General features: G+C 49.5%; 46 protein-coding genes and 2 pseudogenes (1 of these 48 running past the window's edge). 33 read left to right on the plus strand and 15 right to left on the minus strand.

Translation table 11 applies throughout. From position 1 onward, the window contains the following. Positions 1-40 precede the first annotated feature (40 nt). The 17 genes and pseudogenes from IQE94_RS04545 (at position 41) to IQE94_RS04625 (ending at position 25,608) form a co-directional block, all read left to right on the plus strand. Positions 41-1,132: a metal ABC transporter solute-binding protein, Zn/Mn family gene (locus IQE94_RS04545; RefSeq protein WP_223342793.1), complete on the plus strand. Its 1,092-nt coding sequence runs from the start codon at positions 41-43 to the stop codon at positions 1,130-1,132. Positions 1,133-1,135: 3 nt separating this feature from the next. Further along, on the plus strand, positions 1,136-1,906 hold the full coding sequence (locus IQE94_RS04550) for a metal ABC transporter ATP-binding protein (protein ID WP_370630508.1): 771 nt from the start codon (positions 1,136-1,138) through the stop codon (positions 1,904-1,906). Between the two features lie 21 nt (positions 1,907-1,927). Then, positions 1,928-2,803: a metal ABC transporter permease gene (locus IQE94_RS04555; RefSeq protein WP_370630509.1), complete on the plus strand. Its 876-nt coding sequence runs from the start codon at positions 1,928-1,930 to the stop codon at positions 2,801-2,803. Positions 2,804-2,867: 64 nt separating this feature from the next. Further along, positions 2,868-3,947, plus strand: coding sequence for a GTP-binding protein (locus IQE94_RS04560; protein ID WP_223342795.1), 1,080 nt, complete (start codon positions 2,868-2,870; stop codon positions 3,945-3,947). A 120-nt stretch (positions 3,948-4,067) separates the two neighbouring features. Further along, positions 4,068-4,640, plus strand: a pseudogene (gene folE / locus IQE94_RS04565) (GTP cyclohydrolase I FolE); the annotation flags it as partial. Between the two features lie 42 nt (positions 4,641-4,682). Then, positions 4,683-4,943, plus strand: a complete 261-nt coding sequence (locus IQE94_RS04570) for a hypothetical protein (protein WP_223342796.1) — start codon at positions 4,683-4,685, stop codon at positions 4,941-4,943. A 20-nt stretch (positions 4,944-4,963) separates the two neighbouring features. After that, positions 4,964-5,455 carry a hypothetical protein gene (locus tag IQE94_RS04575; protein ID WP_223342797.1) on the plus strand — a complete coding sequence of 164 codons (492 nt, stop codon included), beginning with the start codon at positions 4,964-4,966 and terminating at the stop codon, positions 5,453-5,455. Beyond that, positions 5,455-6,267: a metallophosphoesterase gene (locus IQE94_RS04580; RefSeq protein ID WP_223342798.1), complete on the plus strand. Its 813-nt coding sequence runs from the start codon at positions 5,455-5,457 to the stop codon at positions 6,265-6,267. Before IQE94_RS04575 ends, IQE94_RS04580 begins: the two co-directional genes overlap by 1 nt. A 52-nt stretch (positions 6,268-6,319) precedes the next feature. Continuing rightward, positions 6,320-6,865 (plus strand): metallophosphatase, encoded by a 546-nt coding sequence (locus tag IQE94_RS04585; protein ID WP_255611355.1) that lies wholly within the window; start codon positions 6,320-6,322, stop codon positions 6,863-6,865. A 188-nt stretch (positions 6,866-7,053) separates the two neighbouring features. Then, a complete protein-coding gene (locus IQE94_RS04590; protein ID WP_223342799.1) occupies positions 7,054-9,324 on the plus strand; it encodes an ATP-dependent helicase in 2,271 nt (756 codons plus the stop codon). Positions 9,325-9,417: 93 nt separating this feature from the next. Beyond that, positions 9,418-10,215: a DUF6816 family protein gene (locus tag IQE94_RS04595; protein ID WP_223342800.1), complete on the plus strand. Its 798-nt coding sequence runs from the start codon at positions 9,418-9,420 to the stop codon at positions 10,213-10,215. Beyond that, positions 10,212-14,330, plus strand: coding sequence for a PAS domain S-box protein (locus tag IQE94_RS04600; RefSeq protein WP_223342801.1), 4,119 nt, complete (start codon positions 10,212-10,214; stop codon positions 14,328-14,330). The genes IQE94_RS04595 and IQE94_RS04600 overlap by 4 nt, the downstream gene beginning before the upstream one ends. Positions 14,331-14,425: 95 nt before the next feature. Continuing rightward, positions 14,426-14,719: a 30S ribosomal protein S20 gene (rpsT, locus tag IQE94_RS04605; protein ID WP_194013583.1), complete on the plus strand. Its 294-nt coding sequence runs from the start codon at positions 14,426-14,428 to the stop codon at positions 14,717-14,719. Positions 14,720-14,855: 136 nt separating this feature from the next. Beyond that, the gene (locus tag IQE94_RS04610; RefSeq protein ID WP_212716459.1) at positions 14,856-15,641 is read left to right on the plus strand and encodes a TatD family hydrolase; all 786 of its coding nucleotides are present in this window, start codon (positions 14,856-14,858) and stop codon (positions 15,639-15,641) included. Between the two features lie 84 nt (positions 15,642-15,725). Next, positions 15,726-19,034, plus strand: a complete 3,309-nt coding sequence (rpoB, locus tag IQE94_RS04615; RefSeq protein WP_212716461.1) for a DNA-directed RNA polymerase subunit beta — start codon at positions 15,726-15,728, stop codon at positions 19,032-19,034. A 114-nt stretch (positions 19,035-19,148) separates the two neighbouring features. Further along, on the plus strand, positions 19,149-23,102 hold the full coding sequence (locus IQE94_RS04620) for a DNA-directed RNA polymerase subunit beta'' (protein WP_212716462.1): 3,954 nt from the start codon (positions 19,149-19,151) through the stop codon (positions 23,100-23,102). 376 nt (positions 23,103-23,478) lie between these two features. Further along, complete coding sequence (locus IQE94_RS04625) at positions 23,479-25,608, plus strand: ComEC/Rec2 family competence protein (protein ID WP_223342802.1); 2,130 nt, start codon at positions 23,479-23,481, stop codon at positions 25,606-25,608. Here IQE94_RS04625 and IQE94_RS04630 read toward each other — a convergent pair. Next, entirely contained in the window at positions 25,586-25,792 is a 207-nt protein-coding gene (locus IQE94_RS04630; RefSeq protein WP_212716466.1) for a hypothetical protein, read from the minus strand. The genes IQE94_RS04625 and IQE94_RS04630 overlap by 23 nt on opposite strands. A 555-nt stretch (positions 25,793-26,347) precedes the next feature. On the opposite strand from IQE94_RS04630, the gene IQE94_RS04635 reads away from it, so the two are divergent. Then, positions 26,348-28,408 carry a DNA phosphorothioation-associated putative methyltransferase gene (locus tag IQE94_RS04635; RefSeq protein WP_212716468.1) on the plus strand — a complete coding sequence of 687 codons (2,061 nt, stop codon included), beginning with the start codon at positions 26,348-26,350 and terminating at the stop codon, positions 28,406-28,408. Between the two features lie 8 nt (positions 28,409-28,416). Here IQE94_RS04635 and IQE94_RS18815 read toward each other — a convergent pair whose 3' ends face one another. After that, positions 28,417-28,710: a DUF4926 domain-containing protein gene (locus tag IQE94_RS18815; RefSeq protein ID WP_370630536.1), complete on the minus strand. Its 294-nt coding sequence runs from the start codon at positions 28,708-28,710 to the stop codon at positions 28,417-28,419. Between IQE94_RS18815 and IQE94_RS04645 the strand changes: the two genes are divergently transcribed. From IQE94_RS04645 to IQE94_RS04655, 4 genes are all read left to right on the plus strand, one after another. After that, on the plus strand, positions 28,687-29,556 hold the full coding sequence (locus IQE94_RS04645; protein WP_223342803.1) for an IS630 family transposase: 870 nt from the start codon (positions 28,687-28,689) through the stop codon (positions 29,554-29,556). The genes IQE94_RS18815 and IQE94_RS04645 overlap by 24 nt on opposite strands. Positions 29,557-29,607: 51 nt before the next feature. Continuing rightward, the gene (locus IQE94_RS18820) at positions 29,608-29,760 is read left to right on the plus strand and encodes a DUF433 domain-containing protein (RefSeq protein ID WP_370630510.1); all 153 of its coding nucleotides are present in this window, start codon (positions 29,608-29,610) and stop codon (positions 29,758-29,760) included. Continuing rightward, positions 29,738-29,857 (plus strand): DUF433 domain-containing protein, encoded by a 120-nt coding sequence (locus tag IQE94_RS18825; RefSeq protein WP_370630511.1) that lies wholly within the window; start codon positions 29,738-29,740, stop codon positions 29,855-29,857. The genes IQE94_RS18820 and IQE94_RS18825 overlap by 23 nt, the downstream gene beginning before the upstream one ends. A gap of 89 nt (positions 29,858-29,946) precedes the next feature. Then, a complete protein-coding gene (locus tag IQE94_RS04655; protein WP_223342804.1) occupies positions 29,947-30,207 on the plus strand; it encodes a DUF5615 family PIN-like protein in 261 nt (86 codons plus the stop codon). Positions 30,208-30,348: 141 nt separating this feature from the next. On the opposite strand, the gene IQE94_RS04660 is transcribed toward IQE94_RS04655, so the two are convergent. Next, positions 30,349-31,350 (minus strand): adenosine kinase, encoded by a 1,002-nt coding sequence (locus IQE94_RS04660; RefSeq protein WP_212716471.1) that lies wholly within the window; start codon positions 31,348-31,350, stop codon positions 30,349-30,351. A 236-nt stretch (positions 31,351-31,586) separates the two neighbouring features. Between IQE94_RS04660 and IQE94_RS04665 the strand changes: the two genes are divergently transcribed. Then, entirely contained in the window at positions 31,587-32,099 is a 513-nt protein-coding gene (locus IQE94_RS04665) for a hypothetical protein (protein WP_212716473.1), read from the plus strand. A 157-nt stretch (positions 32,100-32,256) separates the two neighbouring features. Next, the gene (locus IQE94_RS04670) at positions 32,257-33,111 is read left to right on the plus strand and encodes a DUF4922 domain-containing protein (RefSeq protein WP_212716474.1); all 855 of its coding nucleotides are present in this window, start codon (positions 32,257-32,259) and stop codon (positions 33,109-33,111) included. A gap of 284 nt (positions 33,112-33,395) precedes the next feature. Here IQE94_RS04670 and hemE read toward each other — a convergent pair whose 3' ends face one another. The 4 genes from hemE to IQE94_RS04690 all read right to left on the minus strand — a co-directional run bounded on the left by hemE (position 33,396) and on the right by IQE94_RS04690 (position 40,385). After that, the gene (hemE, locus tag IQE94_RS04675; RefSeq protein ID WP_212716476.1) at positions 33,396-34,448 is read right to left on the minus strand and encodes a uroporphyrinogen decarboxylase; all 1,053 of its coding nucleotides are present in this window, start codon (positions 34,446-34,448) and stop codon (positions 33,396-33,398) included. Positions 34,449-34,556: 108 nt separating this feature from the next. Continuing rightward, positions 34,557-36,398 (minus strand): DUF5942 domain-containing protein, encoded by a 1,842-nt coding sequence (locus tag IQE94_RS04680; protein WP_212716478.1) that lies wholly within the window; start codon positions 36,396-36,398, stop codon positions 34,557-34,559. 241 nt (positions 36,399-36,639) lie between these two features. Next, positions 36,640-39,150 (minus strand): transglycosylase SLT domain-containing protein, encoded by a 2,511-nt coding sequence (locus IQE94_RS04685; RefSeq protein WP_223342805.1) that lies wholly within the window; start codon positions 39,148-39,150, stop codon positions 36,640-36,642. Between the two features lie 98 nt (positions 39,151-39,248). Continuing rightward, positions 39,249-40,385 carry a sensor histidine kinase gene (locus IQE94_RS04690; RefSeq protein ID WP_370630512.1) on the minus strand — a complete coding sequence of 379 codons (1,137 nt, stop codon included), beginning with the start codon at positions 40,383-40,385 and terminating at the stop codon, positions 39,249-39,251. A gap of 256 nt (positions 40,386-40,641) precedes the next feature. Here IQE94_RS04690 and IQE94_RS04695 point away from each other — a divergent pair, with 256 nt between their 5' ends. Continuing rightward, on the plus strand, positions 40,642-41,475 hold the full coding sequence (locus tag IQE94_RS04695) for a squalene/phytoene synthase family protein (protein WP_212716479.1): 834 nt from the start codon (positions 40,642-40,644) through the stop codon (positions 41,473-41,475). Here IQE94_RS04695 and IQE94_RS04700 read toward each other — a convergent pair. From IQE94_RS04700 to IQE94_RS04710, 3 genes are read right to left on the minus strand one after another with little or no spacing between them, the layout of a single operon-like run. Next, positions 41,472-42,359: a carbohydrate ABC transporter permease gene (locus IQE94_RS04700; protein ID WP_212716481.1), complete on the minus strand. Its 888-nt coding sequence runs from the start codon at positions 42,357-42,359 to the stop codon at positions 41,472-41,474. The genes IQE94_RS04695 and IQE94_RS04700 overlap by 4 nt on opposite strands. After that, positions 42,359-43,330, minus strand: coding sequence for a carbohydrate ABC transporter permease (locus IQE94_RS04705; RefSeq protein WP_255611357.1), 972 nt, complete (start codon positions 43,328-43,330; stop codon positions 42,359-42,361). Before IQE94_RS04705 ends, IQE94_RS04700 begins: the two co-directional genes overlap by 1 nt. Before the next feature lie 51 nt (positions 43,331-43,381). Beyond that, a complete protein-coding gene (locus IQE94_RS04710; RefSeq protein ID WP_212716483.1) occupies positions 43,382-44,647 on the minus strand; it encodes an ABC transporter substrate-binding protein in 1,266 nt (421 codons plus the stop codon). A gap of 255 nt (positions 44,648-44,902) precedes the next feature. On the opposite strand from IQE94_RS04710, the gene IQE94_RS18580 reads away from it, so the two are divergent. Together IQE94_RS18580 and IQE94_RS04715 are read left to right on the plus strand one after the other, a co-directional pair. Further along, positions 44,903-45,025, plus strand: a complete 123-nt coding sequence (locus tag IQE94_RS18580; protein WP_255512817.1) for a hypothetical protein — start codon at positions 44,903-44,905, stop codon at positions 45,023-45,025. Positions 45,026-45,095: 70 nt separating this feature from the next. Continuing rightward, positions 45,096-46,760: an MBL fold metallo-hydrolase gene (locus IQE94_RS04715; RefSeq protein ID WP_212716484.1), complete on the plus strand. Its 1,665-nt coding sequence runs from the start codon at positions 45,096-45,098 to the stop codon at positions 46,758-46,760. Between the two features lie 144 nt (positions 46,761-46,904). On the opposite strand, the gene IQE94_RS04720 is transcribed toward IQE94_RS04715, so the two are convergent. Continuing rightward, complete coding sequence (locus tag IQE94_RS04720) at positions 46,905-48,422, minus strand: UDP-N-acetylmuramoyl-L-alanyl-D-glutamate--2,6-diaminopimelate ligase (protein WP_212716486.1); 1,518 nt, start codon at positions 48,420-48,422, stop codon at positions 46,905-46,907. On the opposite strand from IQE94_RS04720, the gene IQE94_RS18585 reads away from it, so the two are divergent. Next, positions 48,421-48,552 carry a hypothetical protein gene (locus IQE94_RS18585; protein WP_255611358.1) on the plus strand — a complete coding sequence of 44 codons (132 nt, stop codon included), beginning with the start codon at positions 48,421-48,423 and terminating at the stop codon, positions 48,550-48,552. The genes IQE94_RS04720 and IQE94_RS18585 overlap by 2 nt on opposite strands. Positions 48,553-48,558: 6 nt before the next feature. Here the strand turns inward: IQE94_RS18585 and queC are convergent. The 3 genes and pseudogenes from queC to bchM all read right to left on the minus strand — a co-directional run bounded on the left by queC (position 48,559) and on the right by bchM (position 50,795). Continuing rightward, positions 48,559-49,238 (minus strand): annotated as a pseudogene (queC, locus tag IQE94_RS04725) (7-cyano-7-deazaguanine synthase QueC). 76 nt (positions 49,239-49,314) lie between these two features. Further along, positions 49,315-50,097: a 3-methyl-2-oxobutanoate hydroxymethyltransferase gene (panB, locus tag IQE94_RS04730; protein WP_212716489.1), complete on the minus strand. Its 783-nt coding sequence runs from the start codon at positions 50,095-50,097 to the stop codon at positions 49,315-49,317. Positions 50,098-50,102: 5 nt separating this feature from the next. Next, the gene (gene bchM / locus IQE94_RS04735) at positions 50,103-50,795 is read right to left on the minus strand and encodes a magnesium protoporphyrin IX methyltransferase (RefSeq protein WP_212716491.1); all 693 of its coding nucleotides are present in this window, start codon (positions 50,793-50,795) and stop codon (positions 50,103-50,105) included. A 306-nt stretch (positions 50,796-51,101) separates the two neighbouring features. Here bchM and IQE94_RS04740 point away from each other — a divergent pair, with 306 nt between their 5' ends. The 5 genes from IQE94_RS04740 (at position 51,102) to IQE94_RS04760 (ending at position 57,129) form a co-directional block, all read left to right on the plus strand. Beyond that, positions 51,102-51,407: an RNA-binding protein gene (locus tag IQE94_RS04740; protein WP_010874035.1), complete on the plus strand. Its 306-nt coding sequence runs from the start codon at positions 51,102-51,104 to the stop codon at positions 51,405-51,407. 352 nt (positions 51,408-51,759) lie between these two features. Beyond that, positions 51,760-52,710, plus strand: a complete 951-nt coding sequence (locus IQE94_RS04745; protein WP_223342807.1) for a hypothetical protein — start codon at positions 51,760-51,762, stop codon at positions 52,708-52,710. 244 nt (positions 52,711-52,954) lie between these two features. Then, the gene (locus IQE94_RS04750) at positions 52,955-54,859 is read left to right on the plus strand and encodes an NAD(P)H-quinone oxidoreductase subunit F (RefSeq protein WP_212716493.1); all 1,905 of its coding nucleotides are present in this window, start codon (positions 52,955-52,957) and stop codon (positions 54,857-54,859) included. A 263-nt stretch (positions 54,860-55,122) separates the two neighbouring features. Next, the gene (locus IQE94_RS04755) at positions 55,123-56,646 is read left to right on the plus strand and encodes an NADH-quinone oxidoreductase subunit M (protein WP_212716495.1); all 1,524 of its coding nucleotides are present in this window, start codon (positions 55,123-55,125) and stop codon (positions 56,644-56,646) included. 39 nt (positions 56,647-56,685) lie between these two features. Continuing rightward, positions 56,686-57,129 (plus strand): RpiB/LacA/LacB family sugar-phosphate isomerase, encoded by a 444-nt coding sequence (locus tag IQE94_RS04760; protein WP_212722257.1) that lies wholly within the window; start codon positions 56,686-56,688, stop codon positions 57,127-57,129. A gap of 52 nt (positions 57,130-57,181) precedes the next feature. Here IQE94_RS04760 and IQE94_RS04765 read toward each other — a convergent pair whose 3' ends face one another. Next, positions 57,182-57,671, minus strand: partial view of a hypothetical protein gene (locus tag IQE94_RS04765; RefSeq protein WP_212716496.1) — the 3' portion only. 125 nt of this gene lie beyond the right edge of the window; 490 of the gene's 615 nt are visible here — the last part of the coding sequence; its start codon lies off the right edge, out of view; its stop codon occupies positions 57,182-57,184.

Consider the following 57,671-nt stretch of genomic DNA (forward strand, 5'->3'; position numbering starts at 1 on the left):
TGGGTTTTTTTTCCTTGAACAATTACCTTTGATATCCGTTATGACTCAACTTTTTCCCATTCGCAAAACTGCCCTATTGGTTACTGCTTCCCTGGCGATCGCCGTTAGTGGTTGCGAACCGGCCGTTAGGGAAACCGACAGTCCCACAGCGGAATCCCCGGCCACGGATTTAACCTTGATGACGACAATTTTGCCCATTACCCAATTTACTAATGCGGTGGTCGGCGATCGGGCCGAGGTAATTCCTTTGATGCCCACCAACGTGGATCCCCATGATTTTCAGGCCAGTCCCGCCGATGTCAAGAATTTGGCTAACTCTAGGGTTTTGGTAAAAAATGGCTTAGAAATGGAGTCCTTTTTAGAGGGCTTAATCGCCAATGCTGAGAATCCGAACCTGACCGTAATCGACTCTAGCGGCGGCATTGCCACCATTTCTAATGGGTCTGGGGAAGGCCATAGCCACGACAAAACCACTGACCATAATCACGACCATGACCACGGGGAAGCTGGACACCATGACCACGGAGAATTTAATCCCCACATTTGGCTTGATCCTAAGCGGGCCATTCAGCAGGTGAAAAACATTAGAGACGGCATGATTGCGGTAGACCCGGAGGGGACGGAAATTTACACCGCCAACGCTGCTAAATTTATCGCCGAACTGGAAGCCCTAGATGGGGAAATTACTAATAAGCTGGCTCCCTTTACCGGCAAAACCTTTGTGGCCTTCCATGATTTTGCCCCCTACTTTGCCCAGAGTTACAACCTCAAAGCAGAGTTTATGGTGGATGTGCCGGCGGATAAACCAGCCCCAGCGGACATCAAACGGGTGATGGATACGGTGGAAGCTTCTAACCTGAAAACAATTCTGACTGAGCCTAGTGCCGGGGAAGATGGCTTTGAGGTGATCGCCAAGGATATGGGGGTTCAAGTCAGTATCTTTAATCCGATCGAGGTTGGAGGCCCTGAAGCCGTTAGCCCGGAATATTACCTTGCCACCATGCGCAGTAACGTCAACAATCTGGCCACATCCTTTGGGGCATCCACCAGTACATCAACCCAGTCAGTACTTCCCCTGGGGGCAATACGGTCTGTAGCTATGGTTCCCCAGAGAGTCGGAGTGCGGTTTTAGGAGATGACTTTGGGTACTGAAGTTTTGGTGGTGGAAGGACTGACGGTGTACCGAGATACCTACCCGGCGGTGCAGGATGTTTCCTTTGCCCTCGAAGAAGGGACAGACACGGCCATTGTGGGGCCCAATGGGGCCGGAAAAAGCACCCTGATTCAAGCCATTTTAGGGATTTTGCCACGACAAGCAGGCTATGTGTCGGTATTGGGACACCCCCTTGGTCGCCGGGGAACTCTCCCCCCCCAAGTTCGCCAACAGATCGCCTATCTGCCCCAAAACTTTCTCTTCGATCGCCGGATTCCCATCACCGTCAACGAATTGGTGGCCCTGGGGTGGGACGAGCTGGGTCTAAAATTGCCCTGGACTAACCGTCAAAGAAGACGCTTAGAGGTTCACCGGGCCTTGGATCTAGTGGATGCCCTCCATCTAGGGCCCCAACCCATCTCTCGCCTTTCTGGGGGGGAAATGAAACGGGCATTATTGGCCTATTGTGTGGTGCGACCCCGCCGCCTATTGATCTTGGATGAGGCCCCCGCTGGGCTGGACATCCATAGTGAATCGGAATTTTATCGCCTAATTTATCAACTGAAACGGGAGCAAGGATGGGCGATTTTGCAAATTTCTCACAACTTGGACATGGTGCGGAAAAACTGTGACCGGGTGCTATGCCTCAACCGAGTGCTCCGTTGTCAGGGAGCCCCAGATTATGCCCTTTCCGCCGATAATTTGGTGGCTTTATATGGCTCAGAATTTGTGCGCTATCGGCATCACCATTGATTACTTTTAATAACTGCCGGTGTGAAATTTCACGAGAACCATTACCTAACTAATCTTATCCCCATGCCGCCTTTCACCGAGAACCTAAACCTATTCCATTTTCCCTTTATGCAACGGGCCCTATTGGGAGGAATTCTCACGGGCTTAATGGGGGGACTGATGGGCAGTTTTACCGTTTTGCGGCAGTTATCTTTTTTTAGTGATGCGTTGGGGCATTCAGCCTTGTTAGGAATCAGTTTTGGCCTATTGCTGGGCATGGCTCCATCCTCAATGCTTTTGCCTTTTTCGGTGGTGTTTGCCCTGGGGGTCAATTACCTCTTGGAACATACCCGCCTTTGGACCGATGCTTTGCTCAATATTGTTTATTCCTCTTCCCTGGCGATCGGGGTAATTTTATTAACCTTTGTTGGTCAATATAAGGGAGGCATCAACAGTATTTTGTTTGGCGATATTTTAGCCATGGGTCAGAAGGACTTGATGGTGGGAGCTACCTTACTGGTGGTGTGTATCTTGTTCGTGGGTCTGACCCTACAATCCCAAATTTTGCTCACCCTCCATGAACCCCTGGCCATTGCTCGAGGTATTTCTGCCCCGGCCCACCGACGGGCTTTCATCATTCTGTTGTCCTTGGTGGTGGGTACTTCCATTAAGGCGATCGGAGTGTTACTAATTAGCGCCTTTGTGGTCATTCCCGCCTGTGCCGCCCGTTTATTTAGTCGTACCTTTACCAGCTATGTGATTCTATCGGGCATATTAGGGGCCACAGGGGCGGTGTTAGGCATGATCTTTTCTGCCCTATTTAACCTACCTTCCGGGCCGGCGATCGTCGCCATGCACTTAGCATTTTTTCTATTTGCAGTAATCAGTACTAGAGGGAAACTTTCGGTAATCACTTGACTAGATTACAGTCTCCTTAACCAACCATCGCCATTGGCAAATTCCCATTTTTTTTTGTAATGCTATGACTCCTCTAATTACTCCATCTTTGTCTAATTTACCGAAAAGAGGCTTGCCCGTCACCATCATCACTGGCTTTTTAGGTAGCGGCAAAACCACCCTACTAAATCATATTTTGAATAATAATCAAAATCTCAAAATTGCAGTTTTAGTCAATGAATTTGGTGATATCGACATTGATAGTCAATTACTGACGTCCGTTGATCAAGACATGGTTCAACTTAGTAATGGCTGTATTTGTTGCACCATTAATGATGGTTTAGTGGAAGCGGTTTACAATGTGCTAGAAAAAAATCAATTGATTGATTATTTGGTCATTGAAACCACAGGAATTGCCGATCCTTTGCCGATTATGTTAACATTTTTAGGGACAGAACTAAGGGACTTTACCCACTTAGATTCTGTAATTACCCTAGTGGATGCCTCGGAATTTACCGTAGATCATTTTGAGAGTGAAGCCGCGCTCAAGCAAATTATTTATGGGGATATTATTCTTCTCAACAAATCTGATTTAGTTAACCCAGATAGTCTTTATCAGTTGGAATTTCAAATTAATGAAATCAAAGAAAATGCTCGCATTGTCCGTTGTCAAAATGCGAAAGTGCCCCTGGGGTTACTCTTGGATGTTGGTTGCAACTACAAAGATATTTATCAAGGGTTAATTGAAGAAGAAATTGAGCAAAACCAACGGGATCAGGAAGATCCTGAGCATCATGACCATGGCCATGACCACCACAACCATGAACACCACCATCACCACTCATCCCACTTAGATAATGATGGCTTTATTTCCATTTCTTACTATAGTCACCGTCCTTTTTTGTTGGCAGAATTTCAAAATTTTCTGGAAAATCTTTCCGGTAATATTTTCCGAGCCAAGGGATTACTTTGGTTTCTTGATAGTCCCAGCAAATACATTTTTCAACTGAGCGGCAAACGCTGCACGTTAGAAGTTGAAGAGTGGGATGGTTCTCCCCCAGGCAATCAAATTGTCTTTATCGGCCGAGACTTGGATAAAGAGGATATTTATCAACAATTAGAACTTTGTTATCCTAGCCTCACAACCTTGGCAAGTTTGACTTAAATTGCCGAATTTTACCTTTACCCAATTATTTTTTTATCATCCATGACTGCTTTAATTCCTTCCCAAAAATTTACCGCTAACCAAACAATTTCCGCCCTTCCCACCCAAGCTAACCCCCCCGTATCTGAAGCTGAAATGCAGGCTGCGGTTAGAACATTGCTGTTGGGCATGGGGGAAGACCCTGACCGGGAAGGCCTCCGGGACACCCCTAAGCGGGTGGTCAAGGCTCTGAAGTTTTTGACCTCCGGTTATCAGCAGTCTTTGGACGAACTTTTGAATGGGGCCGTTTTCAGTGAAAATGCAAATGAAATGGTATTGGTCCGGGATATTGATCTTTTTAGTTCCTGTGAACATCATATTTTGCCCATTATTGGCCGGGCCCATGTGGCCTATATTCCCAATGGCAAAGTGATTGGCCTCTCAAAAATTGCCCGTATTTGTGAAATGTATGGCAGAAGACTACAGGTTCAGGAACGCCTAACGGCCCAGATTGCCGATGCTCTACAGGGATTACTACAACCCCAAGGGGTGGCGGTGGTGGTGGAAGCAACCCACATGTGCATGGTAATGAGAGGGGTACAAAAACCTGGTTCATGGACAGTGACTAGTTCGATGCAGGGAATTTTTGCTGATGATGCTAAAACCCGCCATGAGTTTATGAACTTAATTCGCCACAGTCCTTCTTTCCACTAGATTTTTCCTTTCTTCTATCCTTGATATTTTTGAACACTTTTTATGAGATCGCCTTCCTTAATTGCTGTTGCCGGGCCGCCGGGGGTCGGAAAAACAACTTGGATTACTGAACAATTGCAAAATATAGCTTGCCCAACTTTTTATTTTTCCCCAGGATTGGGGCCAATTTCCGTTGATCTGGCCCGCATTAACTATACATTTCCCGCTGTGCAAATCATTACTGGCGATCGGGGAGAGTCCTGGTTGGCCAATGTCCCCCGGAGGCGGTGGTTTACTGTGAATTGGGCTTTCATCTTGATTTAAATTCAGCCCAATTTGGCCCTTTGCCCTATCGTCGTGTGGCGGTATTGCCCCCTTCTTTAAAGGATTCGGAATGGCATGGTTGGGCCGACGAAATTATCCCCGGTAATGATCTTTCCCCAACTAATCCAGAGTCTTTGCCCAATTTATGGCGATCGCCGTTAACGGGAATTGTTTTTGATCCCCCCAGCCTAGAGATGATTCTCACGGAATTAACCGGGGGAGCCTACGGGGAACTACAACGGTTAAAGGGAATTTTTGAAATGCCGGACGGTCGGGCTTTTTACATTGATTTTGTCCAAGGACTGACGGGGATTGAATACGCCGAATTACCCCTGGAGCCTTGGTTGGAGGGTCGTCCCCAACGTTTCAGTGGCATTGAACTAGCGGGCTGGAACCTAAATCAGAAATTGATTGCCGATACCCTCCTGGAAGGCTGCCTAGCCGATGAAATTCTGACCCATTACCAGCAACAGTACAAAAACTTTAATCCCCTAGAGGAGGCGATCGCCTAATGAAACTTGCCGTTATTTCTTGCATCCACGGTAACTTTGAAGCTCTCAATGCCGTTTTATCGGACATTGATCAGCACAAAGCCGACCAAATTTATTGCCTGGGGGATTTAGTGGGCTATGGCCCCTACCCCAACGCGGTAGTAGAAATGATCCGCTCCTTCGATATTCCCACTTGCCAAGGCTGTTGGGACGAAGACATTGTGGAAGGTCTTAATGCCTGTGAATGTAGTTATCCTTCCGTACTGGCAGAAAACCGGGGTCGAGCGGCCCACGAATGGACGAATAATGTCATTCACCCTGAAGTGAGGGAATATCTAGCCACCTTGCCCCTAACTATGCGACATGAGAATCTTTGTTTTGTCCACGGTAGTCCCAACAGTCAGCACGAATATCTACTGCCCAGCATGGATGGTTTTGCCGCCTTGGAAAGGGTTTTAGCCACAGAAGCCGATGTTCTATTTTGTGGCCATACCCATGTCCCCTATGTGCGGGATTTGAAGGGAGGAACCATTTCTGTGCGGGTTGCCCAGAGCGCAGAAGATAAGGCAGATCAACAATTCACCACGCCCCTGAAACGGATTATTAACGCGGGATCGGTGGGGGAACCCCGCCATGGCCGTCCCAATGCCACCTATGTTTTGTACGATACGGATACGACCCAGGTAACTCTGCGGGAAGTCCCCTATGACTATCAACGTACCTGCGCCGCCATTATTGACCAGGGATTGCCCCCCATTTTTGCTTGGCGATTAGCCAGGGGATTAGAATTTGCCGAACGGGCCGATGATCCTAGCCATGTTTGCCAGCGTTAGCGATTATTTACGACTAAGAATAGAAGATTTATAGCAAATTTAAAAAAAAGTAATGATCAATAGTTACTGGGCAATTTGTAGTGGCATTGAGGGCAATCTGACAGCCTATGAAGCGGTATTAACCGACATTCAAAGTCTGGGCAATACCGTCACTGATTTGTACATTCTGGGAGATTTTTTAGGCTTACAGGGAGATAATCGGGCTGTTATTAGCCGCATCCAATTTCCCAGAGATGATGAACTGATTCCCCAAGTTTGTCTCGGTTGGTGGGAAGAACAGTGCTTCAATCTCCACGGCCTCCAGGGTTCCCTAGATGCCCTCGACCTGGTTGCCAAAGTGGGTACTGATGGAGCCAAGTTACTTTGGGAAAGCATAGACTGGGAGTTGGTGCAGTGGTTAAGGACTCTCCATTTTGGCTTCCATGAGTTAGATTGCTTACTAATTCACGGTAGTACTGTAAACCCGGCTGATGAACTAACCCCAGATACTCCTGCCATTGAACTATGCGATTGTCTCATTCGGGCCGATGCCAATAATCTTTTCTGTGGGCGATCGGGTTTAGCCTTTGAATGTTGGGTAGAGCCTAAACAATTATAGTCCCAAGTCACTACCCTAGATGGCCCCCAAGCTCCCCAGGATCAAGGAAAATCGCCCCGACGCATTGTGGGGGTAGGTAATGTGGGTCGGACAAAAGGCCAGGCCAATTATGTTTTGTACAATCCCGCTACGGATATTGTTAAGTTGAAGACCGTTGGCTATTGATCAATTGAAGAACGGCGATCGCCATGAATCAAACTTCCTTAAACCTAGAGCAACTCCGCCAAAGTTTACGTAGCAGTCAACGACCCTTGGCGGATTGGGGTGGGGGAGAAATGGCCGTTTCCGCCGTGCCTGGGGCCGGTAAATCCCATAGCCTTTCTGTGGCGGCGGCGATCACCATTGCCCACCATGGTCTACATAACCAAGAAAAATTGCTGATTGTCACCTACACTCGTTCAGCGGCGGCGGCCATCAAAGCCAAGATTAACCAGCGTTTACAAGCCTTGGGTTTGCCTAGTTTGGGATTTACGGTGCAGACCCTCCACGGTTTAGCCCTCAGCATTGCCCTACGGCATCCCGAAGTATCAGGGCTAGACCCAGAACAACAGACTCTAGTTTCGCCCCAAAAAGGGCATCGCTTAATCAAAGATGCGGTGGAACAATGGCGGCGGGAAAATCCAAAAACCTATCAAGCTCTGGTGGAAGCAGGTAATTTTGACGGGGAAACCACAGAAACTCTGCGGCGGCAGGCAGTACTGAGCACGGAAGTTTTGCCCGAATTGACCAAAATTGTGGTGGCAGAAGCAAAAAGTTCTGGCCTTTCTCCTCAGGATGTGGCGGATATGGGCCACATTGCCCTCGGTAGTGAACTCCTGCTGATGGGAGCCGGCTTGTTTAAGCATTACCAAGCCCTGATGGAAGCGAAGAATTGGATTGACTACAACGACATGATTTTGGCCGCCCTGCGGGTGCTAGAAGACCCCCACCTTTGCCGCCAGTGGCAGGAACAATTTTTTGGTGTTTTTGAAGATGAAGCCCAGGACTCCAGCCCTCTGCAGGAAAAGTTATTGACCAGACTGGCCCAAAACGCCGACGGCACCATTCGTTTAATTCGGGTGGGGGACCCCAACCAAGCCATTAACTCCAGCTTTACCCCCGCTGACCCCGTATATTTCAATCAATTTTGCCAACGGTGTCAGGCTTTGGGCAGTTTCGCCACCATGGACCAGGCGGGGCGTAGTAACTTACAAGTAATTGCGGCGGCCAACTTCTTGCTGGAATGGGTTAACCAAGATTGGCAAGCTCGATTTAATGGCCCCAAGGTGGATACGACTTTACCCTTCCGCCCCCAAGCCATTCGTCCAGTGGAACCGGGTGACCCCCAACCCAATCCTCCGGCCACCGATGGGGGAGTGGAAATTCGCTTTCCCCAAGATGTCAATGAAGAAGTGGAACAAATTCGCCGTCGCTTAGTGCCCCTGTTGTTGGCCAATCCCCACCACAATGCCGCCATTTTGGTAAGGGAAAATCGCCAGGGGAGGTTCGTGGCTGATCGCCTGAAAGATGTGGAAAAAGATGGTGGACTGAAAGTTTTGGATGTGGGGGACCAGGACCGTAACTCCCGCATACCGGGGGAGATCCTGAGTTTACTGCAATTTATTGATCGCCCCCATTCCCCCGATCTTCTCAAAGCCACCTTGACAGTGTTGCAGGAGCGCCAACTAATTCCCACTCAAGATTTAAATGCTTTGGCGGCGGTGCCGGAACAATTTCTCTACCCCACCCCCCTGATGCCTCTCCTGCCCTCCATGGCCGCCACTGCCCAGGGGCTCTGTCGTAGCTTGCTCAAAGCCCGCCTAGAACTGCCGGCCTATCAATTGATTGCTTTTTTGGGCCTGGCCCTCAATTATGACAGCTCAGATTTGGCCACCTTACAAAAGTTGTCGGAACGTTTACAGGTACAAACCCAACCCGAACGCTCATTAAAAAATTTACTCAGCGAACTCCACACCATTGCTAACGAGGAGCAATTTGAGGCGATCGCCAGCGACAATGACGAAAAGTACACCAGACCAGGACAAATCACCATCATCACCATGCATAAAGCGAAGGGATTGGATTGGGACTATGTATTTTTGCCCTTTTTGCACCAGGACACCCTGCCCGGCGATCTATGGGTACCCAAAGGGGGACAATTTTTGGGGGAATTTACCCTAGCGGAGGTGGCCCGGGCCCAAATTCGCACCGTGGTACACCATCGTCAACAGCAAAAGGCCGGGGTGATCGCCTTGCCGGTCACCGCCACCGCTTGGCAAGAAGCCCGCCACCTCAAGGAAGCAGAGGAATACCGATTGCTCTACGTGGCCATGACTAGGGCTAAGCGTTTACTGTCGCTATCCGCTGCCCAGGAAGGGCCCTTTGCCTGGAACCAAATGCAAGCCCGCAAATCCCCTCGGTTACGGCCCAAACAACCTTCCCAAGCCCTATTGGCTCTGCAAAAGCGCTTCGGTTCCTAGTTCCTAGGGGAAAGACTATAATCGGATCCAAAGGGTATTGGCGACCATGGCGATTGGTCTAAACCCTTACACAATATAGGTTTTGGTAAATTTTTGTCTAGATTTCTAGTTCGCTTAACAGTGCTATTTTTGTGCAATTTGCTCTGGCTAGTGGCCGGCATGGCCCCAGCTTTGGCCGAATCACTTCCTGATCGATGGGATGCCTATCCCCACTGGTCTAATTTACCTACCCTGGAACAGAGAAAAGGGGAAATTCATTATCCTGAATGGTTTGCCGGCACTTGGCAGGTCACCAGTACCCTCACCGAACAACTAGCCCCCCTGGCCCCGGACATCGTCAGTCCCGGCTTTGCCAAGAATGGGACATATCTAGAACAACCAGTAGAATTTCCTGTCAGATTCATTGACCAAACTCCCCTGCCGGAATTTAATTGGGCCCTGTCGGATTTGGTCAACAATACCCCGCTGATTGTGCCCGATCGCCGTTTTAATGCTGAAGCCATCACCCAGGCCTATTTGGGTAAAGATAGAGAAGATATAAATATTACTGTCCAGGTTAAAGAGCAACCCAGTCCCCGTTTAGTCACCGTTTTTCCCCAACATCAACGGCTGGTCTCCACTGTCCTAGGCTATAGCCAAAGCAGTCCCGACCCAGACCACTTCCTCGCCACGGAATTGACCAATCAACAATTTATCGCCGGTGGTACCCAGTACCTCAATCAAGTGGAAACTACCACCGCCTACTACCACCTTGGCCCGGGCAAAATTAGTGCTAGCCAAGTTACCGCCGTGTATTTATCCCCCACTGACCCGGATTATTTCGCCACCGGCCACCAGCCCATTGCCCTCTATCGCTATGAACTTACCCTAGAAGCTCTGCCAGAACCATGAATTTTGCCTTCACTCCCAGGGAGACCATTGCCAGGGCCATTCAATGGTCCTGTCTTTGTTTGCCGGGGGAGTTGAGTGCGGCAGAAGCCCTGAACTGTTGGCACCACCACCATGGCCAACACCCCTGGGAGCCAGAGGTAGAGGTCAAGGCTTTTCCCCCCTGGGCTTTGGTGCTAGATAGCCATGGTCAACTGTTGGGTTTATTGCCGGACTGGCAATTGGCCGCTGCCCTTTGGACTGAAAAATTTTCCCCGGCGATCGCCTTGGCGGAACTCTGTTTACCCTGCTCCCTGCGACTGGACTCGGAAAAGTTGCCTAGTCTGGGGGAAATTATGCAGATTTTTGCCACCTGGGGCTACGGCTGGGACGTCATCCCCGTGGCGGATCGACAATATCAAACCTGGGGATTGTTGAGTGTTGGCAATCTCATCCGCTCAGTAAATCTTTGTCAATTGTGGCAAAATCTTCCCCTCCAGGTGACGGCATCTCCTCCCCTTTGCCTCGGGTCAGAAACCACTTTGGGGCAATTGATCCGCCATTGTTTCGAGCAGCAAATTTCTAGTCTTCCGGTGGTCTATTCCTCCCCCCTACTACCCACCGCCACCACCCGCATTCCCCTGGGTAATGTCAGTCTCAGCCATTATTTTAGGAGTCCCAACTATGGCTCTCTCGGTCTGGATAATCCCATTGGCCCAGACCTCAGCCCCACTTTTCCCCTCTGCACCATTAACCAAACCTATTGCCATGCCAGGGAGCTACTCCGCCGGCAGAATGACGATTATGTGATCGTCACCAATATCAGTGGTGCTTTTGTGGGTTGGGTAGGGCCCCAGCAATGGCTTGCCACTGTCCAACCAGATGTTTTGCTAGAGGCTCTGCAACGGGAAATGGAAATGCCCCGCATTGTCCAGCATTTGGAAGCCCGCATCGTTTGGCAACAGCAACAACAACAACGTAACCAGCATTTAATTCAAAAATTACTCAGCCATAATCCCAATCTTATTTATCTCTACGATCTGGTCAAAAATGAAATCCTCTATCTCAATATCCCCTCCACTTTGGTAGACGGTGATTCCGGTGAGGCATCAATTCCCAACCCAATGGTCGAGGCTGGCCCCTGGCAGGCTCTCTTGCTTCCCCCCAATTATTTTGCCCGGGAAGAATTGGTGACTCTCCAAGCCCACGAGAAAAGGGAATTTAACTTTGAATTTACCGATGCCCGGCGATCGGTACAATACTTCACCGTCGAAATTTCCGCCTTTGAAATTGATGGGGGCGGTCAAACCAGCAAAATTCTCTGTTTGGCCCAGGACGTTAGCCAAGGCAAACGAGCGGAAGCGGCGCTCCATACCAAGGAACAACAATTGCAAATCCTGGTAAATACTATTGCCGATGGCATTGTCATTTTAGATAACCGTGACAAGGTAATTTACGCCAATCCCATGGCTTGCCAGATGTTTGGCCTCAGTGAGGAGGAGTTTTTACAATCTCAACTGGGGCTGTCCAACCAAGAGCAAACGGAAATTGGCATTAATGTCTCCCCGGAAGAGGAAGGGGTGGGGGAAATTAAGGCTGTGCCCATCCATTGGCAAGGGGAAGATTGCCGCTTGGTAACGGTGCGGGATGTGACCGATCGCCAACGGGTGTTGAGGAAACTACGGGAGAGCGAACAAGTCCACCGCACTTTGTTAGAGGCCTTACCTAATCTGGTTTGGCGACTGTCTTCCACTGGCGACGTGTGGGAGTGCAATCAACGGACGTTGGCCTATTTTGGTCGCCGGGGTCGAAAAATTCTGGGCAACACTTGGCAGCAGTTTATTGAACCAGGAGAACGGGAAAGGGTGCAAAGACAGTGGCATCAAGGCATCGCCGCCCAGGAATTTTTCCAGTTGGAGTGTCGATTTTGGAGGAGTGATGGTCAATACCGTTGGCATCTGTTGCAGATATTACCCCTGGAGGACCGCTTTGGCAGTATCAACGGTTGGCTGGCCAGCAGCACGGATATTGATGATCTGAAGCAAGCAGAAAGGGCCCTGCGCAACCAGGCCCAACAGGAAAAACTTTTATCTTCCATCAGCCAGAGAATTCGGGAGTCCCTCAAACTAGAAACGATTTTGCGCACCACTGTGACCGAAGTGCGCCGTACCATTCGCGCTGACCGGGTGTTGATTTACCATATCCAAGAGGACGGTGTGGGCACCACGATCGCCGAATCGGTGGTCAATGGCCAACCCTCAGTGATGCAAATGGATCTCAGTCCAGAAAACTTTCCGCCGGAGTGCTACCAACGCTACCTTAATGGTTATATCTATGCATCCCATGACCAATTACCGGATTGTGCCAGCAATTGTGCCGTGCAATGTTTCACCGTGGCGGAGTCCCAATCCAGAATAGTTGCCCCCATTGTCTTTGATCATGGCCTTTGGGGGTTACTAATTGTGCACCAGTGCTCCACTACCCGCACTTGGCAAACGGCAGAAATCCAATTAATGCAAAGCCTCGGTAACCAATTGGCGATCGCCATTCAACAATCATTACTGTACGAACGCTTACAGGAAGAACTATCCGAAAGGCAAAGGGCCGAACAAAAACTGTTGGCAGTCAACCAACTGCAAAAAGGCATTTTTGATGTGGCCAACTACATGATTATCTCCACCGACAGGGAGGGCTTTATCCGTACCTTTAATCGCACTGCGGAGGAAATTTTGGGCTACACAGCGGCGGAACTGATTGGCCAGCAAACCCCCCTCATTTTCCACGACCTAGAAGAAATGACCAGCCAAGCCGCCCAGATCTCCCAACAGCTAGGGCAAACCCTGGTGCCCAATTCCATCGACATGTTTGCCATTCCCGCTATCCAATGGGGGGTTTACGAAAGGGAATGGACTTACATCACTAAAACTGGCGATCGCCTACCGGTGTACATTTCCATCACCGCCCTGAGGGATGACCAGGGTAACGTGGACGGCTTAGTGGGGGTAATCACCGACCTAAGGCGACAAAAGCAAATTGAAATAGAGCGGCAAAACCTCGATTTTGTGGTCAAAAATAGCACCGAGTTAATTGTCATCACCGACCTAGAGCAAAAGGTCATCTTCCTCAACCAGGCAGGGCAATCACTAATGGGTCTAGAAAACTTGGAAGCCGCCCAAAGCACCTATTTGAGCGAATATGTGAGTCCCGAGTACCTCAATTTTTGGCAAACAGAAATTATTCCCCAGGTATTCCGTGCCGGCGCTTGGGAGGGGGAATTCAGTCTGCAACATTACCAAACTGCCGCCGAAATTCCCGTCACCGCCTCAGTGTTTCTCCTTCAAGATGGCAACGGACAACACCCAGTCAACCTAGTGGCGATCGTCCACGATATCACCCACATTAAAAATGCTGAAAAGCGTATTTTGGCGGCCCTGGAAACGGAAAAGGAATTGGGGGAATTGCGTTCCCGGTTTATTTCCACCACGTCCCATGAATTTCGTACTCCTTTAGCAATTATCAGTTCCTCCACTGGCATCTTGAAAAAATATTGGTCAAAACTGGATGGGCAAAGGCGCGGCCAACACCTGGAACGCATCCAGGAAAGTGTTCATCATATGGTGGAACTACTGGATGACGTGCTCACCATTAACCGGGCGGAAACTAAGTATCTGCCATTTGAGCCCCAACTCCTAGATTTAGTCGGCTTTTGTCAGGGCATCACTGATGAACTCCAGGGCAGTACAGAATACCATTGCCTGTTATTCAGCTATGATGGCCTTAGGGCCGGGGAAGCCGTCGCCTTTGACCCCAAATTGTTAAGGCAAATTTTGACTAACCTCCTTGGTAATGCGATCAAATACTCTCCTCCAGGCCACCAGGTGGAATTTCGCCTCCAACGCCGGGGGGATGATGGCATTTTTTCTGTCCAGGACTACGGTATCGGCATTGCCCCGGAGGAAATACCAAATCTATTCGATAGTTTTTACCGAGGCACCAATGTTGGTTCCGTTCCTGGAACCGGTTTGGGACTGCCCATTGTCAAAAAATGTGCCGAACTCCACGGCGGTGCCATTACTGTGACCAGCCAATTAGGCCAAGGTAGTCGCTTTGAGGTGGATTTACCCCTCTGGTACAGTTAGGCAACCATTGTCGTGGTGTCCCCAAACTGTTAGAATGACAATTCTGATCTTTGTGAACCCACCCTTTTTACAGTTACGTACCTTAGAGAGCAACCGTGGCTAATATTAAGTCCGCCCTGAAGCGCATCGAAATTGCTGAACGCAACCGACTCCAGAACAAAAGCTATAAGTCGGCCATCAAAACCCTGATGAAAAAAACCTTTCAATCGGTGGAGGCCTACGCCAATGACCCCAATCCTGACAATCTTGATACGATCAACACCAGTATGGCCGCCGCTTTCAGCAAAATTGATAAGGCGGTGAAGTGCAAGGTAATCCACAAAAACAATGCGGCCCGCAAAAAGGCTCGCCTAGCCAAAGCCCTCCAAAGCGCCCTGCCGGCCGCCTAGGCACCGTCCTTCCCCCAGGGGGAGTTAGTAGTTTTGGGTAAATTTTGGCTAACTACATTGACCCATCGGTGTTCTAGCTGGGGACAACCTCTGGTTTTTGGTTACTTGGACGATCGCCCACGGCATTAGGGGAACCATGCATCTAGTTGATACCCATGTCCACATTAACTTTGATGTTTTTGCGGCGGATTTAGACCAGTTACAGCACCGCTGGCAACAGGCGGGGGTGGTGCAGTTGGTTCATTCCTGTGTTAAGCCCCAGGAGTTTGACCAGATCCAGACCCTGGCTGATCGTTTTCCTGAACTGTTTTTTGCCGTGGGGCTCCATCCCTTGGACGCCCAGGATTGGCAAACTGATACTGCTGGACAAATTCTTGACTATGCCAGGGCAGATAACCGGGTGGTGGCCATTGGTGAAATGGGTTTGGATTTTTTCAAAGCCGATAACCGTGACCATCAAATTGAAGTTTTCCGAGCCCAGTTGGCGATCGCCAGGCAATTAAATCGGCCGGTTATCATCCATTGCCGGGATGCCGCTGATACCATGCGCCAAGTATTGACGGAGTTTCAACAAGAACAAGGCCCTGTAACCGGGGTAATGCACTGCTGGGGCGGTAGTCCTGAGGAAACCCAATGGTTTTTAGACCTGGGTTTTTACATCAGTTTTAGCGGTACGGTGACTTTCAAAAAAGCGGAAGCTATCCAAGCCAGTGCCCAGATGGTGCCCCCCGATCGCCTGTTGGTAGAAACCGATTGTCCTTTTTTGGCGCCGGTACCTCAACGGGGTAAACGCAACGAACCAGCCTTTGTCCGCCATGTGGCCGAGGCGATCTCCGCCCTGCGCCATGTCCCCCTAGAAACCCTTGCCCAACAAACCACCGCCAATGCCCGCAATCTTTTTAAACTACCAGTGCCGGCCTAATCTGAGGGCATCGTCCCACCGGTAACACCCCCCGGCCGTCCCTGACCCCAACCACCGCAATTTTCCGGAGACTTCTGAGCCACCATGACTAACCTTGCCACCACGATGTTGCCCGATTTAATTGAAATCCAACATGCTAGTTTCCACTGGTTTTTGGAGGAAGGTTTAATCGAGGAATTGAACAGTTTTTCACCGATTTCTGACTACACGGGCAAGCTAGAACTCCACTTTTTGGGCAAAGATTACAAGCTCAAACAGCCCAAATACGACGTTGATGAGTCCAAGCGGCGGGATGCCAGTTATTCGGTTCAAATGTATGTGCCGACCCGTCTGGTCAACAAAGAAACCGGGGAAATTAAGGAGCAAGAAGTCTTCATCGGCGATCTTCCCTTGATGACGGAACGGGGGACTTTCATCATCAACGGTGCCGAGCGGGTCATCGTTAACCAAATTGTTCGATCGCCGGGGGTTTACTACAAAAAGGAACTGGATAAAAACGGTCGCCGCACCTATTCCGCTTCCCTGATTCCTAACCGGGGGGCCTGGCTTAAATTTGAAACCGACAAAAACGGCTTAGTCTACGTCCGCATCGATAAAACCCGCAAGTTGTCCGCCCAAGTCCTACTCAAGGCGATCGGTCTCAGCGATAACGAAATCCTCGATTCCCTCAGCCATCCAGAGTTTTTCCAAAAAACCCTCGACAAAGAAGGGAATCCCACCGAAGAAGAAGCCCTGGTGGAACTCTACAAAAAACTCCGCCCCGGCGAACCCCCCACCGTCAGTGGTGGTCAGCAGTTATTGGAGTCCCGCTTCTTCGACCCCAAACGCTACGATCTTGGCCGAGTGGGGCGCTACAAACTCAACAAAAAACTCCGGCTCAACGAAGCCGACACTACCCGGGTGCTCACTCCCCAGGATATTCTTGCCGCCATCAACTATCTGATCAACCTAGAATTTGACGTTGGCACCACCGACGACATCGACCACTTGGGTAATCGTCGAGTGCGCTCCGTTGGAGAGTTGCTACAAAACCAAATCCGGGTGGGCTTGAATCGCCTAGAGCGTATTATTCGGGAGCGCATGACCGTCAGCGAATCCGATGCCCTCACCCCTGCCTCCCTGGTGAATCCCAAACCCCTAGTGGCGGCCATCAAAGAATTTTTTGGCTCCTCCCAACTCTCCCAGTTCATGGACCAAACCAACCCCCTGGCGGAGTTGACCCATAAACGAAGGATTTCCGCCTTGGGCCCCGGGGGCCTGACCAGGGAGCGGGCCGGGTTTGCCGTACGTGATATTCACCCTTCCCACCACGGCCGTATTTGTCCTGTGGAAACTCCGGAAGGCCCCAACGCCGGCTTGATTGGTTCCCTCGCCACCTGTGCCCGGGTCAATGATTACGGTTTCATCGAAACCCCTTATTTTCGGGTGGAAAGTGGTCGGGTCAGGAAAGATTTAGACCCCGTTTACCTCACCGCGGACGAAGAAGACGACATGCGGGTGGCCCCCGGGGACATTCCCACGGACGAAGAGGGCAACATCATCGGCGAATCCGTCCCCATTCGCTACCGCCAGGAATTTTCCACCACCAGCCCAGAACAAGTGGACTACGTGGCTGTCTCCCCGGTGCAAATTATTTCCGTTGCCACCTCCATGATTCCTTTCCTGGAGCACGACGATGCTAACCGGGCTCTGATGGGTTCCAACATGCAACGGCAAGCAGTGCCCCTGTTACGTCCTGAACGCCCCTTGGTGGGGACAGGTTTGGAAGCCCAGGCTGCGCGGGACTCCGGCATGGTGATTGTTTCCCGCACCCATGGCATTGTCACCTATGTGGATGCCACGGAAATCCGGGTACAGCCCCACTCCCCCGATAACCCAGCTGAGAAAGGGGACGAAATCGTCTACCCGATCCAAAAATACCAACGGTCTAACCAGGATACCTGCTTGAACCAGCGGCCTCTGGTCTATGCCGGGGAAGATGTGGTGCCAGGGCAAGTGTTAGCGGATGGTTCCGCCACGGAAGGGGGAGAATTGGCCCTGGGCCAAAACATTCTCGTTGCCTATATGCCCTGGGAGGGTTACAACTACGAGGACGCCATTCTGATCAGTGAACGACTGGTCTATGACGATGTCTACACCAGTATCCACATCGAAAAATTTGAAATTGAAGCCCGCCAAACCAAGCTAGGCCCAGAAGAGATTACCAGGGAAATCCCCAACGTTGGGGAAGATGCCCTCCGCAACCTTGATGAGCATGGCATTATCCGCATCGGTGCCTGGGTGGAATCCGGTGATATTCTCGTTGGTAAAGTCACTCCTAAAGGGGAAGCAGACCAGCCTCCAGAAGAAAAGCTACTGCGGGCCATTTTCGGTGAAAAAGCCCGGGACGTGCGGGATAACTCCCTGCGGGTACCCAACGGCGAAAAAGGACGGGTAGTGGATGTGCGGGTGTTCACCCGGGAGAAAGGGGACGAATTGCCCCCCGGCGCCAATATGGTAGTGCGGATTTACGTTGCCCAAAAACGAAAAATCCAAGTGGGGGACAAAATGGCTGGTCGCCACGGCAATAAGGGAATTATTTCCCGCATTTTGCCCATTGAAGACATGCCCTACCTCCCTGATGGTCGCCCCATTGACATTGCCCTCAATCCCCTGGGGGTTCCCTCCCGGATGAACGTGGGCCAGGTATTTGAGTGCATGCTGGGATGGGCCGGGGAAAACCTCGGTGTACGCTTCAAAATTACCCCCTTCGACGAAATGTATGGGGAGGAAGCGTCCCGGGATACAGTCCATGGCCTGTTGGAAGAAGCATCACAACGCCCCAACAAAGACTGGGTCTTTAACCAAGACCATCCCGGCAAAATTCAAGTGTTTGATGGTCGTACCGGAGAGCCCTTTGACCGTCCTATTACGGTGGGCCAAGCCTATATGCTCAAACTGGTGCATTTGGTGGACGACAAAATCCACGCCCGTTCTACTGGGCCCTACTCCTTGGTTACCCAACAGCCTTTGGGGGGTAAAGCTCAACAGGGGGGACAACGGTTCGGGGAAATGGAAGTGTGGGCCCTGGAAGCCTATGGCGCTGCCTACATTTTGCAGGAACTACTCACTGTTAAATCCGATGATATGCAGGGCCGTAATGAAGCCCTCAACGCCATCGTTAAAGGGAAGAGTATTCCCCGCCCCGGTACACCAGAATCCTTCAAGGTGTTAATGCGGGAACTGCAATCCCTCGGCTTGGACATTGCCGCCCACAAGGTACAACTGTCTGAAGATGGTGAAAGCGCTGACGCAGAGGTGGATTTAATGATCGACAGCCAGCGTCGGGCTCCCAATCGTCCCACCTATGAGTCCCTCCACACCGAGGAAGATTTGGAAGAAGAAGAAGTCTAAAACGGCGATCGGAGCACAGGAAACAGTGAACAGTGTCTTACCCCCTGCTAACTGCTTCCTGATACCTGCTCCCTGATATCTGCTAACTGCTCCCTGAAACCTGAAACCTGAAATATGACTTTTTATAATTACACCATCGACAAAGGCCGCTTGAAAAAACTCATTGCCCTTGCCTACCGTCGTTACGGTTCGGCCCGCTGTTCTCAGTTGGCCGATGAACTGAAGGAACTGGGGTTTCGTTTTGCCACCAAAGCGGGGGTTTCCATTAGTGTAGATGATCTGACAATTCCTCCAGAGAAAAAACAGATGTTGGAGGCGGCAGAAAAGGAAATTCGCACCACGGAGGAACGCTACGCCCGGGGAGAAATCACCGAAGTAGAGCGGTTCCAAAAAGTAATTGATACCTGGAACAGTACTTCCGAAGAGTTGAAAGACCAGGTGGTGGTCAACTTCCGCAAAACTGATCCTCTTAACTCCGTGTACATGATGGCCTTCTCCGGCGCCCGGGGGAATATGAGCCAGGTGCGGCAGTTGGTGGGGATGCGGGGTTTGATGGCAGATCCCCAGGGGGAAATTATTGACTTGCCGATTAAAACTAACTTTCGAGAAGGTTTAACGGTTACCGAGTATGTAATTTCTTCCTACGGTGCCCGAAAGGGTCTGGTGGACACGGCTCTCCGGACGGCGGACTCTGGTTATCTCACCCGGCGTTTGGTGGACGTATCCCAGGACGTAATTGTGCGGGAACAGGACTGTGGCACCGAGCGCAGTCTGCGAGTAACGGCCATGACCGATGGAGATCAGGTAAAAATCAGCTTGGCTGATCGCCTGTTTGGTCGCTTGCTCGCCAAGGATGTGGTGGATGGCGAAGGGAATGTCATTGCAGAGCGTAACCAGGAAATTGATGAAGCGTTAGCTAACCGCATCGCCGCCGTCACCGATGAAGTTTACGTCCGATCGCCGTTGACCTGTGAAGCAGCCCGGTCCGTTTGTCAAAACTGCTATGGCTGGAGCCTGGCCCATGGTCACAAAGTGGATCTGGGGGAAGCGGTGGGTATTATCGCCGCCCAATCCATTGGGGAGCCCGGCACCCAGTTGACCATGCGGACCTTCCACACTGGGGGGGTATTCACCGGGGAAGTGGCTCGCCAAGAAAAGGCTCCCGAAAACGGCACAGTCAAATGGGGTAAGGGGTTGAGCACCCGTAAAGTCCGTACCCGCCACGGGGAAGATGCGGAACAGGTGGAAGTAGCCGGAGATTTGCTCTGGAAAGGGGAAGGGAAAAAAGCGGCCAGCCAGACCTACTCCCTCACCCCCGGTTCCCTACTGTTTGTACAGGATGGGCAAACGGTTACGGCCGGCCAGTTGATGACGGAAATTTCCCTCTCCAAAACCCAACGTTCCACGGAGCGGGCCACCAAGGACGTGGCCGGGGATTTAGCTGGGGAAGTGCTGTTTGATCGCCTGGTGCCAGAGGAAAAAACTGACCGCCAGGGGAATACCACCCGCATTGCCCAACGGGGTGGTCTGGTGTGGATTCTCTCTGGGGAAGTGTATAACCTCCCGCCCGGAGCAGAACCGGTGGTGAAAAACGACGAACAGGTGGAAGTCGGCAGCATCATGGCCGAAACCAAGCTGGTCACCAATGACGGGGGTGTAGTGCGCTTGGTGAGTAACCGGGAAATTGAAATCATCACCGCCTCCGTGCTCCTGAACCAAGCCCAGGTCAAACTGGAAAGCAGCGGTGGCCGGGAACAGTACGTAATTTACACCGCCGATAAGCAACGGTTCCTTCTCAAGGCCGCTCCAGGTACCAAAGTGCAAAACCACAGCATTGTGGCGGAATTAATCGATGACCGCTACCGCACCACCACCGGGGGCATGATTCGCTATGCCGGGGTGGAAGTGGCCAAGGGCGGCCGCAAACAGGGCTACGAAGTCACCAAAGGCGGTACCCTGCTCTGGATTCCCGAAGAAACCCACGAAATCAACAAGGATATTTCCCTGTTAATTGTGGAAGATGGCCAGTATGTGGAAGCGGGCACGGAAGTGGTCAAAGACATCTTCTGTCAATCCAGCGGCATCGTTGAAGTGGTGCAGAAAAACGATATTCTGCGAGAAATTATCATCAAACCCGGCGACTTCTACCAAGACGTAGACCCAGGTTCAGTGAAAATTGAAACTGGTCAATTGCTCCAACCAGGGCAGGATGTATTCCCCGGCGTCACCGTTAGCTCCCTCAGCCAAGCTGAGTGGATTGAAAGCCCCGAAGGCAATGGTCTGCTGCTGCGCCCTGTAGAAGAGTACAAAGTATTTGATGAACCCGCCGCCCCCTCCCAGGGCTCCCAAAACGAAGAAGGGGGTCGCCACATTGAATTGCGCTCCGTTCAACGACTGTTCTACAAAGATGGCGATCGGGTGAAATCCGTGGAAGGGGCTCCCCTGCTCAGCACCCAGTTGGTGTTGGAAATTTATGGCAGTGGCAACGAAGGTATTTCTCACCTTTCCGCTGATATTGAACTGCAGGATGACGAGGAGGAAGATTGCCAGCGTTTACAGTTGGTGATTTTAGAATCCTTGGTACTGCGCCGAGACCAGGAATCCGATCCCCTCGGTGGAGCTTCCAAAACCCGTTTATTGGTACAGGACGGCGACCAAATTCCGCCGGGAGCAGTGGTGGCCCGTACGGAAATCCAATGTAAGGAAGCGGGCATTGTCCGGGGGATTAAGGAAGGACAGGAATCCATCCGTCGGGTGTTACTGGAACGGGAAGCCGATCGTCTAGTGATGGATCTACCCAGTGCCCCGGAAGTCAAACTAGGTCAACTACTGGTGGCGGGGCAGGAATTGGTGCCCGGCGTCAAACTAGAGGAGTCCGGTAAGGTACTGGAAATTAACCGTAAAGAAGACAAATATCAGTTAGTCCTACGGCGGGCCCGGCCCTATCGGGTTTCCCCTGGGGCAGTGCTCCACATTGAAGACGGAGACCTGGTGCAACGGGGGGATAACCTCGTACTGCTGGTGTTCGAGCGGGCCAAGACTGGGGACATTGTCCAGGGTTTACCCCGGATTGAGGAACTGTTGGAAGCGCGGAAACCCAAGGAGGCCTGCATCCTAGCCCGGGCCCCTGGGGTCTGCCAGGTGGAATACCTCGAAGATGAAAGTGTCGATATCAAGGTGTTGGAAGACGATGGCACCGTGAGCGAATATCCCCTCTTGCCGGGACAAAACGCCATGGTTACCGATGGCCAACGCATTGATGTGGGGCATCCCCTCACCGATGGTTACAATAATCCCCACGAAATTCTGGACGTGTTCTTCAGCTACTACGTGGACAAGGACGGTTGTTACCAAGCAGCCCTCAGAGGCCTGCAAGCGGCGCAAAAATTCCTCGTCAATGAAGTGCAAACGGTTTACCAATCCCAAGGGGTGGATATTTCCGACAAGCACATTGAGGTAATTGTCCGGCAGATGACGGCCAAGGTCCGCATTGACGACGGCGGAGACACCACTATGCTTCCAGGGGAGTTGGTGGAACTGCGTCAGGTGGAACAGGTTAACGAGGCCATGGGCATCACCGGTAGTGCTCCTGCCCGTTATACCCCCGTGCTACTGGGTATCACCAAAGCTTCTTTGAATACCGATAGCTTCATCAGTGCGGCTTCCTTCCAAGAGACTACCAGGGTGCTCACCGAAGCGGCGATCGAGGGTAAATCCGACTGGCTGCGGGGACTGAAGGAGAACGTGATCATTGGTCGCCTCATTCCTGCGGGTACAGGGTTCAGTAGCCATGAGGAAGTGCTGGGATTAATCGAAACCCAGGATGATATCCAAGGCTATATGATTGAGCCGATTGAACTACCCACGGCGAAGAAAAAAGCCAGTGCCACCAAGGTGAAAACCAAAAAAGTTGAAGCCGATGACGACCTGTTGGACGACACCAGGGCCCGGGCCTATGCGGGCAGTCAACTCAGTCAGGATGACGAAGAGTTGGAAGAAACCTACGACACTGATGAGGATGATTTCGACATGGATGACGACAGCGATTTTGAGGACGATGAGGACTAAGGGTAATCCCCTATGCCCTGGGCTTGTAAACGTTTAGCATTCTGTCCTTATTTTTCTAGTTAGTTCACTATCCCTTCCCTTTCTCTGGGAGGGGATTATTTTTTTGCGGACTGCTATGCTTTAGTACGGATGCCGATTTCCTAAGAACGTGTTTGAAAAGCCCTCCTGACCCCCCCATTTTTGGGAAACAGGCTCTAAGTTCCAACCATCAATACAGCAAATTCCGGATCAATTTGATATCAACAGAACCGTTGTAACACTTATTTGGCAAAGGCTTTGCTGTGCTACTTAGATACGGTAACCGCTGTAAGCAATTGTTTCCCTTTGCTTTCCCTCATCAGGAAGATTTTGGGAAAATCGACATGGAGTTAAACTGATGCGTTTCCATCCCCTGGCCTTGATTTGTCTTAGTTTTATGCTCGGATTATTGGGAGCAGGGTTAGAGCTGGATTTGTTTAATCTCCGGAAGGGGGCTGTTCTAGCGGTGCTGTGGTTGCTGGCTACGGCGATCGCCATTGTTTTTCTGCCCCTAGTTTGGCGGCGGGGGCCGACTAGATGGCAATGGTTACTGGCGGGCATGATTGCCTTACTGGCCAGTTATTACGCTCTTTGGCGCACCCCCCAACCAAGTCCCCAGGATATCAGTCGTCTGCTCGATCCTCCGGCGAAGAGTTTTCAGACCATCACGGCGATCGGAACTTTGACAGCAGGGGGTAGGGAAAATGCCCCAGGTCAACAACAATTTTGGCTCCAGGTAGAACAATGGCAACGGCCACCGGAAAAAGAATTCCGATCCCGCTCTGGCACCCTGTACCTCACCCTCCCCATGGGAGAAAAAGCCTGGCAACAGTGTCACCAAATTCGAGTCACCGGTCTGCTATACCGTCCTAGTTCTCCCCAGAATCCAGGGGCGTTTAATTTTGCCCAATATTTGGCCCGTCAGGGTATTTTTGCTGGGTTAAAAGGAGAAACGGCGACGTTGGTGGGGGAAAAATTTTGTGGTCTCAATCCCATACGGCAAAGGATTGTTAACGCCCAGACCGCCTGGTTACCAGCCCAAGGGCAAGGGAAATGGCCTGGCTTGCTGATTAGTTCCATTGTCCTGGGAGCGAAAGCGGTTAATTTGCCCACGGAATTACGCAATCTTTTCCAAGCGGTGGGGCTTTCCCATTTCCTGGCCGCCTCTGGCTATCAAGTTTCCCTGCTGGTGGGCACCGTATTGCTCCTGGGCAGAAAGGCTGGTGTCAGTTCCAAATTGGCGATAGCCGTTGGGTTAATCACTTTGGCATTTTACTTGGGCCTAACGGGGCTGGAACCTTCAGTAATCCGGGCTAGTGTTCTCTGGGTGGGGGTGATGGCGGCCCTGGCCAGTGGACAAAAATTAAATACCGTGGGGGCATTATTACTCATTGCCACAGGGATGCTATTGGTTAATCCCGTCTGGAGCCAAGCGTTGGGTTTTCAACTCAGTTTCTTGGCCACTTTAGGCATTGTGGTGATGGTGCCTCCTTTGCAGCAACGGTTGGATTTTTTGCCTGGTAAAATTGCCGGGGTGATAGCGGTACCCTTGGCGGCCAGTATTTGGACTACTCCCATCCTGTTGCAACAGTTTGGCTATGTTATCCCCGCTGCCTTGCCCCTAAATATTTTGATTACCCCCTTGTTAGCTCTGTTGAGTTTGGGGGGAATGACCAGTGCTCTGGGCGCCCTAGTTTTTCCGCCCCTGGGCAGTGCCACTGCTTGGTTATTAGCTTTCCCCGCCCGTTGGCTAATGGCGATCGCCGCCCAATTTCAACAATTACCCACGGTGGCAGTAGGGGAAGTGGGCATGGGACAGGTGGTCATAATGTACGGCGCTTTTTGTTTAATTTGGGCTTTTTCCTGGTGGCGCAGACGTTGGGGTGCCGTTGCAATATTTTTGCTAGCCATAATTATTTTTCCCCTCATTTTTACCTTGCAAACTAGGGTGGAATTGACTGTTTTTGCTAACAACGCATTCCCTGTCATCCTCGCCCAGGCCCCCGGTGAAGTGACCACCATTACTAGGGCAGAGGATCAATCCAAGACAAGATTATTAACTCCTTTCTTAGCTCAAAAGGGTATTAATCAAATTGACTGTGAACTAAACATCACCCCGGCCATGGTGGGAAAACCCCTACCGCCTTCCTGTGCCCATTTAAGTTGGGTAGAAGTCAAACCAGCAATTTTACAACTGAATTTTGGCCAGCAACGGTGGTGGATTTTCCTCCAAATTCCCCAAGAAAACCAAATTCCCCCACAATTACCAGTGGATCAGCGCCCCCACACTGCCATCTGGGTTGGCCGGTTTTTTCCCTACAGTTGGCTGGATAGTTTGCGCCCTCCCACGGCGATCGCCATTGCGTCCTATGTCAGCAAAGATTTGAGGCAAACAGTGGCAAAATATCGGGGTCAACTGTGGGTAACGGGGCAGGGAGCTATCCAATGGAATCCCCGTCAGGGCTTCAATTCTGCCGTCGATCCATGAACGAAGCCCTGGGATCGTCGCCATTTAAACCATAGTTTTGCACTGCGGAAGTTAGTTCAACTATGACCCTTTGCCGTACTCCCTCAGGACTAATTACCTGACAATCTTGGCCATAGGGCAATATTTCCCGCAAAAGCCAAAAAGTACTACTAATTTCCCGAATTATCTGACGGGTTTGGGGCAACTCCGGGTGCCAATCATTGTGGCGATCGCCCCGGCCCTGACTTTGGTTATCGTTGCAGTTAATTCAACTAGAAATATGGCAATATAAGCGAATAGGGTATTTTTTAATACAAGTCTGACAGAAATCTCTATTGTCTTAATTTGATTTTAAGTAGCCATAAATGCAAAATTATAATAATCTCTCGCATGTCTATCTCTATGAAACACCCAAATCCTTTTGATGCTGGTAATTTGGGCTCTATATCTTCTACTCTGCATTACTCATGTCACCGGCATATGGCTTGCGTCTAGGGTTGGCTACTTTTGGTAAACTACTCATCGACAATACTCAATATTTGCTCTTTCACCATAAAAAATAGATTTCTTTTATTATCCTTACTTTATATCTTCTTTATAAATGACTTCTCACACATATGCTATTTTGCCATTTCATCGGAGAGCTTGGTACAATGTTTTAATAATTTTAATAACAATGACGACCCTAATTCGTGTTATCTTTCATGTCAAAACCAATTGTTAGAAATAAAAATTATTATCGTTTCGGGATAGAGAATAAATGGCGGATATTCACAACTTTGTTGATATTCAACATGCACTTAATGGTTTAAATTTTGGTAAACGCTTACCTGATGCGCTCTATATTCATTACTCCACCATTCCCTATTTGCCATCTATTTTACAAAATTATGAGAGCTATACTCGACAAATTTTTTATGAAAACTATCAATTTGAATCACATCAAGATTTACAATTTACGCTGATTAAATTTAATCTCAGCGAACCCAAAATTTCTTATCTCAATTACCCTGATTTTGATTTAGATGCCCATCCGGCCTTAGCACAAAGTACACAGGTCAATTTAGAGTTGAATGATTGCCAGGTTCGCCATTACGGGGAGAATCCTCCCATCCTGCACCGTAAGGAAACCTTTGTCTGTGCCGATTATCCTTTGTATGAAACCTTTGTCGCGTTAACCCAGGCGGAGGAAAAACTTGGTTTATTAGCTAATTCTCGCCAGATCGGTCATCGTCAGCAGTGGAAAAAACGACTGCAACAGTTTCGGGTCAGGATTGAAGACCATAAGTTAATTGAGATTAAGGAATCTGTCCATCAATCTCCTAAAATTGACCGTCACAAAGCCGCTATTGTTCGACGACAAATGTCCCGTCCGGTGCGGTCGCTATTTGACGCTGACTTACTCAGCCAGGGGATGACCTTTTTTGACTACGGTTGCGGCCATGGAGAGGATCTAAAATTTGTTTCGGAAAAAGGGTTTACAGTTCAGGGGTGGGACCCTTTTTATAAACCTGATAGCGATCGCCATCCTGCGGATGTAGTCAATCTGGGTTATGTGATTAATGTCATTGAAAATCCAGCGGAAAGACGGGAAGCATTAGTCCAAGCATGGGAACTAACCCAAAAAATATTGGTGGTTTCAGCCCAGGTGTTGATTGCCGATGGTGGATTGGGGCACATAGCCTATGGCGATGGGGTGATTACAAGCCGCAATACGTTTCAGAAATATTATGACCAAGAAGAACTAAAGCTTTACATTGATCAAGTCTTAGGGGTTGATGCTATCCCGGTGGCGTTGGGTACTTATTTTGTGTTTCGAGATGAGTCCCAAGCAGAAACCTTCCGGGCCTCTCGGTTCCGATCACGGGCAAGTACGCCACGCCTTCGTTTATCGGTGAAAAGGTTTGAGGATTATCAGGAGCTACTGAAACCATTGATGAATTTCTTAATGGAACGAGGTCGTTTGCCAAAGAAAGGGGAATTAGAAGCTGAAGCAGAAATTTGTGCTGAGTTTAAGACCTTAACTCGTGCGTTTAAAGTGATTGAGCAGGCAACAGATGCGGAGGATTGGCAAAGGATTACAGAACAGCGTAAACAGGATATTCAAATTTATTTGGCTTTGTCTCACTTTGCTAAACGTCCTCGTTTTAGTCATTTGGCTGATAACTTACAGACTGATATTAAGGTGCTATTTGGCACTTATAAAGAGGCTTGTTTATTGTCGGATATGATGTTATTTAGTTTGGGAGACTTGCAGAATTTAGCGGATATTGCCCAACGCAGTCCGGTGGGAATTTGCTCCAAGAAGGCCTTGGTGGTTCATATTAGTGCCCTGGAAAACCTTGACCCATTATTACGTTTATATGAGGGCTGTGCGAGTCGGACGGTGGGACGATTGGATAATGTGACGTTGGTGCGGTTTTATCTCCATGAACCGAAAATTGCTTATATCTTCTGTCCAGATTTTGATACCAATCCCCATCCTCGCTGGCAGATGATGATGCAGATTGGTTTACAGGATTTGCGAGTTCGTTACAAGGAATATGACCCAGATTATGCTCCAGTGGTGCATCGCAAGGAGCGATTGGTCATGACAGAGTATCCCTTAGTTGAAAAGTTTGCCAAGTTGTCACAACAGGAAGAAGATTGGGGATTACTGGATAATTGGTCGGAAATTCAATTATGGCCAGGTTGGCAAAAAGTATTGCGAGAAATGGGAGTCGAGTTTAATGGAAACCGTCTTCAGTGGCGTAAGGATACAGATCTTTATCAAATGAGGCTAATGAAAGCTCAGATTCAGGCACGGCGAAGACAAAAGTAAAAGGGTCTTTATGCGGAAATAAAGCGCTCTTCTGGTATTGCTGGTATTGGTTCTTGATGAAGAACAAGTAATTGATTAGAGGCAAGTGTTTCCATTGCATAAGGAATACCCTCTCGGTCAGAAAATTCTATTTCAAACATATCCTTACCAAGTTCCATCACAACCGTTCCTACCTGACCTTGTTGTAATAAAATTGGCTCATTGGTTTCAAAATGCTTGGTATAGCAAAGATTGCTAAGGTTAGGACATAATGTAGGGAAAGAGTTAGGAAAAAAGCGATGCCAGCCCCCTACAGTGTAGATCTAAGAGAGAAAGCGGTAAGTGCAGTAGAAAAAGGAGAGAAGAAAAGCCATGTCTGCCGAACACTGAACATTAGTCGCAACACCTTAGACCTATGGATAAAAAAGAAGAAAGAAACAGGAAGTGTGGCCGCGAAGAGAGATTATGAGCGTGGTCCACGACCGAAAATAGATGATTTGGATAAATTCAGAGAATTTGCGGAGGAGAACGGTCATTTAACGCAAAAACAAATGGCAGAAAAATGGCCAGAGCCCGTAAGTAGAATAAGAATAAGTAAGGCTCTAAAGAAAATAGGGTTTACTAGAAAAAAAACTTATATTTACAGGGAAATAGAAGAGGAAGCGAGAAAGGCATTTGAAGATGAAATCAAGCAATATGCGGCAGAAAAACTGATTTATATGGATCAAGCCGGTCTAGATGACACTCTAGACTACCCCTATGGGTACTGTCATAAATCAGAGAGATTAAAGGCAAGCAAATTAGGACATAGAACCAAGAGAGTCAGCATAATAAGTTGTTGGTGGAATGGAACAACAATAGCTCCAATGATATTTGAAGGATACTGTAACGCTCAAGTAGTATGCACGTGGATAGAAGAAATGTTATTACCAGAGTTAATACCAGGTCAGATACTAATCATGGATAATGCAAGCTTTCATCCGAAACAAAGAATAAAGGCATTGGTAGCAAAAGCTGGGTGTGAGGTTATATTTTTACCACCATATTCACCAGACTTGAACAAAATTGAGAAGTTCTGGGCGAGACTAAAACGTTATGTTTCCCAACTTGTTAGTAATGGAGAATCGCTGATTTCTGCATTGGATATAGCGTTGAGAGAACTGTCCTAACTATCTCGTCCTTTGCTATATTTGGTAATTCAGTAATATTAATTACGGACAATGAACAATTCTAAGATTTTGCTGCAACGTATCACAATTGACTCAGCTATATGCCATGGTAAACCCTGTATTCGTGGTTTCCGTTATCCGGTAGAAAATATATTATATATTAGAACTTCTCAGTTCTGGTATGACTATAGAAGAAATTCTTGAAGATTATGATGACTTAGAGCGGGATGACATTTTGGCAGTATTAGCCTATGCAACTAAGTTAACCCAAGTAAAAAGCATCCATAACGTTATTGTATGAAGTTTTTTATTGATGCTCAATTAACGGTTCGTCTATCCTATCTTCTCAAATTGATAGGCTATGATTCAATTCATACGAAATAATTAACCTTGCAAAATGCTACACCAGATACGACAATTAATCTGATTTCAATTTCTGAACAAAGAATTTTGATTACCAAGGATTCTGATTTTTGGGATTCATTTTGTATTCAAGGACAATCTCATAAACTTTTACTGGTTACTACAGGGAACATCAGCAACAAAGAACTAGAGGTTATTTTCATTAAAAATCTAGAAAAAATAATCGAACCATTTGAAAACTATTCCTTAATTGAAATAAGCCGAGACGCAGTTGTAGTTCATCAATAAAACTAATGACTAACCTACTTTAAAATCTCCGTCATTAAAAATATGCGCTTCTTTAGCAATAGGGGGGAAAGACAGGCGTTGTAACCACCTTAAAGTTTGGTTAGTTCTTTTCCATAATTTCGGAAAAATAGTTCTTCCACATCAAACGGTTTGAACAGACTGTAAAATTCCTTGCAGTGTTGCCGTTTCTAAGCGGGGGCCGTAACAGGTAACTACTTTGGCTGCTGTTTCCGAAGCTAGTTGCCCAGTTTTTTCATAGTCCATGCCGTGGGTTAAGCCATATAAAAATCCCCCGGCGTACATATCGCCTGCTCCCACCGTATCAATGGGTTGGACTTTAGGGGCACCAATGGTCAATAAATTTTCGCCATCAAAAATTAATGAGCCTTCTCCCCCCCTGGTTAGGGCAAAGTTTTTGGCAATAGTTTTGCAGTAGGCGATCGCCTGATTAAGGTCTGTAGTCCCGGCCATTTCTAGGGCTTCCGCTTCATTGGCAAATAGTAGATCCACCCCTGACCCCAGCATTTCCCTTAAACCGTCTTGGAAAAATTTAGCCATGTTGGGATCGGATAGGGATAGACAGGTCTTCACCCCGGACTGTTCGGCGATCGCCTTAGCTTCGATGCAGGCCGCCTTGGCACTAGGAGAAGTGACTAGATATCCTTCTAGGTAAAGATATTGGGATTGCCGTAACGCTGGCCAATCCATTTCCGTCACCGACAAACTATCGCTAATGCCCAAAAAAGTATTCATGGTGCGATCTGCATCGGGAGTGACAAAAACCAAGCATTTACCGGTAATTCCTTCCCCGGCGGTCTCATGGTGAGGATTCGTATCAAGACCACAAGCGTTCAAATCCTGGAGGTAAAAGGCCCCCGCTTCATCTTTGCCCACTTTACAAGCGTAAAAACCGGTACCTCCCAGTTGGGCTAGGGCCACCAGGGTATTAGCCGCCGATCCGCCACTGCTTTGTTTGCCTCGCTGTTGGGCCAAATGGGCAATTAGTTCATTTTCTCTGGCTTCCTCCACCAAGGTCATCACCCCTTTATCGATGCCTAGGCTGACCAGTTGCTCTGGGGTAACCTCAAATTCCATATCCACCAAGGCATTACCCATACCATAGACATCGTATTTATGACCCATTGCAACCTCACGGATTCCGCTTCATGACGAATGTTATCCTAGGGCAGAATGGCTTGACTGACAATGGTTGGATTAATTGATGGGGGAGGAATGATGGTAATTGGAGTCAGTTCACTCAAAAATAGTAGCAATAATATTGCCTAATTAGCTACGGGATTAATCAGCGGTTATGGTGAGATAGTTGCTAAAATAAACAATAGTTAAATCAAGATTTGACTTAAATTTTTGGTAAAAGTATGCCCACATCTATGTCAGAATGGCATCAGTTTTTGACTTATTTTCCCCTGGATAAAGCCAATTGGAATTTCAAGGCTTCCCAAAATCTGACTGCTCCCTTGATTTTGTACTATTCTGGTGTTTTGTCTGTCACCCCGAGCCTACGACATTTACTTTTAGTTTCCCAACTGAAGGGGACATATACCGAAAGTTTGGGTAACCGATCCATGCCCAGACCACAAATGTTTGACCATCGAGCCAGCCATGATTTCACCATGCTCTATGCCCACGCTGCTGCTCCCCAACGACGGGATTTACTTTTCCATTTTCAGATTAGTGGTTCTGACATCACTGCTAAGCAATTAGCCTACTTTTTTATTGAAGCCTGTGGCAAAGCTGAAGATAATGACCAAATTTACCTTGGCGATCGCCGTCACCGTAATTTCTGGGCCGATTTGGGGCGGATCAAATTGAGCCAACTAAATGTAGATAGTAGTATTTGGGAAAATAATCAGTCTTTGCAGGTTGTTTGACGGATAGCGCTCTCCACAGCTGGGTGTAGGATCAAGGAACGGCTCCAGCAAAACTCCGTCCTTGGTATTGTTCCCCATGGGCATAATCAGGGGTTTTGCTAATGGTTAATTGTTGTTGCCCTGTGCCAAGAACGTAGTTACCTGTTTTCCCCTCACCATGGCTGAATCCTATCTCCTCCCCGGTCAATTGTGGCCCCGTTTACTAGCCCAGAGTGACCACGCTCTCAAAACCGGAGCCCTCCAACCCATCACTACGGCGGTAACTACCTTGGAGGAGAGAGAAATAAACTTTGTGGTACGGATTCTGACCCAAATCCATCGCAAAAAAATTACCACTGAACACCAACATCGCCAGAAAATTAATCCATTTTTGCCCTACGACCCCGATCTATTTGTGGGACATTTTTCCGAGACCCATTTGGGATTGCTGAATAAATTCAAGGTAGTAGATCAACATTTATTAATTGTCACGCGGGAGTTTGAAGATCAACAAAATCCTTTGACCCTAGGGGATTTCACAGTGGCAGTACAGGTATTAAAAGAAAAAGAAGGATTAGTATTTTATAACAGCGGCCCTAAAGCGGGGGCCAGTCAACCGCACCGTCATTTACAATGGATTCCCTTTCCTTTGGTGGAAAATAGTCAAAAATTTCCCCTGGCGAACCATTTTATTCAAGCAAAAAACCTGCCATTCAAAACGGCGATCGCCCCCCTCACCGTGGATGTGATTAACCAAGCCGACGGAGGCAAAATTTGTTACCAAATTTATCAGGATATGTTGCAGCAATTAGGCTTACAAACCACGGTGGAAGCAAGGCCCCACCCCTACAATCTGTTAATGACTAGGGAGTTTTTGGCGATCATACCCCGTTCCCAGCAATCCTACCAAGACATTGAAGTTAATGCACTAGGTTTTGCTGGTGGCTTACTGGTGAGAAATCAACAACAGCTGGAGCTGTTGCAGCAACTAGGGCCGTGGCAACTACTGCAACAGGTGGGGGTCGCACAATAATCAAATAATGGATAATCCCAATACCCCCGCCTATCTGTCTCCCCCCTTATTAAGGGGAACTGGAGGGGATATTGCTTGATCTCTCGCTGAAATCAATTTAGCAAGGTAGCATTTAGAGCCTGTTTATAAAGTCTGATTTCGCCCCCTAAATCGACCCACTAAAGCTCAGCAATACTGGGGGACTCTGCTTACTCTGCTTCTGTTTCCCCCCGAACTTGGGGGGTCAGGGGGGCTTTTCAAACACGTTCTTAAACTGTCAAACAGATACCAATAACCAACTGTCGTTACAGTAATTGATCCACTTGTTTAGCTGTTTCAAAGAAGAAGCGAACATTATCTTCTGGAGTACCCACCAAAACGCCATGGCCGAGGTTGAAAATGTGGCCACCTTGACCCGCTTTCCGCACAGTGTCCAAAATCCGCTCTTTGATAAAGTCTTGGGAGCCGAACAAGACACCGGGGTCCATATTACCCTGTACTTTCATTGCTTTACCCAAGCGTTGGCGAGCGTCGGCCATGTCCACTGTCCAGTCCACACTGACAATGTCCACCCCGGATTTGCCCATGCGTTCCAGAATGCCTGCACTGCCGCTGATATAAAGAATTAGCGGTGTATCAGGATGGGTTTCCCTGACCAGCTTGACCACTTTTTGCTGATAGGGGAGGGCAAAGGTGTCGTAGTCTTGGGGGCTTAGTTGACCAGCCCAAGAATCAAATAATTGCACCAGTTGGGCACCACAGTCGATTTGGTAACGAACGTAAACGGCGATCGCCTCGGCAATTTTATTGAGGAAACTGTGGAGAATGGCCGGCTCAGAAAAGGCCATTTGCTTGATTACTTTGTAATCTTTGGAGCTTTTTCCTTCAATGGCATAGGCGGCTAGGGTCCAGGGAGCACCAACAAAACCCAACACAGTGGATTGGTTGCCCACTTCCTTTCGCAGGGTTCCTAAAATAGTTTTGATAAAGGGCAGACTGGATTCCGGATCGAGGGGATGGAGTTGATCCACCTGGGATTGGCTGCGGATGGGAGGGTCGATGATGGGCCCTTTACTTTCCACAATGTCAAAGGGAATGCCAATGCCGGGCAGAGGGGTTAGAATGTCGGAAAACATGATCACCCCATCGGGTTGGAAGGCTCGCCAGGGCTGGAGGGAGATTTCGATGGCCAAGTCTGGATTTTCTGACCGCTCCCGGAAGCTTGGGTATTTATCCCGCAGATCTCGATAAACTTTCATATAACGGCCAGCCTGGCGCATCATCCACACAGGCGGACGCTTAACTACTTCGCCCCTGGCTACCCGCAGAAGGTAGGGCAAATCATTTGCTTCTGTCATTATTACTCCTAATAAAAATTCTTTGTAAAATCAAGCCTTTGCTAGCTTATCATTTCCCCCGCTGCCTCTAATCCTTGGCGATGGGGGGATTTTTTCTGCTCCCATCCGTTAATGTTCTCCCTTGGCAGCCAAAGAACCAAGTCCCAGGCAAATTAGGGCGTTAACCACCAAAAAGGCGATCGCCGTGGTGCCGTTGCCGATTAACCATAGGGGAGTACCAAGGAAAGCGGCGGTTAATAAAAAGACAGTTACCCCAAAACAAACCCCCAAAGACCACTGTTTGCCACTGGGACTGCCCAGCAATAGCAACAACAAGCCAATGGGAATGAGCGCACTGGCAAAAAATGGATTTAACAAACCAGTCCCAGGAAGACTGTTGCCCAACTCCGGCAGGGCACTGCCCATGGCTCGGAAAGGCCATTGGGGCAAGTCAAAAATGTATAGACCTTGCAGAAAGAATAGCCCCGAGCTGCCAAAAATTAATCCCCAGTTGAAGGGCCAGGTAAATTGCAGCGGTAGATAAATCCGCAGCAGGAATACCAACAGATAGGAACCCAACACCATGGCTAGTTTGGGCAAAAACGCCACAGCCCCGCCGTCAAACCAAAAAATGGGATTGAGGTAACCGTTGTCCCGTAACCAGCGCATGAAATCCCGGAAGGAAATCTGTCCCTGTTGGGCCTGTTTGACCGCTTCCCCGGCGTTGACATGGCCGGCACCGTAGTAGTTCAGACTATCGTTGGGCACAGAACGGGCGGAGGCTTTGAGAATTTTTAACACCGCCTCTGGTTCCGATACCTCTGCCACCGTCAGGCGATCGACGGCCCCAGAAGATAAACCCACTTTGGCCTGTTGTAGTTGGACGGATTGGATTAGGGCCGCTGTGCCGGCCACATGGGGAGCCGCCATGCTAGTACCCTGCATACCTATGAGTACTGGTTCCCTGGTATCGGGGTCAATGGTTTCCTGGAGGATTTTGCCATCTTTGCCGTCGGTGCTCCCCCCAGGAGCCGCAATGTCTACCCCAGCGCCATAGTTGGAATATTCCGCTTTGTTACCGGTGGCATCGGTGGCCGCCACACTAATCACCTTCGGGTACCGACCAGGGTAGGCCGCTGCATTTTGTCCTTCATTACCGGCCGCCGCAATAATTACCACCCCTTTGCTGTAGGCGTAGTCAATGGCATCGGCTAGGGTCTTGCTTTCACCACCGCCCCCCAAGCTCATGTTAATCACGCTGGCCCCGTTATCCGCCGCATACATAATCGCTTCGGCAATGTCCGCTACCGTGCCGCCGCCGTTATCCCCCAATACTTTCAGGGGCATAATTTTGGCTTTGGGCGCAACACCCGCAACACCGTATTCGTTATTGGTGGCTTGGGCAATGGTTCCCGCTACATGGGTGCCATGGCCGTTGTAGTCGGTGGTGTCCCGGTTATCATCTACAAAGTTGTAGCCGCTAACAAATTGGGTTTGTCGTAAATCCGGTACCCTAGTCACCCCGGTGTCAATCACCGCGACGGTTACCCCTTCCCCTTTACTTTGGTCCCAAGCAGATTCCATGGCGATCGCCCGGAGATTCCATTGCTTGCCGTATTCAGGATCATTGGGAACTTCCAGCGTTTGATAGATATAGTTGGGTTCGATGTAGTCTACTTCTTTGGTCAAAGGCGATCGGCGCAGACGTTTTAAATCTTCCCCATCGCCCTTAACGGTGTAAACATAATTTTTAATGGAAAAAATACTGTTAAAATCCACCGTCTTTTCCAGCTTCTCATCGATGGCTTGAATATCCGCCGTTAGGGTTTGAGTGGGAATATCATTTTTAAAATTAATGATCAAGCTATCGTAATTGCCGCGGTGGGCCAAACCATGTTGTTGGAGATAGAGGTTGAGGGCAAACCACAGACCGGCAAAGAACAGAATGGTGAGGAAAAAGCGTTTGATCATAATAAATGCGGGGAATGGGGCCCATTTTCCCGGGCGGAAATCGGCAAATCACATCTTATAGAGATAGACAAAACTTTGCCCGAGTGCCTGACTAATTGCAATTCTAATGGACGAACAAGGGAGATTGATGATCTTGGAGTTGCTAAAGAAGACTCCCATTAAGACCTCCAATCTAACGCCGGGAGCATTGAACTTGCCGAAGATTGCTGATTCCAAGAATCTGAGCTAGGTAGAAGCGGGATTAACTCTTTCCCACCTGCCCCATCAGTTTCTCCACATCGGGGTCATAAATGCGTAAATAATTCCAGTAATTGCCAAACACTGCCTCCACATAGCCCTTAGTTTCTGCAAAGGGAATGCGCTCTACAAAGAGGTCAGGATCAGCGTTATTAAATTCCTGTAACCATTTGGCCACATTGCCCGGCCCCGCATTGTAGCTGGCCACCGCCAGGGCCGAATTATTGTTATAGGTTTTATGGGTGTGGTCAAAATACCAGGTGCCCATATTGACATTATCGGTGGGATCGGTGAGGGAATATTCCTGCAATCCGATTTGGGGAGCAATCCATGCCGCCGTGGCGGGCATCACCTGCATCAACCCCGTCGCGCCCACGGGAGACTGGATATCCTTTTCAAATCGGGATTCCTGGCGAATTAACGCCGTGACCAAAAAGGGATTCACCTGGCGTTTTTCCGACCACTCAAAAATTAACTTTTGGTAGGGAAAGGGAAAGAGGGTTTGCCAATAATCCCTAGTGCTCCGTAGTTCTTCCCATTGTTTTCTCTGTTCCGGGTCCTCGGGATTGCGCAAATTTAACACTTGGTTGATGCCCTGCAAATATTCCTGTTGGGTCAATTTAAGCAGGGCTTCTGTAAAGCCTTCATTGACCGTTAGCTCCGGTGTGGCTTCCCCTTCTGCCCTAGCTCGAATTTCTGCGTCAAATAATTCGATCGCCTCTTTGTCTTGGGCCAGACGATATAACTCCCGAAAAGTGGGGGAACCAGCAGGGGGTAAGGGCCGTTGGTCCGGCACCGTCACCGGGGGATTGAGAAAACGTACGGAGTTAAAGTCCCCCACCTGCCAGCCCAGTAACACCGCCGATCGCCAAGCGTAATAGGACTGGGGATATTGAGCCAGCACTGTTTCAAAAGCGGCTTTGGAATCGCCTGATCGCCCTAGTTGCTGGGCCCATTTACCGATCCAAAAAATAGCTTTGGGAGTAACGTCACTCTGGGGATTTTGATTAGCAATTTCCTTGGCCCAGCGCCAAGCTTCAGTATAGTTACCAGCTTTAGCAAACTCCTGGGCCTGGCGCCACCGGTAATTAGCGGCGGCATCGGAGTTAGAATACTTTTGCAGTAGGGTCTGGCGAGCCTGTTGGGCTTGGTTGGCATCAAATTTTGCCAATAAATCTATGCGGGCCGCTAGGGCAGAGGCCCCTTGGTCAGGAAATTGTTGCTCTAACTGCTGTAGATATTGCATTCCTTCAGTGGGGGGGACCAATTCTGCCAAACGTCTTAGGGCTAGGGCCGTTTCTGAACTGTCGGGATAGGTGGCAATTAATTGCCGGTAGTTTTCCTTGGCTTCATTGTCCAGCTTGCTAATTTGTTGGGCCCGGGCTAAACGGTAAAGATTGCGGGCATTGCTGGGGGCCTTTTGGTAGAGGGCGATCGCCTGGTTATAAATGCGACGATGCCAAAAATTATCCCCCATGGCTTGCCAATCCTCCGGGGTTAAATTTCCCTGGTGGTTGGCTTTGAGACCATCGATCACAGCGGCGGTGCGGCCATCGGTGGGGTGATTTTGCAAAATTTGCCGTTGGATTTCCAGAGAATTAGGTTCACTTTCTAACTGCTGGTGGAGAATCGCTAGGGTGCGGGGATGGCCCGGATGGTCGGCGATCGCCTGTTGCCAATAGGCTTCATCCAAACTGCCCAAATTTTCCAGGGCATTAACCACTACGGGGGAATCAGGATATTGGTCTAAAATGCTTTGCCAGGTGGCTTCGGCCTGGTCATTTTCGTTGCTTAATTGATAGCCCCGGCCCCGCATGAGTAAAATGTAGGATGCTAACACCGGATATTGCACTTCTAATCCTTCCAGTACTCGGATCGCCGGGCCTCCTTCAAACTTGGCCAGCAAATCCCCTGCTAATAAAAACCGAGCCCTACTCCTTTCCAAAGACAATTCTTCCTGATTGGCGATCGCCTGCAGTCTGCTCCGCCGTTGCTCCGGGGTTAATAGGGCCAAACGTAATACTTCCGAATCTTGATGTTGTTCCTGCTCGTAGGCCCGCATTTGGGCTTCCTGTCGCCATCCGTTCACCATTTCCAGAGCCCTGGGCAAAGTTAGGGCCGTACCTCCCACCAACAGCACCAATATGCCTCCCAACCAGAGCCAGCGCTTACTCCGGACATGGCCTTGGGTTTTATCTTCCTCTGCCAGAGATTGGTCATGGCCATTCAACGGAGCGGTAATTGTACTTTGTTGATCTTCAGGGCCCAAGGATGATACATGATCTGACCCTGGCTCCCAATGCGGATTGGCGATCGCCGGGGGGGATAAATTGGGCAAAGATAACCTTTTCTTGGGAGGAGAACTGGCGGTTTCCGTTGTTTCCCCTTGGTGCCCATCTTGGTCAGGCTCCATCTGCTCTGATGAAGCGTCCCCCATTGCGGTTAAATCCTTGAGATAATCCTGCAACTGGGCCTTTGATTTCTTGTGCATAATGTCGGAGTAATGCCAAACCACAACTCTACCTTATCTTTGCCTGGGTTTAACTGGGGAAGGTAGGCGGGGATCAGTCTGGCCGGAAGTATTACAAACACTTTCCCAGCGGCGATCAGCTTTTAAAGCAACGGCAGAGAAAATGCAAACTCACTGCCCTGGCCTAGGATACTTGCCACAGTTAAACTACCTCCCTGCAACTCCACCAACCGTTTGGCGATCGCCAGTCCCAAACCAGTGCCACCGGAATAACGGGAACGGGATTTATCAGCTCGCCAAAATCGCTCAAACACATAGGGGAAGTCTTCTTGACTAATACCAATGCCCGTATCCGTCACCGTCACCCAGAGTAGATTGTCCTTTTCTCGGTCGTTACCACGGTGAGCATCGATGGTAATGGCACCACTGGGGGTATAGCGCACCGCATTACCAATTAAATTGACCAAAATTTGCTCAGTGCGGTCTGGGTCGGCCCACACCGGGGGTAGGGGAGAACTAGCGGCGAGGATTAACTCCGGCCCTTCGTCCAATAGCTGATCTGTAAACCGTTGTTGTAGTTTTACCAACAGAGGATAAAGATCTAGAGGTTGTCGTTGGATGGATAAATAACCCGCCTCTACTTTGGACAATTCCTGCAAATCCACTGTCAGCCGTTCTAACCTCCGGGTTTCCCCCACCAGCCGTTGGTACAGTTCCGGATCTCCGGCAACGGTGCCCTCCGCCAATTGTTCCAAATAACCCCGCACCACCGTCAAAGGGGAACGCAATTCGTGGGTTAGGTCACTCACCAATTCCCGCCGTTGTTGTTCCACATTTTCCAAGCTATCCGCCATGCGATTAAAACTCTGGCCCAACTCCTCCAACTCGGGAATGTTACTGGGAGGCATCCGGCTTTGCAAGTCGCCCTCTGCCAAATTTTTCGTAGCTAATTTCAGGCGATCGAGGGGTTGCATAATGCGGTCGGCAGCCAAAAAACTTAATCCCCCGGCGGCGCTAGCCCCAAAAATAATCGCCCAGAGAGAACTACGATTCCAGGCGGTTTCAAAACCCCGGATCAAATAGGTTTTGGCGGAACGAACAGTGATAAATCCCTGACTTTCCAACTCTTCTAGGCGCAAAATAAACATGCGGGGGGAAGAAATTTTCGCCATGGAAACAAAACTGCCCAACCCCACTAGCATCACCAGTATATGGGACAGGAAAAGGCGGGAACCAAGACTGAGTTTAGCCATAGGATTGAGGTTGGTGGATCTAAGCATTGCCCAAGACCGGGGATCATTCAGGAAAAGCAATGGCTCACTTCCCCTGGCCCCGATTTGTCTGTAGCACACCAGCAAAGCCGTAATAGAATGGGGTGATTGTTTTGCTCAATTTACCCATGTCGGGGCATTGGGGGCAAAGATAGTAGGATCTGGGGGTTATGGGATGACCAAAAACTTCCCCCGTCCCCACTGGAACCTATTGCCTAGCATTGCAGATCTGAATAGGTAAGTTGAGAGTCCGCTTAAATTTTTGGTGTCAGGAGTTGATCGCATGAGCCTACGTCGTAATGCCCTTAAGGTTTTGCAAGAAACCAGTCGGACATTCTACATTCCCATTAGCATTTTGCCTGATCAGCTTCTCGATGCAGTGGCTTCTGCCTACCTTTGTATGCGGGCGATCGATGAAGTGGAAGACCATCCCGACCTCGATGCTGAGACAAAAGCGAGAATTCTCAATCAGATTAGTCTCAATCTCCAGAGTGCGACGGAAAACTCCCACAGCGACGATTTTATCCGGGGATTAGATTCGTATTGCAACCTGTTGCCGGAGGTAACTTTAAGGGTGGGGGAATGGGCCCTGTTGGCCCCCGAAACCATTGCCCCCAGGGTGTGGGATGCAACGGCGGCTATGTCGGACCGAATGGCTTTTTGGGCAATCCACAACTGGCAAATCAAAACGGAAAATGAGTTAGATCAATACACTTTTAGTGTAGCTGGGGCCGTAGGTCTGCTCCTGTCTGATCTGTGGGCTTGGCACGATGGCACCCAAACGAACCGCTCCCATGCCATTGGTTTTGGTCGGGGGCTCCAGGCGGTAAACATTGTCCGCAACTACAAGGAAGACCAGCGCCGGGGGGTAAGCTTTTTTCCCCAGGGTTGGGAGCTGGCGGATATGCATAAGTATGCCCGTTACAATTTGGCGTTGGCGGATCAATACACCAAATCTTTGCCCCACGGCCCGGCCCTCAATTTTTGTAAAATTCCCCTCACCCTAGCCTATGGCACCTTGGATGTGTTGGCGCTGGGTAAAGAAAAGCTCAGCCGCAGTGACGTGATGGCTCTGGTCAATCGGGTCATTGCCAGCTAGGATTTAACCGATCCCGCTAGAATGCCCCGCACAAAGTACCGTTGCAGACCAAAGAAGACCACCAGAGGCACGATCATGCTGATGAAAGCCCCAGCGGTTAACAAGTACCAATCCTGTCCCCGGGAGCCGACTAAATTACTCAGTTGAATGGTAACAGGAGCAACGTCGGCAGTGCCTCCTAGGTAAACTAGGGCGACCAATAAATCATTCCATACCCAGAGGAATTGAAACACGGCAAAGGAGGCGATCGCCGGCATGGAGAGGGGCACAATTAACTTGGTAAAAATTTTTAAATGGGAAGCACCATCCACTGCGGCCGCTTCAATTAAATCCTTGGGGAGAGCACCAATGTAGTTGCGTAACAGGTAAATTCCCAAGGGTAAACCATAGGCGGTGTGGGCTAGCCAAACCCCAAGGAACGTACCCGCTAACCCCAATTGGGCATAGACCCTCAAAACGGGAATGAGGGTGGTTTGTAAAGGTACCACCAGTAGGCAGACCACCAAAATAAATAGTAATTGTCGCCCAGGGAAAGTCATCCAAGCGAAAGCATAGGCGGCAAAGGTGGCAATGGCAATGGGAATCACCGTGGCCGGCACGGCAATGGTCAAACTGTTTAAAAAAGCTTCCCCCATGCCGGAGGAACGTAAAACGTCACCATAGTTGCCTAGATAAAACTGGGTAATTTCCAAGGGGTGCCAAAATACTGTCCACCAACCGGTGCTGAGCATATCCCCCCGGGGGCGTAGGGAACTGATGAATAGACCCAAACTAGGCAATGTCCAAATGAAAGCAATGGAGAGAATGGCCATGTGAATGGGGAGTTTTCGCCAAAAATCAGTGGTTTGATTGGTTTTATGCGTTCTCTGATGAACTTTAGTCATTAACGTAATTTCTCCTGAGCTTTAAAACGACGAATATTGGTGATCATCACCGGCACAATTAACAGCAACAAAACGACAGCAATGGTACTTCCCCGGCCAAAGTTGCGATAGTTAAACATTTCTTTAATCATCAAACTAGCAATTACTTCCGTGCCCTGGTTGCCGCCGGTCATGACAAAAACAATGTCGAAGACTTTTAGCACTAAAATCACCATTGTAGTACTAACTACCAACAGGGTAGAGCGGATCATGGGAATGGTAATGCGCCAAAAAATTTGCCAACTGTTCGCCCCGTCAATCCTGGCCGCTTCAATGACATCAGCGGGAATACCCTTCACCGCCGCCGAAAGAATAACCATACAAAAGCCGGTGTAGAGCCAAATCATAATGGCAATCAGGGCAAAGTTGTTCACTGATCGCTCCACCAACCATCCCACTGGGGCAAAGCCCAAACTGGTTACAATGGCATTGAGCAGGCCGATTTGTTCGGCTCCCGCTGGTCTGTAGGCATAGACAAATTTCCAAATGACGCTGGCCCCCACAAAGGAAATGGCCATGGGTAAAAAGATGATCGATTTGGCGATCGCTTCGTAGCGGACTTTATCCGCTAGGACAGCAATAATTAATCCCAAACTAACACTGATGCCTGTAACTAGTACTAACCAGAGTAAGTTATTGCGGAAGGCCACCAACATGGTGTGGTCTGTGAAGGCAAAAACATAGTTTTCTAGCCCGACAAAATTCTTTGATCGTCCGTCAAAAAAACTGAGGTAAATAGTCTCCAGGGTAGGCAAGACTAGATAGGCCGACAGAAATAGTAAAGCCGGGGCCACATAAATCCAGGGCAATATTCTTTGATTCCAAGGTTTGGGTAGGGCATTAATAGCGTAGTTAGCAAGATACAACAAACCAATTACCCCGCCACAACCAATGGCGATCGCCAACAGAACATTAACAACGCGATAAAACAAGTTTCTTTTTTCCTCCAAATAACGACGGTGGTGCAGTAACTAAGGCATCATCTAACGGGGCCAACTCCTTTCAATGGTGTCTAGAACCTGGGTACTGTCAGTGCCACCGATGTAATCCACCATGCCAGACCAAAACGTCCCCGTGCCCACCGCCCCCGGCATCATATCGGAAGCATCAAAACGAATCACCTCGGCATTACTCAAAATTTCCGCCTGTTTACGGGTCAGGCGATCGGGATAGAGATTCAGGTCAATATTTTTGTGGGGAGAAATATAAGCTCCCAACGTAGCCGCTACTTCATGGGGCTGGGCACTAGCTAAATATGCCATCAACTGCCTGGCTTCCGGCGTATCATTAAACATGGCAAAAATGTCCCCTCCCACTAAAATGGGTAGCCCATAGGCCGGATCAATGGGGGGCAGGGGGAACACATCCACCTCTGCTGGATTTAGATCGGGGGGCAAAAACGCGGCAATAAAATTCCCTTGACGATGCAGATAACAATGGGGGGGATCGGTAAATAGCCCTAGGATAGAGTCCCCAAAAGGGGTGCTCAGGGCCCCCACCTTACCGCCATAAATCATTTTTTCATTCTGGGCAATTTCCCCAAAGACATTGAATGCATTCTGCACTACAGGGGCGTTGAAGGGGATTTGATGATTCACCCACTGGTCATAGGTGGCCGGGCCGGCGGTGCGTAACATGATATCTTCCACCCAATCAGTGCCCACCCAACCGGTGGCATCTCCGCTTTCAATGCCCAGGCACCAAGGGGTTTTCCCTTCGTCGATAATTTGTTGGCTCAGGACTATCATTTCCTCCCAAGTGCCAGGAACTTCATAACCATGGGCGGCAAATTGCTGGGGATTGAACCAGACTAAACTCTTCACCGAAGCTCGATACCACACCCCATAAACGGTGCCATCCACGGAAGCTAAATCCAACCAAGCCTGGCCATAGGCCTCTGTCATTTCCTCCGAGGTTAGAATTTCCCCCAGAGGAACTAATTTTCCTTCTCTAGCAAAATCCGCCATTAATCCCGGTTGGGGAAACATGGCCAAATCAGGGGCCCGACCGGAGTCGACCCGAATGGGTAAGGTGGTGGCAAAGGTATCGGTGCCTTCATAAACCACTTCAATGCCGGTGGCTTCGGTAAAGGGCGCTAGGGCTCGTTCAATTTTTTCCTGTTGCTCCCCAATCATCACCCCAAGAATGGTCACCTGCTTTCTGTCTCCGTCCCCATTGATCCCCGGGGCCTGACAACTGGTAAGAACAATCAGGCTAATCATCAGGATAGTGATTTTAAAAAATTTCATCGCAAAAACCGTAAAGCAACAACTCAATATCGATGCAGTCGATATCTTTGGTGTGGGAAAGTTCCACCTATACCATGCCTTGAAAATTGGTATGGGTCAAATTAGATAGATCTGTTTAACTATTTAGTCTGTCGCTAGCGGCGTTCAAAATCCCATTGCCTTGGTCTGGGAAAGAAATGGCCGGAAAATTCTGCCTCCCCTAGGGGAAACGAGTTACGATGGGGGCGATGTTTGCTTTGTTTCCGACATAATTCTATGGATGTCAAATTAATTTTGATTGGTCTAACAGCCTTATTCACCCTGGCCTGTTTATTTTTCGGCACTAAGAATGGCTATTACGACACGGATAAATATGATGGCAATGGTTCGGCCCATTAGTTTCCCACCAGCCTTCCGCCGTTATTGTGAATGATTTTGCTTTGCCCCCAGGGCCGATTGCCGAGCTTCCATGACTTTTTTCGTGCCGACCCAGGGCAAAACCTTTGCCAGTATATCTTTTCTTCCCTATGGAGTGGGTCACTGGGATGGGGGGGTTTGTCTGGGATTAGATCTGGGGCCCTACAGGATTCTGCTTGATTGTGGTTTAGAAGATTTAACGCCATTGCTGGCGGCGGAGCCAGGGACGGTAGATCTCATTTTTTGCAGCCATGCCCATAGAGACCATGCCCTGGGGTTGTGGCAATTTCACCAACAATTTCCCCACATTCCCATTCTGGCCAGTGAAATTACCCAACGGTTACTGCCTCTGAATTGGCCTGGTGAGACGGTGCCCCCCTTTTGTCGGGTTTTACCTTGGCGATCGCCCCAGGAGGTTTTACCAGGCCTCACCGTGGAATTATTGCCAGCGGGACATTTACCGGGGGCCGCCCTCATTTTGCTTGAATACCATAACGGAGATCGCCTTTACCGGGTGATTTATACCGGGGATTATTGCCTTTCCCATCTCCAGTTGGTAGATGGTTTAGCTTTAGCTACCCTGCGGGGCCTCAAACCGGACGTGCTGATCCTAGAAGGACAGTATGGCAACCGCCGCTTACCCCACCGTCGTCAGCAGGAAAAGCAATTTATCCAGGCGATCAAAACGGTTCTAGCCAAGGGAAGAAATATTCTCCTGCCGGTGCCTCCTTTGGGGTTAGCCCAGGAAATTCTCAAGTTACTACGGACTCACCATCAATTCACCGGGCGCCAAGTTGACCTTTGGGCGGGGGAATCCGTGGCCAGGGTCTGCGATGCTTACCAAGAAATCATTGACTATCTCCCCGATAATGTCCGCAATTTTGCCCAACACCAACCCCTATTTTGGGACGACAAGGTTTATCCCCATCTGCGCCCCCTCACCGAGGTCCAGGGGGATTTGACCCTATCGACGCCATCCATAGTCGTTACCACAACGTGGCCTGCTTTTTGGCCTAGTCCCGCTGCCCTAACGGGGTTATGGACGGTGTTTGTGCCCCAGTTGGTAACCTTACCTAGTTGTTTGGTGAACTTTGCCTGGGAAGACCTCGAGGAGTTTCCCCAATATGAACTTGAAGATTATCTGTTGGCAGACCACAGTGATGGCCGCAACACCACCCAGTTGATCCATAATCTCCGTCCCCAACATTTGGTATTTGTCCATGGGCAACCTTCAGATATTGAAGACCTCACCAGTTTAGAAGAACTACAAAGTCGTTACCAACTTCATTCCCCCGCCGCCGGTAATGCGGTGGCCCTGCCCATTGGCGATCGATTTGTGCAACCCACTCCCCCGCCACCCCAAATTTACGAGGGAGAAATCCACGAATTAGAACTCAATAAGCAGATCCATCACCTGGGGGAAGTGGTCATCCATTTAGACGGGCAAATTCTGGAAAATTCCCGTTGGGAGAAATTTGGCGAAACTGGCATTGTGCAAGCCCGTTGGCAGGGAGAAGAACTGGTATTAAGGGGAATCAGCCAAAGGGAACTGCTCAAACAGAATCAAACCAGAAAGCGTCCGGTTGATTTTGATTGCTGTGCCAACTGTCGGCATTTTCAGCATCACCATTGTCGCAATCCTGCTTCTCCCCTGATGGGTTTAGAGGTGAGGGCCGATGGCCATTGCCCGGTATTTCAGTCGGCAACAAGCACTTGATTCTTTGGGGGGGATTTTATACGCCCCCGGTTCCCCCAAGTTTGAACGGAAACTAGAGAAATTCCCCTAGAATTACCAGAGTTTTAGTGGATCAATTGAAGAAGTAAGCTGAAACTTCGCTAACCGTTTTTCAGTGAGGACATGCTAGCTGTAGCGCAAAATCAATGCCTCCCTGGCCTGTTCCCGGTCATCAAAGTGGATTTTTTCCGTGCCAAGGATTTGGTAATCTTCGTGGCCTTTGCCGGCAATTAACACCCCGTCCCCCGGTTTTGCTTCCCGGATCGCTTTATGGATGGCAGCGGCCCGATCGCCAATGATCCAGGGTTTGATTTCTAAGTTAATGCCCTTTACCACGTCGGCCAAAATTTGTTCGGGGTCTTCGGTGCGGGGATTATCGGAAGTTACCACCGCTAGGTCTGCCAACTGGGCCGCAATATTCCCCATCAAAGGACGTTTGGTACGGTCCCGATCGCCACCACAGCCGAATACGCAGATCAGACGGCCGGGAATGAACGGGCGGGCGGCCTTGAGGGCATTTTCCAAACTGTCGGGGGTGTGAGCATAGTCCACCATCACAGAAATATCTTGATCGGGGCGGATTTTTACCTGCTCCATGCGCCCTGGTACTCCGGGAAAATCTAATAAGTCCTTCACCATGGCGGCCGGGTCTAACCCTAGATGGAGGCCACTGGCGATCGCCGCCAGCACATTGGCCAAGTTAAATTGTCCCACCAGGGGAGACTGGAATGGTAATTCTCCCTGGGGCGTGACGATAGTGCCTTGAACGCCGATGGGTTGATAGTCCAAATCTTTGGTGTAAAAATCTGCGCTGGCATCGCTGACGCTATAGGTGTAAACCTGCTCCGACGGTAGGCGATCAATTAACCTTTGGCCGTAAACGTCATCTTTATTAATTACCGCCCGGCCTTGGAGATATGGCCCCTCAAATAACAGGGCCTTAGCGGCAAAATAATTTTCCATGGTGCCGTGGAAGTCCAAATGATCCTGGGTCAAATTGGTAAATACAGCACAGGCAAAACCACATTGCAAAACCCTACCCTGGGCCAAGGCATGGGAACTGACTTCCATCACGGCGTATTGATTGCCCGCCTGGAGAGCTTCGGCCAATTGTCTCTGTAAATCCGTCGCAAAGGGAGTGGTGTGGGTGGCGGTCTTTTGGTAACCAGGCCAACGAGTGTAGAGGGTTCCCAACAAAGCACTGGACTCTTGTTGTTGATTGAGGAAATATTCAATTAAATGGCTGGTGGTGGTTTTGCCATTGGTGCCCGTTACCCCCACCAGTTGCAACGTTTGGGCGGGATGTTGGTAAAAGGCCGCCGCAATGCCAGCACACACCGGCACTAAATCCGGCATGGCAATGACGCATTCTCCATTTTGGGGAGGAAATTTTTGCAACGCCTTCTCACTCACCACTGCGGCGATCGCCCCCGAGTCCAGGGCCCCAGACCAAAACTCTCCTCCATCAACCCTAGTGCCCGGCATACCAATGAACAAAGTACCAGGGGGACAGGCATGGGAATTGGTAGATAAACTCGTCACCATTTCCCCTAGGGCAGAGTAACGATCCGGTTCCTGGGTTAACCAAGGGGCGGCGGCCACCACCTCTGGAACCGATGTCAATAACTGCCCTAACTTAACCATGGTTGTTTTTCCCCAATCAAATCTGCCGTCAATGAAGGTCAATATACCCGAGATGTTCCAACGGAGGTTAGCTGCTGGCGTACTAATTTTTCAACTGTTTAGGACAGCTTATGCCATGGCGATCGCCTGATCAAGGTCAACGGGGACCCTGGGCACTGGCCAGTTCTGGATGCCCCGCTTCAATTAAGGCTTGATCTCTCAGGCGGCAGGAGTCACAGCGGCCACAGGGTTCTGCTCCCCCGGCATAGCAGGACCAAGTTTGGGCAATGGGTACCCCCAACTCCAGGGCTTTATGGACAATGTCAACTTTGCTCAATTCAATTAGGGGAGCCAGCAATTGAATGGGCCGCCCTTCCACCCCCACTTTGGAAGATAGAGCCGCTAATTGTTGATAGGTGGCTAAATATTCGGGACGGCAGTCAGGATAGCCCGAATAGTCAATGGCATTGATGCCCAAAAATACCGCTTCGGCGCCCTTGGCTTCGGCAAGGGACAAACCCAGGGCAATGAATGCCGTGTTACGCCCTGGCACATAGGTGGAAGGGATAAGATCCGGCTCTACCCCTGCCTGGGGCAAGGCTTGTTGGTGATCGGTGAGGGAAGACCCCCCCACTGGGCCAGGTCTAGGTCAATGCTGAAATGCTCTGGGATTACCAAGGCTTGGACAATGTCTTGCGCCGCCTGCAATTCCCGGTCATGGCGTTGGCCATAGTTAAAGGACAGGGCAATAACTCGGTACCCTTGTTGTTGAGCGATCGCCGCTACGGTGGCGGAATCTAGTCCTCCGGATAGTAAAACAACAGCAGTTTTGGTCATGGATTTTTCGGCAGTCAATCGGTTGTGGTCGTTGCTAGAGCCTTGGAAGTCGGTTGGCAAAGTTTTAGTTTGTACCCTAACCCCGCCGAGGAAATTGTCTTTGCCGCACTTCCCCACTGAATTTATGCACTGTTTCCGTAATCGTATGTCGTAAATTCACGTAGGCCGGAGCAAAGGGGGGTTGTTTCACTGTCAAGCCGAGTAAATCCGCCGTCACCAACACCTGGCCGTCACAGTGGGGCCCTGCCCCGATGCCAATGGTGGGAATGGGCAACTGCTCGGTAATACTGGCCGCCAAATCACCGGGAATATGTTCTAAAACAATCGCAAATACACCGGCTTCTGCCAAGGCGATCGCCTGATAACGAATTTTCTCCGCCGCTGCCGGGTCTTGCCCCTGTTGCCGATAACCCAACTGATGGACTGATTGGGGCGTTAGGCCCACATGACCCATCACCGGAATGCCCACTTCCGTCAGCCGGGCCACCGTTTCCACCATGCGGGGGTAGCCTCCTTCTAATTTCACTGCCTGGGCGCCGGTTTCTCGTAAAATCCGCCCCGCTGACCCCATGGCCTGGGCCGCACTCTCCTGATAGGTCAAAAAAGGCAGGTCACAGACGACCAATGCTCTTTGTACTCCCCTTTTTACCGCCGCCGTATGGTGAATCATGGTATCCAAACTCACCGGCAGAGTGGTGTCGTAGCCCAGGGCCACCATGCCAAGGGAATCCCCCACCAGGATAATCTCCACCCCCGCCGCATCTAGCACCGAGGCGATTGCCGTATCCCAGGCAGTGAGGGCCACAATGGGCCGTTGTTGACGCTTCCAATCCAACAATTGGTTAGGGGTAATGGCCATGGGAACTAGGAACGCACCGCTTCTAAAATACGGGAATAGTAGAAACGGGTACTGGTCATACCAGTGCGGGCAATGGCAAGGCCGTTTTTCTCGAGGATGGAACGGATATCCGCCTCTTTATGTTGATAGGCCCTGGTGGTCTTACTGGGCCCCGGGAACAGTCCGCCAATTTTTTTCAGCACAGTTAAGCTCAAGGTTTTCGGTGCAAAGCTTAAAATCAAACGGCGATCGGCCAGGGAAGCTAAATGGGTAATCATGGCGGCCGCTTCCTGGGTTGGGTAGTGAATTAATACATCCAAGCAGATCACTGTGTCATATTTGCCCCCCAACTGGGCCAAATCCTGGGTCATAAAAGTCGGTTGATTGCCATAGGACAAAACTTGCTGGGCTTTTTGTTGGGCTTCTCCAACCATTTTTTCGGAAATATCACTGCCATAGACCAATGCCCCCGCTTGGGCCAAAGGAATACTCAGGCTACCGACCCCACAACCCGCATCACAAACCAATAAACCAGGCAAATTCCCGTCTGCTCCCAGCCAGGACACCACCGCATCAACGGTTTGCTGATGACCTACCCGGATGTCCTTTTGCACAAAGTTAACTTGTCCGTCGCCATATATCCGGCGCCAACGGTCAAAGCCGGTGGAATTGAAATAGTCACGAACGATGGTTTTATCGTCTAGGGCGGCGTTGGTCATGGAAAGCTAAGCTCGAAAATTTAAATAGGTATAGGTAGAGGTTGTTATAAGCTAAGGGCACGAGCCGTCTAAGCAATGGTACCATTCTTTTTTGGTTAGTCTGGGGGGTGAGTTTGCTTGGTTCCGTGTCAGGAATCCCAGACCCAAAATCACCGGCTGAGGGGACAACGTGTTACTATGCTTTCATAGAGTAATGATCGGTTGGTAGCATTTGTTTCTAGTATTAACGGTTTTTCGCGTTTTTCCATTGACAGGCATTTCTCCGAAATCACCCTCTACATATCCCTCAGTTTTTGGAGAAAATCCATGTCAATTTATGTAGGCAACCTGTCCTATGACGTTTCAGAAGCCGATTTAACCGCGGTTTTTGCTGAATATGGTTCTGTAAAGCGGGTTCAACTCCCCACTGACCGGGAAACCGGCCGTATGCGGGGTTTCGGTTTTGTCGAGCTAGAAGCTGACGCCGAAGAGACGGCCGCCATTGAAGCCCTAGACGGCGCGGAATGGATGGGTCGTGACCTCAAGGTCAATAAGGCCAAGCCCCGGGAAAACCGCAGTGGCGGTGGTTCCTTTGGTGGTGGTCGCAAAAGTTATGGCGGTAGCCGCTACTAAGGCTTAATTTCTCATTCACCATAGTTTCATTCCATTAATGAAATTGTCTTGAGTTGACATATTCTCAATGGGAATTCAGGCTAAATCCTGTTCTCATTGTCGCCTAAATTAACTCAACCTAGGGGTTCTTGCCATATGGCCGGAACCCTTTAGTTTTTCTAGTTGCAAGGGCATTTTTGCCCGACTTTGTCATCCCGCCGCCCCTTGCCTTGGGGGTAATTGTCACTCATACTAATTCAGACACTGGATTCAGTGTTTACCGAGCGTCCAAGATTGTTAATACTATGCAACCCACCCCCCCAAGCCGCCCCAAAAAACTCCCGAAACTGACCCTTTAGAAACGAATACGGCCGTGGCAGATGGGCTGATTCCCGAAGCCCCAGCCAACACTACTCTAGATACTACCGCTAAAAACTATTACCAGGCGATCGGTTGGTTGCGGGGGGTGGTAAGGAAGGGAGAAGAACGATATTACGTACAAATTCGGGATGCTAGTTTTACCCTATATTTACCCCGTCGAGCCATTGCCGTGGCGGCAGCCCTGGAGGGAAAGTTAGCTTGGATTAAGTGCTATCCCCAGTCGAAAGGAGAAGGGCTGAGCTTTAAAGTGGTCTGGATGGGCACGGAGCAACACGAGAAAAGTGATCCTGGTATTTTTGTTTTACGGGGAGTGTGGCAATTCATTCCCCAATGTCGCCGACCGGTTTTTAGTGTTTATCGCAACGAGCTCAAGAGTTATGAAAATCGTCCCAATAATCAGCATTTGCCCTTAATTTGGAGCGACCAGCCCCCCTACCGTTTTCGCAAGGATTCGGAGGAGCGTCCCAAGTTTTATCAAATTTTGGCTCGCTTGATTCCCCAAAGGAACTGTTTTGGTTTTGTGGAACAGATTGCCGATCCGGTAGAACAAACCCCCCGGCGAGTTAAAAAGACTCCTTTCAACCCCGACAGTCCTGAGAAAAAGTCTGAGCATGGCCCCAAAGGGGAGAAACAGGGGAACGACCTGAAATCCCCGGAAACCCTAGACCAGGGAGCAACTGAGCAATTACCAGCAGGGGAGCTTAGTCATGACAATGGCGATCGCCAACCCCCCTCTGTGCCAGCCTCTTTAGAGGAAGAGTCTCCTAACCCGCCAGTGGAAACGGTAGTTGAATTGGAGCTATCCCCAGAGCCGGAGTTACCAAAGGAGCCGGAAACAAAAAAAACGACTTCCACGGCTAAAGCAAAAACTACGAAAACCCCCAAGACGACTAAAACTCCTAAGTCTAAAACCAAAGGAAAAACAACTCCACCGGAGGCTTAGGAGTTCTTTCTGCTTTGGGTCTAGGAAAACCGGAATGGGTTCCAGGGCCAGACCCTTATTTAACTCAAGTGATCTATAAAGCTAATGTTTGCCTGCATAGTTAGACGAGGAGATTAAAAGCGCCGCCGGACTGACAACGGTGATCGCCAAAATGAGAATTGAGGCGACGATAGCGTAAAATCTGATCACAAATTGCCTATTTTTTGCGAACCCTAGGCGAAAATTCCTCGCAATCCCAAGCTCAATGTCCGATTTTCTTTTACAAAGTAGTTGGTTTATTCCTTTTTATGGTCTGATTGGGTCGATCCTTACCCTGCCCTGGTCGTTTCGATTAATTAGACAAACGGGGCCTCGACCAGCGGCCTACTTCAACATCTTCATGACCTTGGTTTCCGCCCTCCATGGCATGGTGGCCCTTTCAGCAATTTGGCAAAGACCGAGCGAACAAATTATTTTCCATTGGCTCCAAGTGGCGGATTTAGACCTCATCTTGGCGGTGGAGATTTCTCCGGTTAGCCTAGGGGCCTTATCAGTAGTGACCGGCATCAGTTTTTTGGTGCAGATTTTTGGTCTCGGCTACATGGAAAAGGATTGGTCCTTAGCCAGATTTTATGGACTATTGGGCTTTTTTGAGGCGGCATTGGGGGGCATCGCTCTGAGTGACTCCCTATTTTTAAGCTATGGCCTGTTGGAAATGTTGACCCTTTCCACCTATCTCCTGGTAGGTTTTTGGTATGCCCAGCCCTTGGTGGTCACAGCGGCCCGGGATGCTTTTTTAACCAAACGGGTGGGGGATATTATTCTCCTCATGGGGGTGGTGGCTCTCTCTAGCTATGGCCAGGGTTTGACTTTTTCTCAGTTGGATAACTGGGCTAATACGGTGCCAGTAACCGGCATCACCGCGACTTTGTTGGGACTATCCTTAATTGCTGGCCCCACCGGCAAGTGCGCCCAATTCCCCCTCAATCTTTGGTTAGATGAAGCCATGGAGGGCCCTAATCCGGCGGGCATTATGCGTAATTCGGTGGTGGTATCGGCCGGTGCCTATGTGCTGATTAAGTTACAGCCGGTGTTTACCCTCTCCCCGATCGCTTCGAAGACCCTAATTGTGTTGGGCACCTTAACCGTGGTGATGACCTCGTTGATTGCCATTGCCCAGATTGACATTAAGCGAACCCTTTCTCACTCCACCAGTGTTTACCTAGGGCTAGTGTTTATTGCGGTGGGTTTGGGGCAGGTGGACATTGCCTTTTTGTTGCTGTTCACCCATGCGATCGCCAAAGCTTTGCTATTTATGAGCATTGGTTCGATTATTTTCACCACCAGCGGTCAAAATATTACTGAAATGGGGGGGTTATGGAATCGCATGCCGGTGACCACAACTTCCTTTGTGGTAGGTTCTGCGGGATTGTTGGCGGTTTTTCCCCTGGGGATGTTTTGGACTTGGCAGAAATGGTTTAGTGGGGATTGGTTGGTAAGCTGGCCTCTATTGGCTTTATTAGTCTTTGTTAATCTCTTTTCTGCCCTCAATTTAACCAGGGTATTTCGTTTGGTTTTCTTGGGTAAACCCCAACCCAAAACCCGTCGGGCGCCGGAAGTTCCCTGGCCCATGGCCGTACCCATGGTGAGCTTGATCATTATGACTCTCTTGATCCCCATTGCTCCCCTACAGTGGCCCTTTTGGTTATCCCCCGCTTCCCCCCTTGGTTTAATAGCTCCAGTTACCCAATTAGCCATGCCCCTACTGATAGGGGCCGGTATTGTGGGCATTTTGTTGGGAAATTTATTGCCCCTGCGCCGTAATCTATCCCGTTCCAGTCAACTGCCGGTGCGATTCCTGCAGGATTTGTTTGCCTACGACGTTTACCTGGACAAAATCTATGGCGCTACGGTGGTGGCGGCGGTGGCGGCGATCGCCAAAATCAGTACTTGGTTTGATCGTTATGTGATCGACGGCATAGTAAACCTAGTCAGTTTGGTAACCATTTTCAGTGGTAGTGCCCTCAAATATAATGTCACCGGGCAGTCCCAATTTTATCTGCTCACCATTTTGGTGGGGGTAGCCCTGCTAATTTGGTTTTCCCTCAGCGGTCAATGGACGGCGATCGGTCAATATTGGGCCAGTTGGCTATCGTTCATTTCACCTTGATCACAAAATAAAGTTGATTGATGTTACTTGAATTGATTTTAGTCAACCTAAATGTGATTATTGTCGATCTGTTTGACCACTTTAATTGAACAATTTTTAATTAAATTTTTGATCAAAAAATGCCTGAATCGTCTCTCCCTACTAGACCCGCAGATTTCCCTGACCAGGAATGTAGGGATAGGATTGGGCGTACAATTTAAGACTTTCTCCCCAATATTTTTAGCTAACCACGATTTAACCAACTTTATTAACCCCATACTCCTATGCTCAGTGCTCTCATCTGGGGCCCCATCCTCGGAGCCATCCTGATTGCGATTATCCCCAACCCTGGCAATGATTGTTACTCCCGCAAAATTGCCCTGGGAATAATGACTGCGGTGGCCGCCATTAGTGTGTTGTTAGCTTGGCAGTTTGACCTCAGCAATCCCCAGATGCAGTTTGTTGAGTATTATCCCTGGTTACCTAGTTTGGGTCTGAATTATCACCTGGGGGTGGACGGATTATCCTTGCCCCTGTTATTACTAAACAGCAGTTTGGTTTTAATTTCCATTTTTAGTACTAATCTCAACCTAGAGAGACCAAGGTTTTACTATGCTTTGTTATTACTGCTCAGCGGTGGGGTCGCTGGTGCATTTTTAGCCCAGGATTTGCTTCTATTTTTCCTCTTTTTTGAGTTGGAAATTATTCCCCTCTATTTTCTCATTGCCATTTGGGGAGGACAAAGACGGGGTTATGCAGCTATGAAGTTTTTACTTTACACTGCCCTCTCTGGCTTTTTAGTGTTAGTGTCCTTCCTCGGCTGGTTTTGGCTGACCAAAGCGCCTAATTTTGACTACGACCCCAGCTTGGCCGATGCCCTGCCGGTGAAAACCCAAATGTTGCTATTGTTGCCCCTACTGCTTGGTTTGGGTATTAAAATTCCTATTTTTCCTTTCCACACTTGGCTCCCGGATGCCCACGTGGAAGCCTCTACACCTGTTTCTGTATTATTGGCAGGGGTTTTACTAAAACTGGGCACCTACGGTTTGCTGCGTTTTGGGGTGGGGTTGTATTTGGAAGCCTGGGTGGAATTTGCCCCCTATTTAGCGACCATAGCGGCCATCAGTGCCCTCTATGGCGCTTCCTGTGCGATCGCCCAAAAAGATATGAAAAAAGTGGTGGCATATTCTTCCATCGCCCACATGGGTTATATCCTCCTGGCCGCCGCCGCCACTACCCGCTTAAGTGTGACCGCTGCCTCAGCCCAGATGGTCAGCCATGGCATTATTTCTGCCCTATTGTTTCTTTTGGTAGGGGTGGTATATAAAAAGACCGGCAGTCGGGACGTAGACAAGTTACAAGGATTGTTAACTCCAGAACGGGGCTTACCCATTACCGGCAGTTTGATGATTCTCGGTGTCATGGCCAGCGCTGGTATTCCAGGCATGGTGGGCTTTATTGCCGAATTTTTAGTATTCCGGGGCAGTTTTCCGATTTTTCCAGTGCAAACCCTACTGTGTCTAATTGGTAGTGGTTTAACGGCGGTTTATTTCCTTTTAATGATTAATCGAGTTTTCTTTGGCCGTCTGACCATGGAGCTGTCCCATTTACCCAAGGTGCGTTGGCAGGAACAAATTCCGGCGATCGCCTTGGCGGTGGTTATCATTGTTTTGGGCATCCAACCCCATTGGCTAACCAAGTGGAGTGAACCCCAAACTGCTGTTTTGCTGACCGGACATCCGGATTTGGTCAGTCTGCCTGCCCCGCCCCGCATTGAAATTGAAGTTAAGGAGCTGGGGGAAGTGTAGGGCTTTAGCAAACCGACATAACTTTAACCTACAACGAAAATTGCCCTTGCCAGTGATGAGAAATGCCACCTCACTGATTTGGTGATAGAGCATCTACAGAATTTAGGCCATGAGTTGATGCTCTTTGGCCCCTTGGCAGGGGAGATTATGCCCTGGCCGTTGGTCGCCCAACAATTAGCGGAAGCGGTGGCCGGTCAAACTGTAGAGGAAGGCGTACTATTTTGTTGGGCGGGGACAGGGGCCTCCATTGCGGCCAATAAGGTGCCAGGTGTGAGGGCGGCTCTAGTCCGGGATGCGCAAACTGCTAAGGGAGCCCGGTGGTGGAACGATGCCAATGTTTTGGTAATGAGTTTACGGGCCACTTCCCCGGCGATCGCCAAGGAAATTTTGACTGCTTGGTTCACAGCACGGGTCAAACCGGAAGAGTTGCCGTGTATTCAACTAGTTACGGCGATCGAGCAAAAATACTCTGGCCAAACCTAATCCAAGCCAGGACTTCATTATCCAGTTAAGATTTCGCTGACCATAACTGTGGCTAATTAACCACTGGAGCAGTGGGGGCCGCATTGGAGCCAGTGGGCGTGGGGCCTTCAAACGGGGAAGCCACAAACCCCAACTCATAGAGCTGCTGGTATGATTTTCTGCCTAAATCCGTAGTGGGGTTCTGGGAACGGATAATTTGCAGCAAAAGGGGTACAGCCAAAGCGGCTTCGTTGTTGGCCCGATGTACCAATGCTAAGCGGTAGGTGGCTTCGTCCCGCAGTTGACCAGTTTCCAGGGCGGCAATTCTTTGTTCTTCGAAAATGACCGTGTTAATACCGGAAAAACTATTGGCCAGCTGAAGGTGGAAGTTAGAAAGTTGGTTAAAAATCTTGCGGGCTTCCTGGAGTTTACTCAGGGCCACGGTGTATTGATTAAGATTAATAGCGTCGTTAGCTTCATTCATCAAGCGACGGCCGGCGGCAATACTTAACACACTGCCTTCTTGGTTGAGGGGGCGAAACTCCCTAGAAGTCTCTGGACCA

This window comes from Synechocystis sp. PCC 7339, assembly GCF_019924095.1.
Taxonomy (GTDB): domain Bacteria; phylum Cyanobacteriota; class Cyanobacteriia; order Cyanobacteriales; family Microcystaceae; genus Synechocystis.

Bases quoted from the DNA above. Each gene is read 5' to 3' on its own strand.
- IQE94_RS04545 (WP_223342793.1), top strand. From the start codon at position 41: ATGACTCAACTTTTTCCCATTCGCAAAACTGCCCTATTGGTTACTGCT.
- IQE94_RS04550 (WP_370630508.1), top strand. From the start codon at position 1,136: ATGACTTTGGGTACTGAAGTTTTGGTGGTGGAAGGACTGACGGTGTAC.
- IQE94_RS04560 (WP_223342795.1), top strand. From the start codon at position 2,868: ATGACTCCTCTAATTACTCCATCTTTGTCTAATTTACCGAAAAGAGGC.
- IQE94_RS04570 (WP_223342796.1), top strand. From the start codon at position 4,683: ATGAGATCGCCTTCCTTAATTGCTGTTGCCGGGCCGCCGGGGGTCGGA.
- IQE94_RS04580 (WP_223342798.1), top strand. From the start codon at position 5,455: ATGAAACTTGCCGTTATTTCTTGCATCCACGGTAACTTTGAAGCTCTC.
- IQE94_RS04585 (WP_255611355.1), top strand. From the start codon at position 6,320: ATGATCAATAGTTACTGGGCAATTTGTAGTGGCATTGAGGGCAATCTG.
- IQE94_RS04590 (WP_223342799.1), top strand. From the start codon at position 7,054: ATGAATCAAACTTCCTTAAACCTAGAGCAACTCCGCCAAAGTTTACGT.
- IQE94_RS04600 (WP_223342801.1), top strand. From the start codon at position 10,212: ATGAATTTTGCCTTCACTCCCAGGGAGACCATTGCCAGGGCCATTCAA.
- IQE94_RS04610 (WP_212716459.1), top strand. From the start codon at position 14,856: ATGCATCTAGTTGATACCCATGTCCACATTAACTTTGATGTTTTTGCG.
- rpoB (WP_212716461.1), top strand. From the start codon at position 15,726: ATGACTAACCTTGCCACCACGATGTTGCCCGATTTAATTGAAATCCAA.
- IQE94_RS04620 (WP_212716462.1), top strand. From the start codon at position 19,149: ATGACTTTTTATAATTACACCATCGACAAAGGCCGCTTGAAAAAACTC.
- IQE94_RS04625 (WP_223342802.1), top strand. From the start codon at position 23,479: ATGCGTTTCCATCCCCTGGCCTTGATTTGTCTTAGTTTTATGCTCGGA.
- IQE94_RS04635 (WP_212716468.1), top strand. From the start codon at position 26,348: ATGGCGGATATTCACAACTTTGTTGATATTCAACATGCACTTAATGGT.
- IQE94_RS04645 (WP_223342803.1), top strand. From the start codon at position 28,687: ATGCCAGCCCCCTACAGTGTAGATCTAAGAGAGAAAGCGGTAAGTGCA.
- IQE94_RS18820 (WP_370630510.1), top strand. From the start codon at position 29,608: ATGAACAATTCTAAGATTTTGCTGCAACGTATCACAATTGACTCAGCT.
- IQE94_RS18825 (WP_370630511.1), top strand. From the start codon at position 29,738: ATGACTATAGAAGAAATTCTTGAAGATTATGATGACTTAGAGCGGGAT.
- IQE94_RS04660 (WP_212716471.1), bottom strand. From the start codon at position 31,350: ATGGGTCATAAATACGATGTCTATGGTATGGGTAATGCCTTGGTGGAT.
- IQE94_RS04665 (WP_212716473.1), top strand. From the start codon at position 31,587: ATGCCCACATCTATGTCAGAATGGCATCAGTTTTTGACTTATTTTCCC.
- IQE94_RS04670 (WP_212716474.1), top strand. From the start codon at position 32,257: ATGGCTGAATCCTATCTCCTCCCCGGTCAATTGTGGCCCCGTTTACTA.
- hemE (WP_212716476.1), bottom strand. From the start codon at position 34,448: ATGACAGAAGCAAATGATTTGCCCTACCTTCTGCGGGTAGCCAGGGGC.
- IQE94_RS04680 (WP_212716478.1), bottom strand. From the start codon at position 36,398: ATGATCAAACGCTTTTTCCTCACCATTCTGTTCTTTGCCGGTCTGTGG.
- IQE94_RS04690 (WP_370630512.1), bottom strand. From the start codon at position 40,385: ATGCTTAGATCCACCAACCTCAATCCTATGGCTAAACTCAGTCTTGGT.
- IQE94_RS04700 (WP_212716481.1), bottom strand. From the start codon at position 42,359: ATGACTAAAGTTCATCAGAGAACGCATAAAACCAATCAAACCACTGAT.
- IQE94_RS04710 (WP_212716483.1), bottom strand. From the start codon at position 44,647: ATGAAATTTTTTAAAATCACTATCCTGATGATTAGCCTGATTGTTCTT.
- IQE94_RS18580 (WP_255512817.1), top strand. From the start codon at position 44,903: ATGGATGTCAAATTAATTTTGATTGGTCTAACAGCCTTATTCACCCTG.
- IQE94_RS04715 (WP_212716484.1), top strand. From the start codon at position 45,096: ATGACTTTTTTCGTGCCGACCCAGGGCAAAACCTTTGCCAGTATATCT.
- IQE94_RS18585 (WP_255611358.1), top strand. From the start codon at position 48,421: ATGGTTGTTTTTCCCCAATCAAATCTGCCGTCAATGAAGGTCAATATA.
- IQE94_RS04720 (WP_212716486.1), bottom strand. From the start codon at position 48,422: ATGGTTAAGTTAGGGCAGTTATTGACATCGGTTCCAGAGGTGGTGGCC.
- panB (WP_212716489.1), bottom strand. From the start codon at position 50,097: ATGGCCATTACCCCTAACCAATTGTTGGATTGGAAGCGTCAACAACGG.
- bchM (WP_212716491.1), bottom strand. From the start codon at position 50,795: ATGACCAACGCCGCCCTAGACGATAAAACCATCGTTCGTGACTATTTC.
- IQE94_RS04740 (WP_010874035.1), top strand. From the start codon at position 51,102: ATGTCAATTTATGTAGGCAACCTGTCCTATGACGTTTCAGAAGCCGAT.
- IQE94_RS04750 (WP_212716493.1), top strand. From the start codon at position 52,955: ATGTCCGATTTTCTTTTACAAAGTAGTTGGTTTATTCCTTTTTATGGT.
- IQE94_RS04755 (WP_212716495.1), top strand. From the start codon at position 55,123: ATGCTCAGTGCTCTCATCTGGGGCCCCATCCTCGGAGCCATCCTGATT.